Genomic DNA, 57,671 nt, shown 5'->3' with positions numbered 1-57,671 from the left:
ATCTACTAGAATCTTAGTCTCATCACCAAAAAAAGAAGTGGTTCTAAAGGTTCGTAAATTATCCGAAATTTTAAAATACCCTACCGAAATGCAAACTATTTTGCCAAACTCGGCCCAAATTCCGGCATGATCGTAAAACTCTTCAGCAGTTTCATCGTCCTTACGTTGGTATTTAGACTTGTGCTCCCAAAGGGCTTGTTTCGTTTCATCTAAATCTGAAAAATATTGAGTTTCCGGTACGGTTTCAATATCTAAAAATAAAATGTTTTCTAAGTTGAGTTTTCTTATCATTTTTCTAGCATTTTATAAGCCTCTGTAATGTAAACCGAAATATCGTCGGTAAAGGCACCTACACTATTTGAGTTACCTTTAGAATGTCCTAAGCGGACTATAATTACATTGTCTTCAGGTTCTACAATAACGTATTGCCCCAAATGACCACGCATCATAAAAAAATGTTTTCCGTTTAGTTCTCTCATCCACCAACCATATCCGTATTCGGGACTTGCTTTAAAACGTGGTGTAATAGATTTTGCAACAAAAGCAGAATCTAAAATTTGTTTACCATGCCATTTTCCGTGGTCTTTATAAAGTTTTCCAAAACGCGCAAAATCTTTAGCATTACTGGCTATACAGCAATAAGCTTTTACTAAATCGTGAGTATCACTATCTACTTGCCAAAGACTTTGGTTCTCACTACCTAAGGGCTTCCAAAAGCTTTCGGTTAAATAATCATAAAGTTTTTTACCTGTAGCTTTTTCAATAACCATCGCTAACATTTGGGTGTCTCCACTTGCATATTTAAAAGCTTTTCCAGGTTCTGCAACTACTTTTAAGCTATTAGCAACTTTTGCTAAGTCATCATCAAAATAAGCACGTGTTGTAATAGATAAAGGCGAGTAGTATTTCTCGTCCCAATTGGTTCCCGATGCCATACTAGATAAGTCACCTACTTTTAAATTAGCGGCTAAACCGTCGCAAAATTCTGGAAGAAAATCGCAAACAGGTTGATTTAGACTTTTAATATAACCTTGCTGAATAGCTTTACCCATAAGTCCCGACACGTAACTTTTTGCCATAGAAAAGGAGTTGGTTTGGGAGTTTTCATTAAAACCATCGTAGTAATTTTCGAACCAAATGCTATCGTTTTTTATAATAACATACGCGATGGTTCCGTTGGCCGCATTAATTTTATTTAATATTTCAGTTTCTTTTACGGCATTGTAGTTTTTGTGATTTGGCCAAGGTTCTGGTGTTCCGTTTTCAATAACTCTATTGTCAAATTGGTTGGTATCTTCAATATATGCCGTAGTATGGCCTTTTAAATATACAGTTCTAACGGCTTTTATTAGATAATCGGTATCTGTGATGTAGAGTGTTAGAATAAGCAAGCCTAATATTATGGCAAGCCATTTAATAAATTTCTTAAGGAATTTCATTTATTTAGTTTAATGTAGAAACTAAAGATAATAAAATTCTATACTAATAAAAAAGAGGGTAGAGTTTAAGAGGGTGAATTTTCTTTTTGTTTCCGTTTTTCTTTATAGAATAATTTATCGGCAACGTAAATAGTTTTTGAGAGTTCCGCAATAATAACGCCATTTTTATCTACAATATTTGGTGTTTTTACTAAATTAAATTCACCGTTTTCTAAAACCTTATTTTTGATAAGATGGATGTCTTCTTCGGAAAAAATAAATTCCGTAAAAACTGTTTCTTTGGCTGGTCTTTTAAAATTTATAGAAGCGTTTTTATCCCAAACTACATAGTTTTCGCCTAAAATATTCATAAGCTGAATCATGTAAATGGGATCGGTTGCTGAAAATAAACTACCACCAAAAATAGTCCCGACATAGTTTCTGTTTTTAATACTTAACGGGATTTTGATTTTAACATACATTAAATCTTCCGAAACAGTAACTAGCCTACCCGTGGAACGCCTGTACATAGGAGACCAGTTAAACCCATATTTATAAATTTGAGCATCTGTAAAAAAACGTTTTGCAATCTTTGTTATCGTTCTATACATCCTAAAAAAGCGATTGTTGTTTGTATGGGTTTTCGTGATTTATTAGCCATTGTTTGCGGTGTAATCCACCGGCATAACCAGTTAAACTGCCATTACTACCAATAACGCGATGACAAGGCACAATGATCCAAAGCGGATTTTTCCCGTTTGCGTTCGCAACTGCTCTGATGGCTTTTACATCACCAAGTTTTTTTGAAAGCTCTAAATAAGATGTTGTTTTTCCATGTGGAATTTGTTCCAGTGCATCCCATACTCGTTGTTGAAAATCGGTACCTTGGGCATTTAGTTTTAAGTTGAATTGTGTGCGAGAACCTTCAAAATACTCTCGGAGTTGCATCACACAATCTTCTAATTCTACGGGGATAATATCGGTTTCTTTTTCTTCGGAATTTAAAACTGTAACTTGAGAAATACCATCTATATCACCACTAATTTTAGTGAATCCTAAAGGCGATTTGATGATACAGGTTTCCATTATTTTTCAGTATTGGGTTCATCAAAAATACCAAGTTTTTTAGCTCGTGATTCCCAACTTTTTCTAGCCATATGCTGCAAATCTGAAACACTATCACTTTCGTCCATAATTTCTAAACCTAAAAGTGTTTCTATCACATCTTCCATAGTTACTAGACCGCTAACAGATCCATACTCGTCAACCACTAACGCCATGTGGTTTCTCGTTTCAACAAGTTGTTCAAATAGTTTTGGTATTGGTAAATTTCTATCTACAATAATAATATCTCGTTGAAGTTCTGATAGTTTTTTAGTACCATTCCCTAAAGCCATTTCTTTAAAAACTTCATCTTTTAAAACTAAACCAGTAATATTATCTGGATTATCAGAAAAAATTGGAATTCTAGAAAAACGTAAATTTAAGTTTCTATTAAAAAAATCTTCAACCGTTGTATTTTCATTTTCGGCTTGCATAACCGTTCTTGGCGTCATTACGTTTTTAGCAAACACCTCTCTAAAGGTTAGTAAGTTTTTTATTATTTTACTTTCGTTTTCTTGAAAAACGCCTTCTTCATGTGCCATATCTGCCATAACTAAAAAGCCTTCACGACTTAAAACACTACCATGACCTTTACCGCCAATAAGTTTAGTTGTAAGTTGAAGTGTCCATAAAATTCCAGTCCATTTTAATGGGAAAATTAAAACAACTAAAGCTTTAGATGTAAAATTAGCCAATTGTTTCCAGTACATGGCACCAATTGTTTTCGGGATAATTTCCGAAGCCACTAAAATAAGCAACGTCATAATTGCCGAAACGACACCAACGGTATTTATACCCCAAAACTCTATTTTATAAGGTAAGCTTTCTGCTTGAATCCCCACCATCATAGCGCCTAAAGTATGCGCAATAGTGTTTAATGTTAAAATAGCAATTAGTGGTTTGTCTACATCTTTCTTTAAAGTTTCTAACGTTAAAGCGTAATCTTTGCCTTCTTGCTTTTTAACATTTATAAAGGTTGGTGTTACACTAAGCAGTACAGCTTCGAGTATAGAACATAAAAAAGAAAAGAAAATTGAAACGGTTGCCCAGAAAATTAATGTGCTCATCAATAAATATTTAATTAATTGCTAATTTACAAAATCAAACAACACCATCTTTGTAAGAATTTGTTTTATATTGGTGTGGTTTTTGATATCATAAAAAAGCTAAACGACCCACCATGAAACATTATTTTGCAACTTTTTTTATTAGATTCTTTTTTTTATTCTCAATATTCCAAACCCAGGCTCAGCAGAGTAATCTAACTGTTATAGAATCTGAATACGCCTATGCCGAGAAAATATACATCCAATTAAGCAGCACTATTTTTACGAATGATAAAACGGTTTGGTTTAAAGCTATTGTTACTGATATTGCAAATTTACCAACCCAATTAAGTGGTGTTTTACATGTTGAACTTATCGATTTTGATAAACGTATTATTGATAAGAAAAAATTAAAGTTAGAACAGGGTATTGCTGATGGTTATTTTCAGCTCACCGAAGACATGCCTGCTGGACGGTATTTAATTCGGGCCTATACCAAATGGAATGAAAATTTTACTAAGCCGGTTATTTCTCAAAATTATATTCAAATATATGCGGCAAAAGAAATACAAGAAGCCGATGAAGCGATAAGAAACGTGACACTTACGGAAACAGAGGGCAAGCAATTTCAGCTATCCGCAACGGCTTATCCTAAGTTAATAAACCCGGAATATCGCGGTAAGTTAAAACTGTATATTCATACCGATGCTAAAACGGACACGGTAGAAATTAAACAAAATGATGATGATAGTTACAGCGTGCAGTATCTACTTCCCAAAGAAACGGTGAAAGCTAGAATAGAGTTGAAATTGGATTCGGTAAAACTCCGAAATAATAATTATAAAGCTTTAAATTCTTTCAGTAAAACCGTGGCTGTGGATACTCATTTTTTAGATGCGCAGTTTTTTCCGGAAGGCGGGAAATTGGTGGATGGTTTAACTAGTAAAATTGGCTTTAAAGTTTTAGACTATAAAAACAAAGGTATTGAAATTACTGGGCAAATTATAGATGAAAATGATGCGATAATGATTCCATTTAAAAGTAATGCTTTAGGCATGGGGATTACGTATTTAACACCAAAAACAGAAAAAACATACTTTGCCCAAATAACAAATAGTGAAGGTGTTCATCTGAAATTTCCATTACCAAAAGTTCATAAAAAGGGCGTGGTTTTAAATGTAAAAACGGTGGCTGAGTATTTGGTGGTTGGGTTAAAATCTAATCATGAAACAGATTTTCAAGTTAAAGTGCAATCGCGAGGTGTGGTTTATGACGATTTTATGCTTCAGCTTAAAAATGGATCGGCCAGTGCGGGTATTGAAAAAGGCACCCTTCCCGAAGGGATTATAAAAACCACGATTCAAAACATGAAAAATGAGATTGTTGCCGAGCGTTTATTTTTCAATTTTAAAGAAGACGATAGAATTAGTTTAAGTGCAAAACCGCATTTGGCGCATTATAGTCAACGCGATAAAACGGTGTTAGACTTAAGTTCAATAAGGAAAGATAGCACGGGTGTCGTGTCTAATTTATCAGTATTAGTGATTAACAAAGAACAATTAGGAGCTCTTAACGATACCCGAAGCAATATTTTATCCTATTTTTTATTGAATTCAGAATTGCGTGGTACTATAGAAAAACCTTCATATTATTTCAACCCGAAAAACCAAAGCAGAAAATATGATATGGATGCGCTAATGCTCACTCAAGGCTGGAGTAATTATAAATACGAAAATTCAGCATTCAATTTAGATTTTAAATTTTTACCCGAAAAAACTTTAACGGTTTCAGGAACGGTTAGAAACTTACTCAGTCCAAATAAACCATTAAGAAAACCTATAGATCTTACTATGATTTATGGGCCTTTAAATGTAGCAACCCAAAAAGTAGACAGTACAGGGGCTTTTCGTTTTCATTTAGAAGATTATTATAAAGATGAGTTTAAAGTATCGATTCAATCTAAGAATGAAAAAGGAAAGAAAAAGGATTTCACTATTGATTTGGATGGTTACAAAAGTCCTAAAATAAATTACAAAATTAAAGAACGTATTCAATTGGCAGATAGCATGCAATTTCGTATGGTAGAGCAAAATATTGCTAGAAAACAAACAGTAACAGATTTCAAAGTGACAAAAGGAACTATTGCTTTAGATGAAGTGGAATTGAGTGGATATAACATGACCCCAGCACGAGAGAAGATGATGGACTTGCATGGGGCGCCAGATTTAGTTATAGAAAATAAAGAATTGTTAACCAAGGTTAAAAAATGGCATTCTGGATTGTTCAGTTTATTACAATCCAGTTATCCTAATGATATTGAAATAATAAATATAGAAGGTCCTAACTCCCCCTTTTTACAAGCTAAATTATACGGTGGAAACTTTACTTTTATTGTTATAGATGGTGTTCCCGTGAAATTGTTAGACTATCCTTATATAGAAAGCTTACCCAGTGAAGAAATTAAAAGTTTTGAATTGATAAAAAACCCTACAAATGCAAATTATTATACAAATGAAGTTTTTCAAGCTCCTTTTGGTAATGAGGAAATTGGGATCATAGGCATGATACCTGATTCTTCATCTCCACTTTATAGTGGTCTTGGTCTTGATGGAGTAGGCGTATATGAAAATTCTTTCAATCCTTCAATGGAGGATTTTATTTTAAAAATAGACCCAAAAACATCAATTATAAGTATCTATACCTATGCCGGTAAAGGGTTATATGGAGCGCGGAGGGCTAAAGGTATCTTTAAAGGTTTTGTTTCTGGCTTTGCACCTAAAAGTGAGTTTTATGCCCCTAAATACAGTAGTGAGTCGGAAAACGATTGGAATATTCCCGATTTGCGTTCGGTAGTGCATTGGGCGCCAAATGTGGACACCGATGAAAATGGAGCAGCTAAAGTTGAGTTTTACAATGCTGATTATATTGGTGATATGCTCGTTATAGTTGAAGGGATAACAAAAAACGGTAAAATAGGTTATGTTGAAACCCAATTTACCGTCGATAAAAAGATTGAAAGGTAAGCGCTATCCGTCTATTTGTTAATTTATATCTAGAAAGACACCTCCAGAAAACGATGGGTTAGCATATATTAAACGACCACTTACGGCGTTTGAAAAACTTAATGAAACCCCTAGTTTTTCGGTTAAATAATAAGCTGTTTCTACACCTAAGCTAACAAACTCTATATTGTTTGCGAAAATACTTCCTTGTGAATTTTGAGCACTTAAAGAGCCGTTTTTAAAAGATTTTAAAACATCGGCTTTACCTGTAATCCATAATTTTTTGTTTAATGTATTGACGCCAATTTCTAAACCGGATCTAAATTCATCTGAGAAATTATTAGTTCTGTTATTAAAACCGACATATGTTTTAGCATAAGCAGGTAAGTTTCCTAAGCTAAAAGGCACTCCAAGAGCAGTACGTATAAGTTGATTAAATTCGCCATCTCCAGTTTGAAAACTACCATTACTTCCTCCAGCATTTTCTCCTGTAGGTAGGCCTAAAGTTAAACTGGTAGACCATGCATAGTTTTTTCCTTGAAGGATACTGTATTTAATTCCTAAATCAATATCTCCAATGTTGTTAATGGCTTGGCCTTCTGAAAGGGTTTGTCCGGTTGTCCCCGATATAACATCATTCTCAAAACTTCTAGCAAAAAAAGGTATGTAAGCAATAATATCTATTTTATCTGAAAGTCCATATTCTCCATATAGGTTAACAGTAAACTGACCTCTAGTCGTGTTAGGGTCTGTTTCTCCTGTATCGGTATAATGCGAGTCTGCTTCTAAATACCAAGCTGATAATTTATAATAACCATTTCCTTTTTTTTGTGTCCATTGTGCAAAAGTGTTGGTCGAGAAAAAACAGATTACTGCAACAAGGGGTAGAATTTTTTTTAACGTCATAATATCTTTATTAATGTGCTCTTAATTGTTTATTTTTCCTTCACCAACTTTAACTCCAAAAGGTTTGCACCAGTATAGAATATAAGTGTAGTTGTTAATATTGGTGTTGCTAACGGTGTAGGTGTGAGCGCCATTGAATACGGTTACTGCACCAAGTTCTAGAGCACCATTAATGGAATTAGGGTTGTTGCTTAGGTATACATATAAACCAGGAAGGCTAGTGGTAGCCGTGTAATTATCGGCTATAGAAATTAGAATATTATTTGTGTTTTCTATTTCGGCTATGGTAAAATCGCCCTCTAATCTATAACTGCTTGTGGTTGCTATAGTCCCACTTTTATTAGCAGGAAGCGTTTCCATTTCGGTAGGCTCTAAAGTTACTGTAATTGGTAGAGATGTTTCAGTAATAATAGAAGAGCCGTCTTCTATTTGAGCGGTTATTATAGTAGTTCCTTCTGTAAGAGTCGATAATAAACCTGAAGTATCAATACTTGCTACGGCTTCGTTACTACTGGACCAGACTACTGTAGTAGAGTTGTCTATTTCACCAATATTATTAAAAAAAGAGGTGTTAAACTTATAACTTTCAGAAACAACGATGCTTTCAATAGGGTTTAAAATTCGTAGTTCTTCAGAAATTTCATCTTGCCTAATGTCTTCACCAATACAGCTAGAAACTATGGTTGAAGTAATTAAAATAAAAATAAAGATTACCTTTTTCATAAATAAAATGTTTCGCATGTAGTCGTATCTTTTTTTAGAAGATTACTTGAGTATGCGAAAAAAATAAATATGAAAAAGGTAAAACGTCTTAACCGTTTAAAATTTTCACGACATCTTTAGCAAAGTAACTCGCGATAATATCGGCGCCAGCACGTTTAAAAGCCATGGTGGTTTCCATCATCACTTGGTCGTGATTTAACCAGCCTTTTTCAGCAGCTGCTTTTATCATAGCATACTCTCCAGAAACTTGATATACCGCCACAGGAACGTCTACTTCATTTTTTATATCTCGTAAAATATCTAAATACGAAAGTCCTGGTTTTACCATAACAATATCCGAACCTTCGTCAATATCCATTAAAGTTTCGCGTATAGCTTCTATTCTATTTCCGCAATCCATTTGGTAAGTTTTTTTGTCTTTTGGCACATCAACCAAATCAACAGGGGCAGAGTCTAGAGCATCACGAAAAGGCCCGTAAAAAGCCGATGCGTATTTTGCTGAATAACTCATAATTCCTGTGTTTTTAAAACCTTCGTTTTCTAATAGTTGACGAATTTGTAAGGTTCTGCCATCATTCATATCACTAGGCGCAACAAAATCGGCTCCTGCTTGTGCATGTGTTAAAGCCATTTGCGATAATACAGCAGCCGACTCGTCGTTTATTATCATACCATTCTGCACGATACCATCATGTCCAAAAGAAGAATAAGGATCTAGTGCAACATCCGTCATCACTAACATATCCGGACAAACGTTTTTTATCGTTTTAATGGCGCGTTGCATTAATCCGTTTGGGTTTAAAGCTTCAGTGCCTTTATTATCTTTTAAGTTATCTGGCACTTTTACAAAAAGTAAAACCGATTTTAGTCCAAGGCTCCAAAGTTCTTTTATTTCACCTTCTAATAAATCTAAACTATACCTAAAATAGTTTGGCATCGATGCTATTTCATCTTTAATACCTTTCCCTTCAACCACAAAAAGTGGTACTAAAAAGTCGTTTGGAGTTATTACAGTTTCTCGAACTAAGCTACGAATAGCTTCATTAGTCCTCAATCTTCTATTTCTTCGTAATGGATACATAGTTTTTATTACTTTTATCGAATACAAAGTTAATAATTTAAACCCTTTTTATCTTGCTCGAATCATTTCGATTTTTAGAATTTAACTTTCCTTGGCGAAGTTATCAGGCTAATTTGCTAAAACACTTCAATACTCATATTGAGGACAATCATTTTCATGTTATTGCACCTCCAGGATCTGGGAAAACCATTCTAGGCATTGAAATTATTAGAAAATTAAATAAGAAAACTTTGGTTTTGGCTCCAACCTTAACTATTAGAAATCAATGGGAAAACCGCTTACAAACCTTTTTTACTAGAGATGAAGATTTCGAGCCGTTTTCTTTCGATTTAAAAGCGCCTAAAGATATTACCTTTTCTACTTACCAATCGTTACATGCTTTTTACAAAACGTTCGAAGATAAAAATGATTATTACGCCTTTTTCAAAAAGCATAATATTCAAACATTGGTTTTAGATGAAGCGCATCATTTAAAAAATGCATGGTGGACCTGCTTAATTGATTTAAAAGAAAATATTCCGTTTCATTTAGTGGCCTTAACCGCCACGCCACCTTATGATAGCGATAGAACGGAAGTTGCTAAATATTTTAAGCTATGTGGAGACATAGACGATGAAATCGCGGTACCAGATTTAGTTAGAGAAACCGATTTATGTCCGCATCAAGATTTTGTTTACTTTTCTAAACCTGAAGATTTAGAGATTAATTTTATAGTTGAATACAGAGAGAAAATAGCAACGTTTAAAGATGAATTAATAGAAGATGAAATTTTTATTTCTTTTTTAAAAGCCCATCGTTTTTATAAAAGTCCGAAGTATCATTTAGAAGCTATTTATAGCAATACTGAATATTTTTCGGTCATACTTATTTTTTTAAATGCCTGCGGAATTAGTATTGAAAAGGAAAAACTTGAACTTCTTGGTTTTGAGGGTGATGAAACTATTCAGTTTCCAGAGTTACAATTAGAATGGTTGGGTGTTTTATTTCAGAATTTATTAGTGTCCGATCGAGAGCTTTTGATAGATCACGAGGTGTATTTGATGAGGTTGGAAAAGAAACTCCGACAATTAGATGTGTTTCGAAAAAGAAGAGTAGATTTTATTGGTGAAAATTTGCTGTATAAATCACTGTCAAACAGCCCGAGTAAATTAAAAAGTATTGTTGATATTGTAAAGGCAGAACGCGAAAATTTAAAAGAAGATTTACGTTGCGTTATTTTAACCGATTATATTCGGAAAGAATTTTTAAACAGCCAAAAAGAACTCATAAATAGTATTGGTGTTATGCCAATATTTCAGTTTATAAGAAGTAGTTGCTCGCATAAAGAAGACCTGGCGGTGCTTTCAGGAAGCTTAGTTGTTGTGCATAAAAACCTGTTGGTGGCTTTTGATAAGATTGAAAGTTGTGATGATTTTTCCTTTTCCCCTTTAGAAATTGATGCCGATTTTTTAGTGGTATCATCTAAAATTAAAACAAAAAATAGCATTGTTAGTATTATTACAAAGCTTTTTGAAGATGGAGATATTAAAGTTCTGGTGGGTACAAAATCGTTGCTTGGTGAAGGTTGGGATGCACCTTCTATCAATAGTTTAATTTTAGCTTCCTTTATTGGTTCGTTTGTTTCATCTAATCAAATGCGCGGTCGTGCTATTAGAAAAGATGCCGATAAGCCAGATAAAACTGGGAATATTTGGCATTTGGCTTGCGTTGATATTACAGATGCAAGCGGTGGGCGAGATGTTGAAGTTTTAAAGCGACGTTTTGATGCTTTTGTAGGTGTTACCAATAATGATGTTCCGTTTATTTCTAACGGCATTGATCGTTTAAATTTTCCTGAGCATTTTTTAGAAGAAGATATTGATGTTTTAAATGAAGTGACTTTAAAACGTGCAAAAAACAGAAGTGAAACAACCAAAAAATGGCAAGACTCTATTGGTAAAGGAACAAGATTAACTAAAGATGTGAGGCTGTTTTATATAGGCGATAAACCTTTTACTAGACAGCGACAATTATATTACTTTGACGCTATTCGCTTTTTTGTAGTTGAGTTAATGCTTGCTGTTTCTGTGTTTTATGTCGAGTTTATTTTAAGAGGTATAAACCTCGTGGTACAACGTGGTGTGCTATATTTTATTTATGCCTTTCTAGCTGCTTTTTTATTTTCGTTTGGACTTAAATTATATCGTGCTATAATGCTTTATATAAAACATGGATATCTGTACAAAAAGATACAAAATATGGGCCTTTCCATATTGGATACTATGGTTGAATTGAATTATATAACAACGAATAAAGAGGAGTTAATTGTAACATCTAACCTTGTAAATAAAGGAGATGTGTCGTGTAGCTTACTTGGAGGGAATGCTTATGAAAGTACTGTGTTCTCTAAAGCATTAAGTGAAATTATAAACCCGATAGATTCACCGAGATATCTTATTATTAAAAGTAGTTTCTTCAGAAAGCGATTAGATATTGAAAATTTCTACCCGGTTCCTGAGATTTTTGGAGATAAAAAAGCGAAGGCCTTAGTTTTTCAAAAAAATTGGAACACGCATATTGGCAAAAGTAAATTGTTTTACACAAGGCATAAAGAAGGTCGAAGATTACTATTAAAAGCTAGATTGGCGCATGTGCATAATGCTTTTAAGAAAGTATCAAAACAGGTTATGGTTTGGAAGTAATTAATCTAAGTTTCTTATAAATTTATCGACATTAATATAAACATCATCTTCACCTTGTTGATCAAAAGGATTTTCTAAGTGTGATTGTATATTATCTAAAGCGACTAAAATTACACTAAACATAACAGGCACAGCAAACTCCAACCCGTAGTTATAACTTGTTACGTTGTGTGCAAAATGTGGTCCGTAGATAATTGGTAAAAGCACAATAAAAATATCACTATAAGTACGTAGTGTTCTTGGTGTTCTGTATTGGTAAATATGTTTGATGCGCTCGAATGAAATCATCATTTTGCTTAAAAACTGGTTAGAACGTGATGCTTCGCCAGAAGGTAAGCCGTGTGCACGCATACTTTTTATAAACTTAGAAAGATCTTCAAAGCTGGTATATACACCTTTTTCGTTTTCTTCTAGTTGTTCTTTATGATTACTAAAAACATGCTTACATGAGTTTAAAAGGTTTCTCAGATTTTCTTTTAATTCGTCTTTGAGTTCTTGGGGTGGATTTTCTACCCAGTCTGAAACTGCAAAAAACAACGCACGACCATGAGCTTTTATCGAACCATATTCATCTAAAGCAACTTCACGACGTTTGTAAGCGCCACCAATAGAAAAAACAATAGGGAACACAATGGCAGTACCAATTAGGGTTAATGGAAAATCTGCTTTAATTTCAAAATGTAAACAAAACGCTGTGGAAGCAATAGATAAACCCGTGATCAAGAGTGTTTTAAAATTAATAATTAAAAACACGCGTTGAAATATTTTACTCATAATGTTGTAGTATGTTTTCTATTTACTTAGTCCTAAATACGACCAATGATTGTTTTCTCGTACAAAAGCCGATTTTTCGTGTATCACATCTACTTTTCCGTTTTCGAAAAAATATGCGTTAAATGTAACCGTACCTTTAGTATCGTTTTCTTGTCCTTCGGAAGTTTCTAGAACTTCTAATTTTATCCATTTTACAGATTTCGCCCAGTTTATTATCGCTTTTTTTTCTTTTATTGGGCGTGTAGATGTATGATGCGTGGCCATTAAATAATCGCCATTGGCTAACACAAAAGCACTGTAGCGCGAGCGCATAAGTTGTTCGGCTGTTTTAGCTTCGGCAATATTATGGTGCGCTTTTTGGCAACAATCTGTATAAGGTTTTAAATTTCCACAGTGGCAATTCATGATAAAAACATTAATATTTTAAACCCAATCTATAGGGTTTTGTAGTATGTTTATTAATTTTTCTTCTTCACTGCCTACTTCTGGATGATGATCGTAAACCCATTGCACATGCGGAGGTAAGCTCATTAAAATACTTTCTATGCGCCCGTTGGTTTTTAATCCAAAAAGGGTGCCTTTATCATGTACTAAATTGAATTCTACATAACGTCCACGACGAATTTCTTGCCAATTGCGTTGGGCTTCTGTGTATGGTAAGTCTTTGCGTTTTTCAACAATTGGCACATAAGCTTCTAAGAAACTATCTCCAACTTCGGTTACAAAATTGTACCAGTTTTCCATGCTCATAGTTTCGGTTTCTTTACAGTAATCGAAAAATAAACCGCCTAATCCACGACCTTCATTTCGGTGTGCATTGTAGAAATACTCATCGCAGCGTGCTTTGTATTTTGGGTAAAACTCTGGGTTGTGTTTATCGCAGGCTGTTTTACATGTTTGATGGAAATGTTTAGCATCTTCTTCAAATAAATAATAAGGCGTTAAATCTTGTCCGCCACCAAACCAACTACCTACGATCTCTCCAGTTTTATCATACATTTCAAAATAGCGCCAATTAGCATGCACGGTTGGTACCATTGGGTTTGTAGGGTGAAGTACTAAACTTAAACCACATGCAAAAAAATCGACATCGCCAACTTTAAAATAGTCTTGCATAGACTTTGGTAGCTTGCCGTTTACACCAGAAATATTTACACCTCCTTTTTCGAAAACATGACCGTTTTCTATTACTCGTGTGCGGCCGCCACCGCCTTCTGGACGTTCCCAAATATCTTCTTGAAAGGTTGCTTTGCCATCGATAACTTCTAGTTTAGATGTAATACTATCTTGAAGGCTTTGAATATATTGGTAGAATTTGTTTTTCATTTTTAATTATTCCATTTCATAATACAACTCGTAAAGTTCCATATCTAATGGGCTTTCGTTTGGAGGTGTATGTTCGTTTTTTAATGTTTTTATCCAGGTAAAGCTGTTATTTGTCGCTACAGCAACACTTGCAAGATTGTCTTTATGTACTATAATTTGAAGCGTTTTTAAGCCTAAAGTTTCAAAAGCATAATCGGATAAAAGGGCTACTGATTTTGTTGTGATGCCTTTGCTTTCAAATTGATAAGAAATACAATATGCAAATTCTGCTTGTTTGGTTGTCCAATTAAGGTCTTTTATATAGATTAAGCCCGCAACATCATTGGATTGTTTTTCTTTTATCGTGAATAGAAACTCTTCTTTTAATTGAAATTGTTTAACTTTTTTATCTGTAAAGGATTTAGCTAAACTTGGTGTTAAGTTTTCTTGTAAAGTTTTTGGGAAATAACGTTTTAATCGATCTTCATTTGCTGACATAAAATTGCATAGGGGCCAAGCATCGTTAGTATTAATGGGTATTATATTGAAGTTCTTAAAACTAAGAGTTTGCATGTGTTGCATTGTTTTTTAATTCTAGAGCATTAACTGTTTTTATAGTTGCTGCAGTTACTGATAAAGGTAGCACTAAAATTACACCAATAATTGGAATTAATAAAAATAGAATAAAAACAATACCATTTCCTATAGCGATACCTCTATTTTTTTTGACAAATTGTACGCTTTTTTTGTATTGAAAATGGCGCTCCAAAGTGTAATCCATATTACCAAAACCTGCATAATAGGCTTGTAAAAGAAATAGTAAAACTGCGGAAAAAATATTAACAACTGGAATGAATTTTAAAATAAGTAAAGGAATTGTTAGTAGTAATTCCATTATTAAATTACGTCCATTTATTTTTATACCACGCATTAATTGTTCTAAAAACGACGTGTCTCGATGAGAATGCGGAGCGTTGCCTGTTAGGTGTGCTTCAATTTTTTCGGAAACCGGACTCATAAATGGCGCAGATAGTGCCATAATGATGTGTTTAAATAATATAAGACCAATAACTACAATAAAAAGGCCGCCAATAAAATTACTAATAGAGGTGAAGGTTTCTTTTCCCCAATCCCAAATCCAAATTTTAGAAATGAAACTCCCAATATTATCCGATAGACCATAGGCTGAACCGAAAATAGCGGCCGCTGTTACCACGCTAATGAGCATGGGGATGGCAAAATATTTCCAGAGTTTGAGTTTTGATATTAAGCTGAAAGCACCGAAGTATGCTTTAATACCAGAAATTATGTTTTTAATCATGACGTTACTCTTGCGTTAGCGATTGAACGGTCTGTTTAAGCTCCCCGACCTTTTCGGGAGGGAGCGAGTAGTGAAAGCGCGACCTACTTTTTCCAGCTATATGTAGCATGTTTAGCTAAAATGTTACTTAAAAAAGTAGGTAACGTCCAAATAATTTTAAACTTTATATTCTTTTACGGCATCGATAAAGGCGCGAGCATTTTCTATTGGGATGTTTGGTAAAATACCATGTCCTAGATTTACAATGTATTTGTCTTTACCGAATTCGTTAATCATTTGGTGCACCATTTTCTTGATTTCTGCTGGTGGGGAAAATAAACGTGTAGGATCGAAATTACCTTGAAGGGTGATGTTTCCACCGGTTAAATAACGCGCGTTTCTTGCAGAACACGTCCAGTCGATACCAAGTGCAGAAGCACCAGAGTTTGCCATTTCGTTAAGTGCAAACCAACAACCTTTCCCGAAAGTAATAACCGGAGTTTCATCTTTTAAGGCATCGATGATTTGTTGGATATATTTCCAAGAAAATTCTTGATAATCTACAGGGGAAAGCATGCCTCCCCAAGAATCGAAAACTTGTACGGCGTTAACACCTGCTTTTACTTTTTCTTTTAAATAAGCAATTGTAGTATCTGTTATTTTTTGTAATAATCCGTGAGCTGCAATTGGGTTTGTAAAGCAAAACTCCTTGGCTTTATCGAAATTTTTACTGCCTTGGCCTTGTACGCAATAGCATAAAATAGTCCATGGAGAACCTGCGAAACCAATTAGAGGAATTTCGTCGTTTAGTTTTTCTTTAGTTGCTTTTATGGCTTGGTAAACATAATCTAGCGCTACAGTAACATCGGGAACGATTACATTATCGACATCTTTTTGTGTGCGTATTGGATTAGGTAAATATGGACCAAAATTTGGTTTCATTTGCACTTCGATATTCATGGCTTGTGGAATCACCAATATGTCGCTAAATAAAATAGCGGCATCCATACCAAAACGTTTTATGGGTTGTACGGTTATTTCACTCGCTAATTCTGGAGTTTGGCAGCGCGTAAAAAAGTCGTATTTGGCTTTAATTTCCATGAATTCTGGTAAATATCGCCCTGCTTGACGCATCATCCAAACTGGTGGACGGTCTACGGTTTCTCCTTTTAATGCTCGTAAAAATAAATCGTTCTTAATCATGTTATATATTTTTATTTCTTAAATCGTATTCTTCTTGGCCCATGCAATAATCTTCAATGTCTTTGTTGTTTCCGTAAACGACTAAAATATCATTTTCGAGGACTAAGGTTTCCGAATTAACTCGGCCAATACTTTCTTTTATAATATGTTTTTTACCTAAAATATTACGTTTTTCTATTTCGCGAATTATGGTAATTAATGTAAGCTGAAATTTGTTTGTTGTATCTAGCTCTTTTAGTGTTTTTCCGAAGAAATCTTTTTTAGCTTTTACTTCGGAAATTGTGAAGTTATTATCTAATTGATAATTTTCTAAAGTAGATTTAAAATTGATTTGTTTGGTTAACCTGTTAGCTGAATCTTGTTCTGGATGAATAATATTATGCACGCCCATAGCTTCTAAAACGGTATCGTGGATGGGTGAAAGTGCACGGCTAATAATTTTTACATCGCATAATTTTTTAACAATAGCTGTAGTGATTATGGCGGCTCCTTCATTTTCACCAATGGCAACGACTATTTTGTCGGCATCTTTTAAAGGCACGGCGCTGTAGGCTAACTCGTTGGTAGAGTCCATACAAATGGCGTGAGAAACTAGGTCTTTTACCAGGTTGATTTTCTCTATTTGCTTGTCTATGGCAATTACTTCGTTGCCTGTTTCGGTAAGACTCAATGCTAGAGCGTTTCCGAAATTTCCGAGTCCAATAACTATTATTTTCATCTATATAAATTATTTATTTTTTGAAAAACATTTAGTTGATCAAAATATTTTCTTTTGGATACTCATAAAATTGATGATTGATTTGGCGCATTAAACCAATCATTAAATTGAGCATTCCTATTCTACCAATAAACATGACTAAAATTATAACATATTTGCTAGGCTCTGTTAAACTAGGTGTGAAATTTAAACTCAAGCCAACTGTACTATATGCCGAAAAACACTCAAAAGTTATACTTAATAATGACGTATGTTTAGGTTCGAAAATTAAAAGCGCCATAATAGAAAAACCTATAACTATTAGAGAAAGAGATAAAATAGCAAAGGCTCTTGATGTTGACTCTGCCGAGATTCGTTTTCCGAAAATTTCAATACGACTTTTTCCTCTTGCCGTAGCATAAATATTTAATGTTGCTAATGCAAAGGTACTCGTTTTTATACCACCACCAGTTGATGCTGGTGAAGCACCAATCCACATTAATAATATTATAAATAATAAGGAAGGCATAGTCATTTCACTATAATTAATCACGTTAAATCCTGCAGTTCTAGGGCTAACCGAATTAAATGCTGAATTTGTTAACTTACCAACAATGGTAGTGTGTTCCAACATGGTGTTGTTGTATTCTGATATAAAGAAAAACACCCATCCTACAAATAGTAAAATAGATGTGGTATAAATTACTATTTTAGTATTTAAAGTAATTATTGGTACACGTTTATGGACAGCATCTCTTTCGAAAATTTCTAAAAAATAAATTCTTATTTTTTTATAGAAATTAAAAATGATGTTGTGTCCCAAACCTCCAAAAATAATAAGCATCATAATGATCCACTGAAAACCGTAATTGAAACGAATACTTTTTTCAAATAATCCAGATGGTAAAATTGAAAACCCTGCATTACAAAATGCCGAAATAGCATGAAAAGCTGAGAAAAATAATTTGTCTTTAATTACCGTGTTATCATGTACAGATAAATAAATAAATGCTGCTCCTATAAGTTCTAAAGTAAGCGTAAATGCAACCACATTTAAAGCTGCTCTAAACACATCTCTCAATCCTTCTTGTGCAATAAAATCTTTAGTATTTAAACCTTCCTTAAATGAGGAGCTTCCTCTGAAGAAAAACGCGAAAAAGGAGGTGAAAGTTAATATTCCTAATCCTCCTAGTTGAATTAAAACTAAAATAATAGATTGACCAACTAACGTAAAATCGTGACTAGTATCTAAAACGGCTAAGCCCGTAACACAAACGGCGCTTGTAGCTGTAAAAAGAGCATTTGTAAAGCTAATACCTTCTATAGTAGCACTTGGTAGCATAAGTAAAAAAGCACCTAGAATGGCCATAATAAAAAAGCTGCCTACAAAAACGATGGCTGGATTAAAATAGACTTCATAAATATAACGTACCAATACAAGTAACCTTATTAGGAAGTATAAAATAAGGCCGAGTTCGAGTATGGGTTTTATTTTTTGTAGAACAAAATGGTAGTCGTTATGCATATGCGTTAGCGAGACCACCATAGAGGTTATCAATAAAATTGAGATAATTAAAATGTTAACTTGAGCTACGCGTTTGTTGTTTTTATACTTGTAAATAAAAAGTTTTACAGTATTAAATACTAGTAATAAAACCGATAATGCTATTAAACCAAAAACATGTGGTGATGTATAATTATCGGCATGATCGTAGCCTAAATCGAAGACAATAAAAAATAATACGATTATATCGAAAAACCGATACACGTAATTTAATAATGATTGTTTTTTTAATTTAGGCATTTTAAATCTAATGATTTATAACGAAAACCTGTTTTAAAATAAAAGCTAGATGGTACTAAATATAATACTCATTTATTAACTCTATAACGCTTTCTACCGTTGGTACTTTTGCTACACGAACATCTTCAAAATGTTTTCTAGCTTCTGCTGCCGTAGTTTCACCAATACAAAAAGCAATAACTTGTTTTTTGTTTTTCTGAGTAAAACTTTCAACTGTAGAAGGGCTATAAAACATAACAGCTTCTACAGAGTCGTTAACTCTTACGCCATCATATTTAGTTTGGTAAGCTTCAATTTCGGTAACTTTGATATTGTTTTCACTTAAAATAGTTGGCAAAGCATCTAATCTAATATCGCTACAAAAGTAAGTTACTTCTGCACCGGTCATATATTCTACCAAATAATCGGCTAATTTTTTAGCATTATTTTCCGAGTGAGTAACTTTTCCTATTCTATTTTCAACTAAACGCTTGGTTCTACGGCCAACACAATAAATGTTTTTAAACTGTAGCTCTAGAGCAGAATAGTTTGTGGTTAGCGATTCTACAGCATTTTTGCTTGTAATTATCACGTTTTCAATTTCGTTTTTTAAGAATCTAGGATGAATACGGTTTAAACTAATTTTAACCACATCGGTACTTTCATATTTCACCTTTTCATGAAACAACAAACGTTGATCTTCTGTTAGCGATTTTGTAGAATACACATTAGTTTTTCTATCAGAATTTTTAATGTCATCCATTAACCGTTTTCCGCCACGTTCAATAATAAAATCGGCGCAATATTGAGCAACATCATGGTGCTCTCCTAGTTTTTTAACACGAGATACATCAATACGTTTTGTTCCATCTGGACTTAATAAAACACCGGTAAAGGTGATTTCTTCGTCTTTTATTACGGCTAAAGCACCAATAGGAGCTGTACAACCGCCTTCTAATTTATTTAGAAATTCACGTTCTATTGTAGTACAAATTTCGGTTTCTTCATGATTTAACTCGGCGCAAATGCTTCTTACTAATTCATCTTCTTCTAAAGCTGTAACCATAATAGTTCCTTGCGCTGGTGCAGGAATCATCCAGTCTAAATTAATGGCTTCTTCCGGTCTAACACCAATTCTTCCAATACCGGCGGCAGCAAAAATAGCACCGTTCCATTCGCTGTCTTCAAGTTTTTGTAGGCGCGAATTAACGTTGCCTCTTAAATCTGTAATGGTGTGTGTCGGGAAACGGTTTAACCATTGTGCACGTCGGCGTAAACTTCCGGTTGCAATTACGGCATCTTTCGATCCTAAAAACTCTTCGTTGTCGTTAAAAACAAGAGTGTCTTTTGGATTACCACGTTTTATAACTGCTGCTTGCACAATACCTTTTGGTAAAACCGTTGGTACATCTTTTAAGGAATGTACAGCAATATCGATATCGTTGTTAAGCATTGCAATATCCAACGTCCGGGTAAAAATACCTGTAATACCTAATTCGTAAAGCGGTTTGTCTAAAACTAAATCGCCTGTGGATTTTATTGGTACTATCTGGGTTTTATGACCTAATTGCTCGAGTTGACTTTGTACTATTTTGGCTTGCCATAGCGCTAATTCGCTATCACGAGTACCAATTTTTATGATTTTAGACATTTTTTGTAGAAGGTTCTAATTGGAACACTTTTTTAATAAGTTCAAGACTGTCGTCTGTAGAAACGTCATCATCTTTTAAATGATGCGCAAAATGATTAGTTATTTTCTGAATAATGTTACTGCTGATAATTTCGGCTTGCGATTCGTTAAAATCGGACATTTTTTTACGTTGTGTATCTAATTCCGCCGTTGCAAAATCGTTCAGTTTATGTTTTAAAGCTTTAATAGTTGGCGCGAATTTTCGAGTTTCTAACCAATTATTAAACTCTGTTTTTACTTCTTCTATTATCGCTTCCGCAGAAGGAATATGTTCTTTTCGAGCTTCGAGCGTTTGGTCGGTAATTTGAGATAAATGATCTAAATGCACCAATTTAACACCTTCTAATTCCAAAACATTTTCATCTACATTCTTCGGAATCGATAAATCTAAAATTAAAAGTGGTCGGTTATTTTGTATTATATGTTTATCAATTGTTGGGCGTTGTGCTCCAGTGGCAACAATTAAAATATCCGAATCGGTAATTTCTTCTTGTAAATTAGAGTAATCTTTAACTACTAAATTAAATTTCCCGGCAATTTGCTCCGCTTTTGTTTTAGTTCTGTTTATTAAGGTAATATGCTCATTTTTGGTGTGTTTCACCAAGTTTTCGCAAGTGTTTCTACCAATTTTACCTGTTCCGAAGAGTAAAATATTTTTATTGCTAATATCTTCAACAGCATTAAAAATATAGCGAACCGAAGCAAATGATACAGATGTGGCACCCGATGAAATTTCGGTTTCGGTTTTAATACGCTTACTCGCTTGAATTACTGCATTTATTAATCGTTCTGAGAACGGGTTAAGTAACCCGTGTTTTCTTGAAAGTTTAGCACTAATTTTTAACTGACTTATAATTTCAAAATCGCCAAGAATTTGACTATCCAAACCAGAGCCTACACGAAACATGTGAGATATGGCGTCTTTATTCTTATAAATGTAAGCAACCTCTTGAAACTCTTCAACAGTACCGCGTGTGTTATCACAAAGTAATTTTATAAGTTGAAAAGGGTGTTGGGCAAAGCCGTAAATTTCGGTTCTGTTGCAGGTAGAAGTTACTACCAAGCTTTCTATTTTACTATCTTTAGCTTGATTTAAAAGTGAAAGTTTACCATCTTCGCTTAGACTAAAATGTCCTCGAATATCGGCATCGGCTTTTTTGTAACTTAAACCAATGGCGTAAAAGTAACTGCTTTTCGAAACGTTATATTGCTGCATGCGTTGATTAAAATTGTGTGGCAAAAATATACGGATGGCGGGTTAAAAAGTAACGCTCAAAGAACTTTTAGTGTCGTTTGTGGTTTTTTAGCGTTGTTTTTGCTGAATATGTGATAAATATCATATTTTTGTAGTGAAATCAATTGATTTGAAGGAGTTAATTTAGAACCAATCTAAATAAGATGAATAAGAATAACATTGAAAACAATCAAAAAAGTAACGCTCAAAGTTCGTTTTTAGAAACGGAAGTGGATGAGGGTTTTTTTGTTTTAATGTATAAGAATGATAAAAGTGAAGTGCAAAACATTGTAAAAGAAATATATAGCGATTTCATTCAATTTCATTTTTGTGTTAAAGGTTCTAGTCAATTTATATTTAATGAAGGCCGCTATACGTTGAATATACTTGAAGAAAACTCGTTGCTTTTGTATAACCCACAGCGCGATTTGCCAATTAATCTAAAAATTGAACCCAATTCTTGGATGGTTTCTATATTAATTTCAATTAAAAAATTTCATGGTTTGTTTTCTCAAGAAGCTGGTTATATTACTTTTTTAAGCGATGATAATAAAGATAAAAAATATTATAAAGACGGTGTAATTTCGCCATCTATGGCTATAGTTTTAAATCAGTTAATAAATTATAACTTAAATCAATCTATAAAAAACTTATATTTTAAAGGAAAGGCTTATGAACTTTTAAGTTTGTATTTTAATAGAAGTGAAGATGCCGATGTTGAACAATGTCCGTTTTTAGTTGATGAAACAAATGTTATAAAAATAAGAAAGGCTAAAGATATTGTAATTTCAAGAATAGCAGAGCCGCCAAGTTTACAGGAACTTGCTGATGAAATTGGATTAAATATTAAAAAATTAAAAGAAGGCTTTAAACAAATTTATGGCGATTCAGTTTTCAGTTTTTTATTCGACTATAAAATGGAAGTAGCTCGAAAATTACTAGAGGCAGGAAATGATAATGTGAACGAAGTTGGACTTAAAGTAGGTTACAGTACTTCTAGTCATTTTATTGCGGCATTTAAAAAGAAATATGGCACGACTCCTAAAAAGTATGTGATGTCCTTAACCAATTAAAAACACGGAAGTAGTACAACTTATGTTTTCCTTCTGATAAAAAAACAAAAAAAATGAAATATTTATCTCCAGAAATAGCGGCGTTAGCCAAATATGAAAGCACTAAGTCTTTAGCTAGAACAAGTACCTCTTGTGGTATTTTTCAAGATTGCGAGTATACAGAAGATCGTCCTAAATTATATCACCAACAACTAACCAAAAATAAATAAGAGCAAACATGAAAGCAATTTTAATTGTAGTATTGGTGTTTTTTACTCTAGCTTGTAACGCTACAGATCACGTTTTAGTTTTTCCAAAAACAGAAGGGTTTAGGCATAAATCTATTGAAACAGGAGTGAAAGCTATTGAGGTTTTAGGTGCTGATAATAATTTTAAAGTTACGCATAGTGAGGATTCTAAGGTTTTCCTAAGTAAAAAATTAAAGAAATACGATTTAATTATTTTTTTAAGCACTACAGGAGATATTTTAAATTCTGAAGAAGAAGCGGCTTTTAAAAAGTATATTAATAATGGTGGCAGTTTTTTAGGAATACATGCCGCTACAGATACCGAGTTTGAGTGGGAATGGTACGGGAAACTTGTTGGGGCTTATTTTGTAAGTCACCCAAAGCAAGCGCAAGCCTCTATTGAGGTAAAAGATAAAAATCACGAAGCCACCAAGCATTTGCCAAGTCCATGGAGTCATTATGATGAGTGGTATAATTTTAAAAGTATAAGTAGCGATATCCATGTGCTTTTAACACTTGATGAATCGAGTTATACAGGTGGTGAAAATGGAGAATTTCACCCTATTGCATGGTGTCAAGAATTTGATGGTGGTAGAATGTTTTACACAGGGCTAGGGCATACTGTAGAATCATATTCAAATCCAGAATTTAGAGCGCATCTTTTAGGTGGAATCTTATATTGTTTAGATAAATAAAATAAATGAAAAAAGGTATATTACTTGTCAATCTTGGTTCACCGGAAAGTCCTGAGCCAAAAGATGTAAAAAAATATTTAGGTGAGTTTTTAATGGACGAACGCGTAATCGATCTTCCGTATATTGCTAGAGCCGCCTTAGTTAAGGGGATTATATTAAAAACGCGCCCAAAAGCATCTGCAGCGGCGTATAAAAAGATATGGTGGAAAGAGGGCTCTCCGCTTATTGTAATTTCAGAAAGGCTTCAAAATAAAATTCAAAAAGAAGTTGAGTATCCTGTTGCGCTTGCTATGCGTTATGGTAGTATGACTATTAAAAAGGGGCTTCAAGAATTAGTAGATAAAGGTGTAGAGGAGGTTTTACTTTTTCCTCTTTATCCTCAATTTGCTATGGCAACCACTGAAACAATAACGGTTTTAGCTGAAGAATTACGTCAGGAGTATTTTCCTGATTTAAAAATTGAATCTGTTCCTGCTTTTTATAATAAACCAGATTATATAGAAGTGCTTGCAAATTCAATTAAAAACCATTTAAAAGATAAGAATTATGATCACGTATTGTTTTCTTATCATGGTGTTCCAGAACGACATATTAGAAAAAGTGATGTTACAAAATCGCATTGCAAAATTGATAAAAGTTGTTGTGTTACCCCAAGTAAAGCTCACGAGTATTGCTATAAACACCAGTGTTTAGAGGTAACTCGATTGGTTGGTGAAAAACTTGGTTTTAAGGAAGATATGTTTTCAACATCTTTTCAATCTCGTTTAGGTTTCGATCCATGGTTACAACCTTATACAGATAGAACTATTGAGCGTTTGGGTAAAAAAGGAGTGCAGAATATGGCGATTATAACACCTGCATTTGTTAGTGATTGTCTAGAGACTCTTGAAGAAATAGCAATGGAAGGTCAAGAAATTTTTCATGAAATGGGTGGTAAGGATTTCACAACGGTACCTTGTTTAAACGACGATGATGAGTTTGTAGAATTGCTTTCAAAATGGATAAATACTTGGGGAGCTGGTAAAACTAATGACTGATAATGGCTAAGGTATCTTCGGAAGATTTAGGATCGCAACCTATTGGTAAATTACTTATTAAGCAGGCTGTTCCGGCATCTATTGGTGTATTAGTAATGTCTCTTAATGTTTTGGTCGATACAGTTTTTGTAGGTCAATGGATTGGGGCAATTGCTATTGCTGCTATAAATATTGTGTTACCGGTTTCTTTTTTTATTGCGGCTTTGGGAATGAGTATTGGTATTGGAGGCGCCTCGATTATTTCTCGAGCACTTGGTGCTTCAAATTACGAAAAAGCTCTAAAAACTTTTGGAAACCAAATAACACTTGTTTTATTGTTAACGGTTTCTATTGTTGCACTCGGGTTGTTTTTTGTTGACGATATCATTTTGTTGTTTGGAGGTAAAGGTGCTATTTTTGAACCTGCTAAGATATATTATAAAATAGTATTGTATGGTGTTCCTCTTTTGGCGTTTTCTATGCTTGGAAACAATGTAATACGGGCGGAAGGTAAGCCTAAGTTTGCGATGTACTCCATGATGATTCCGTCGGTAGCGAATTTGCTGTTAGATTATATTTTTATTAATGTTTTAGATTATGGAATGGCTGGCGCTGCATGGGCAACCACTATTTCTTATGGTTTTTCATTTACATTTATTCTTTGGTTTTTCATTTCTAAAAATTCAGAATTAAAAATAAATATAAAAGACTTTGGTTTGCATTTTCCTATTGTAAAAGAGATAGGTTCTTTGGGTTTTGTAACCCTTGCTAGGCAGGCCGTGGTAAGTGTTACTTACTTGTTTATGAATAATATTTTATTCGATTTAGGTGGAGAAACCTCGGTTACATCATATGCTATAGTTGGTAGAATGCTTATGTTTGCTTTGTTCCCTGTCTTGGGTGTTACCCAAGGGTTTTTGCCGATTGCGGGATTTAATTATGGTGCAAAAAATTACGATAGAGTAAGAGAGAGTCTTAATATTGCTATAAAATATGCGGCTATTTTGGCAACTCTAATATTTATTGTTCTCATGCTTTTCCCGGAGGCTATCACCAAAGTGTTTACCACAAATATAGCGGTTATAGAGCAAACTCCATCCGCTATGCGTTGGGTTTTTGCTGCAACACCAGTAATCGCGCTGCAGCTTATTGGAGCGGCTTATTTTCAGGCTATTGGTAAGGCAACGCCTGCTTTGTTGCTTACTTTGTCACGTCAAGGGTTTTTCTTTATACCGCTTATATTTATATTGCCAAAATTTTATGGCGAACTAGGTGTATGGATGTCATTTCCTGTTTCCGATGTGCTTTCCACAATAGTAACAGCGTATTTTTTAAATCGCGAAATCCGAAAAAATTTAATAGTAAAAACCGTATAAATCAATAGCAGTATGGAGTATTATAATTATATAAAATCGTTTCATCTTATATTTGTTGTTACTTGGTTTGCAGGCCTATTTTATATTCCTAGGTTATTTGTTTATCAAATTGAGGCCTATCATAAACCATCGCCAGATAAAGAGATTTTGGGTAAACAACTAAAAATTATGGCAAAGCGCTTGTGGTATATTATTACTTGGCCGTCGGCAATTTTGTGTACTATTTTTGCTGTTTGGCTCTTGGTTTTACAACCGTTTTGGTTGGAGCAACCTTGGATGCATGTAAAACTTACTTTTGTGGTGCTTCTTATTATTTATCATTTAAAAACGCATCAATATTTTAAGCAGTTGCAGAATGATGTGGTTAAAAAAACATCTAGTTTTATGCGTATTTGGAATGAAGGTGCAACTTTTATTCTTTTTGCTGTTGTGTTTTTAGTGATTTTAAAAAGCGCCATTAACTGGGTTTGGGGTGTAGTAGGAATTCTTGTTCTAGGGGTTTTAATCATGTTAGGATTCAAAGTTTATAAAAATATAAGAAGTAAAAATCCTGACGCATAATAAATATTGTCTGTACCTAATTCTTATTTTAACCCAGATAACCCTAGTTTTTTGTTAATCAATCTTAAAAGTGATAACAGGGCGTTTAGCATGATTTACTAAATCTTCACTTATGCTGCCGTTAAAAAAGTGCGAAATTCCTTGTCGACCATGCGTACTCATTCCAATTAAATCAGCTGAGATAGATTGCGAGAAATTCATGATGCCATTTTCAATACTTATATCATTGTAAATATTAATACTCTGTTTCGGGAATTCAAAGTTGCTAGCAAAAGCATGCATACAAGCCTTGGCTTCTCCTGTGGTTCTAAATTTGTTTGGAGTATTAACCATTAATAAATGCATGTTTGCATTAAAAATTTTAGCAAAACGAAGCGATTGCTCGTAACTTGGTTTGCTTTCTTCCTTAAAATCGGAAGCAAAAACAAAATCTTTGACGTTGAAATATTTGTGCTCGTTTTTAATTACTAAAACAGGGGTTTCTGATGTTCTTACTACCTTTTCAGTATTACTTCCAATAAGCATTTCTTTTAGTCCGCTTACGCCATTAGATCCCATGATTATTAAATCAATATCGTGTTTTTTACTAACATGAAAAATTCCTTTAAAAATTTCTTGAAAATCAACAGTTTCATGTACTGTAATATCTTTTAAATAGTCTTGGGTTTTTAATTCTTCGAATTTTTTATGTGCTAACTTCATGAAAAATAAAGCTTCAGGAAAATCGCTATGAGACGTTAAAGCATCAACTTGATCGATTGGTAATTCAATAATGTGCAGTAAATAAATTTCGCAATCGTAAGTTTTAGCTAGTTGTGCTGCTACTTTTAAGGCATTCTCGGCTTGGTCGGAAAAGTCTGTGGGTACAAGAATTTTTTTCATAGAATCGTTAGGTGTTTAGTGGTTGAGTAAGGCATTATCTGCATTACAGATATAAAGCTTAAAAATACACTTATTTGTTTGTAACATAAGCTATGGCGTATCTAAATTTATGAAAAATTCCTTTAAGAATCAATAATATTTTATATATTTGCACCGTTGAAAGGCGAATTAAGAAAATGAGGGGACGGAAAGTCCCCTCTTTTTATACTAGAAAATGTTTAAAACTACCGTAGAAAATTTACTCGAAGAGGCATTAACAGAGCGACAAGATTTATTTCTTATCAGCTTAACTATTAGTGCAGAAAGTCATATAAACATTGTTATCGATGGTGATAACGGCGTTTTAGTTGAGGACTGTATTTTTATTAGCAGATTTGTTGAGAATGATTTGGATAGGGAGGAACATGATTATTCTATAGAAGTGATGTCGGCAGGAGCAACAGCTTCGTTTACACATCAACGCCAGTATATAAAAAATATTGATAGAACGCTAAATGTGCGTACAAAAACGGAAGAAGTAGAAGGTGTTTTAACAGCCGCTACCGAAAACGATATACTACTAGAGTGGAAAACTAGAGAACCTAAGCCCGTTGGTAAAGGGAAAGTAACGGTAAAGAAGCAAGCGAATATAGCTTACGACGATATTGTAGAAGCAAAAGTTGTGATAAAATTTTAAATCGAAACCAGTTATGGAAAATATTGCGTTAATTGATTCTTTTTCAGAATTCAAAGACGATAAGCTTATTGACAGAGTAACGTTAATGGCTATTTTAGAAGATGTTTTTAGAAGTGCCTTAAAACGAAAGTTTGGGGATGATGATAATTTTGATATTATTGTGAATCCAGATAAAGGTGATTTAGAAATTTGGAGAAATAGAGTTGTTGTTGCTGATGGTGAGGTTGAAGAAGAAAATCAAGAGATTTCGTTAACGGAAGCTCGCAAAATTGAACCAGATTTTGAAGTAGGTGAAGATGTATCGGAAGAAGTAAAACTTATCGATTTAGGTCGTCGTGCTATCTTAGCATTACGCCAAAACTTGATTTCTAAAATACATGAACACGATAATACTATTGTCTTTAAACATTTTAAAGATTTAGTAGGTGAGATATATACAGCAGAGGTACACCATATTCGTCATAGAGCGGTTATTTTGTTGGATGATGAAGGAAACGAAATTGTACTTCCAAAAGACAAACAAATTCCTTCGGATTTCTTTAGAAAAGGAGATAATGTTCGTGGAGTGATTGATAGTGTAGAGCTTAAAGGAGCTAAACCAACTATTATCATGTCTAGAAGTTCCCCTATATTTTTAGAGAAATTATTCGAACAAGAAATTCCAGAAGTTTTTGATGGTTTAATTACTATTAAAAAAGTAGTAAGAATTCCAGGCGAAAAAGCAAAAGTAGCTGTAGATTCGTATGATGATAGAATTGATCCAGTAGGAGCTTGTGTAGGTATGAAAGGATCTCGTATTCACGGTATTGTTCGTGAATTAGGAAATGAAAATATTGATGTAATAAACTATACTAGTAACTTACCATTATTTGTTACTAGAGCATTAAGCCCAGCACGTGTAACTTCGGTTAAATTAAACGAAGAAACAAAACGTGCAGAGGTTATCTTAAAACCAGAAGAAGTAAGTAAGGCTATTGGTAGAGGCGGTCATAACATCCGTTTAGCTGGTCAACTTACAGGTTATGAGATCGATGTGTTTAGAGAAGGCGCAGAGGAAGATGTAGAATTACGTGAATTCAAAGATGAAATTGAATCATGGATTATTGATGAATTTAGTAAAGCTGGATTAGACACTGCTAAAAGTATTTTAGAACAAGAGGTGAAAGATTTAGTTAAAAGAACGGACTTAGAGGAAGAGACCATTAACGACGTTATTAGGATTTTAAGAGAAGAATTCGAAGAATAATATCAATTTCATAAAAATTACAAGAAATTATCGTTAGATGTTTCTTAATTTTATGATAGAATTGGTATAATATATATATTTGAGTATTTTAAAGGCAATTATGGCTGAAACAATTAGATTAAATAAAGTATTACGCGAGCTTAACATCTCTCTAGATCGTGCCGTAGAATTTTTAGATTCTAAAGGTGTCGAAATAGAGAAGCGTCCGACTACGAAAATATCAAAGGAAACATATAAATTTCTTTCCGATGAGTTTCAAACAGACGCTAGTAAAAAAGTGGCATCTTTAGAGGTTAGTGAAGCAAAACTAAAAGAGAAAGAAGTGTTACGTGAGCAACGCGAGCGTGAACTTGAAGAAAAGCAAAAAGCAGCTGCCAAAAGAGAGGAGATTATTAAAGCGACTAAAACACTTAACCCACCTAAACAGGTTGGTAAAATTGATTTAGACGGTAAAAAAGAAACTCCAAAACCAACAATCGAGGAGAAACCAAAAGTGGTTGAGCCTAAAGTTGAAAAACAAGAGGTTGTTAAAGAAGTTACTAAAGAACAGGTAAAAGAAGTTGTTAAGGAAGAAGCAGTTGTTCCTAAAACAGAAAAGCCTGTAGAAGTAACTAAAAAGGAACCTGTTAAAGTTGAAGAAGCTAAGCCAAAAGTTGAAGAGAAACCAGCGGCAAAGGTTATTGAAAAACCTAAAGCGGAAGAAAAACAAATTGCAACAGAAAAGATAGAGAAGCAAGAAACCATTATTGTTGATGGTGAAATTGTTACTCCTGAAGAAAAGGTAAAAACACAATATCAAAAACTTACAGGTCCTAAAATAGCAGGTGATAAAATTGATTTATCTCAATTTAATAAACCTAAAAAGAAACCTGTAGAAAGGAAACCAGCGGCAGGTGCAGCGGCAAATAAGAAAAAGCGTCGTCGTATTAGTAAAGCTGGAGCTCCTGGAGATAATAGACCAAGTACTGCTAGACCAGCTAGACCAGGTGGGAATGACCGCTTTAAAGGTAAGCCAGGTGTTGGACGTCGTAGTATTGTTAAAGAGGAACCTAGTGAGGAAGATGTTAAAAAACAAGTGCGTGAAACACTTGAAAAACTTCAAGGTAAATCTAGCAAAGGTAGAGGTGCTAAGAACAGAAGAGATAAAAGAGATAAACATAGAGAACAGACTGAAATTGATCAGCAAATAGAAGCAGCTGAAAGCAAAATCATTAAGGTTACCGAGTTTGTTACGGCAAGCGAAATGGCAACTATGATGGATGTTGGTGTAACACAAATTATTTCGGCATGTATGTCGTTAGGAATGATGGTTACAATGAACCAACGTTTGGATGCTGAAACTTTATCTATTGTTGCAGATGAGTTTGGTTATCAAGTAGAATTTGTAACTGCGGATATTGAAGAATCAATTGAAGAAGTTATAGATAAACCAGAAGATTTAAAACCTCGTGCACCAATTGTTACGGTAATGGGTCACGTAGATCACGGTAAAACATCTCTTCTAGATTATATTCGTCAAGAAAATGTAATTGCTGGCGAGTCTGGTGGAATTACACAGCATATAGGTGCTTATGGCGTTGAATTAGAGAACGGACAAAAAATAGCCTTCTTAGATACACCAGGTCACGAGGCCTTTACAGCCATGCGTGCACGTGGAGCTCAAGTTACCGATATTGCTATTATTGTAGCAGCTGCCGATGATGATATTATGCCGCAAACTAAAGAAGCTATTTCGCATGCACAAGCTGCGGGAGTGCCAATTGTATTTGCCATTAATAAAATAGATAAGCCAGATGCTAATCCTGAAAAGATTAAAGATGGTTTAGCACAAATGAATCTTTTAGTTGAAGATTGGGGTGGTAAAATTCAATCACACGATATCTCTGCTAAAGTAGGTACAGGTGTTAAAGAATTATTAGAAAAAGTATTGCTAGAAGCTGAATTATTAGAGCTTAAAGCAAATCCAGATAAACCAGCTGTTGGTACTGTAGTCGAAGCCTTTTTAGATAAAGGTCGTGGTTATGTATCAACTATATTAGTACAAGCCGGAACACTTCGCGTTGGAGATTATGTTTTAGCAGGTAGAAATAGTGGTAAAGTAAAAGCTATGCATGATGAACGTGGAAATAATGTTCTTGCAGCAGGACCTTCAACTCCAGTTTCTATCTTAGGTTTAGATGGTGCACCACAAGCAGGTGATAAATTCAATGTATTTGAAGACGAACGTGAAGCGAAACAAATCGCCTCTAAACGTGCTCAATTACAACGTGAGCAATCCGTTAGAACGCAACGTCATATTACGTTAGATGAAATTGGTCGTCGTATAGCACTTGGTGATTTCCAAGAATTAAATATTATCCTTAAAGGTGATGTGGATGGTTCTGTGGAAGCGTTAACCGATTCGTTCCAAAAACTTTCTACTGAAGAAATTCAAGTTAATATTCTTCATAAAGGAGTTGGAGCTATTACCGAAAGTGATGTATTGTTAGCTTCGGCTTCCGATGCCATTATTGTTGGATTTAATGTACGTCCGGTTGGAAATGCTAGAACAATTGCTGATAAAGAAGAAATCGATATCCGTACATATTCTATTATCTACGATGCTATCAATGATCTTAAAGATGCTATGGAAGGTATGTTATCTCCAGAGTTGAAAGAAGAGATTTTAGGTACAGCAGAAATTAGAGAAATGTTTAAAGTATCTAAAATTGGTACTATTGCAGGTTGTATGGTAACTAATGGTAAAATAACGCGTAATGCAGGTATTCGTTTAATACGTGATGGTGTAGTTGTTTATACAGGTGAATTAACTTCGTTAAAACGATTTAAAGATGATGCTAAAGAAGTAACTAAAGGTTACGACTGTGGTTTACAAATTAAAAATTACAACGATATTAAGGAAGGTGATGTAATTGAAGCATTCCATGAAGTAGAGGTTAAGAAAAAGTTGAAGTAATTCAAAATTAACTTTATAAATTATCAAAAAGCCAGAACGTAAGTTCTGGCTTTTTTTGTTTTGTAGGTTGAAGTAATTGCGCTACTTTTAATTCAAATAAAAATAACTTATGAAAACCATCGGCTTAATTGGAGGCATCACGCCAGAATCTACAGTTCTATACTATCGAATATTAAACGATTTAGCGCAATCTACTTATGGTGAGTCGCATTCAGCAAAAGTTATTATAAATTCTGTTGATTTTGGGGAAATAGCAAAACTTCAAAAAGAAAATCGTTGGGATTTATTAGATAATCTAATGTGCGATGCTGCCGTAAGTTTAGAAAAGGCAGGGGCGACTTGTGTTTTAATTTGCGCCAACACCATGCATTTAACCATTGAGGCAGTTAAGAAAGGTGTCAGTGTTCCTGTAATACATATCGCCGAAGCTACTTCAAAAGAAATTATAACCAAAAGCTTAAAAAAAGTAGCTCTTCTAGGAACAAAATACACCATGGAAAAAACGTTTTATACAGATGTTTTAAAATCTTTTGGTATAGAAACTATAATTCCTGAGTTAGATGATAGAAATGAAGTTCATAGAATTATTTATGATGAATTGTCTAAAGGAAAATTAACTTCAGAGTCAAAAGCTATTTACCTTAAGATCATTCAGAAATTAATAAAAAGTGGAGCAGAAGGAATTATTTTGGGTTGTACTGAAATTCCATTACTCATAGAGCAAAATGATGTTGAAGTTCCTGTTTTTGATACCACAACTATTCATGCTAAAGCCGCTTTTGAATTAGCAGTGAAGTAAAATTTTTATGTTGTTTTATAATCTATAAGTTTTCTTGGGCCTTCTAAAACATTTCTAACAATCTGTAAAGTGCCATCGTCTTTTGTAGAAATCCCCCATTTTATTAGTGAGATTTCTCCATTTTCAATTTCAATCCCCGTTATACTTCTAGGGTGCACACAACTACCATCATTAAAAAAAGCAATATCTCCAGGCTCTGGAAATCGTGGTCTGTGCGTATGGCCAACAACCGTTATTAAATTGTTGTTTTCTGCAATCCAAGTTTTTGTTCGCCGCTCTACTTTTATAAGCTCCGTGTAGTTTTTAGCAGGGCTTGTTGGATCTGCAATACCCATTACATTTAAAGGTTTCCATAGTATGCGTACCAAAAAACGACTCCATTTCCAAAATAAAAAGTTCCACCAATCAGCTTGATGGCCATGGGTTAAAAATACTTCTTGATTTGTAGAACAATGCTTTAATATAATGCCTTCGTGATATTTTATATCTTTAAATAACTCGACATCTTCACCAGTTTTGGCATCGAAATAAGTTGATAAATGCTTTTCAACATAACTTGGGTTTCTGTAAACCATATCGTGGTTTCCCCAAATCATATGTAATTTATGCTCTGTATGAAATTGTTTCATAAGCATATATACATTTTTGTGTGCATTTAAAATAGATTCGAACGATAGGTTTTCCCAAAGTTCGTCGCCATCTCCGATTTCAAAATATTCAAAACCTTCATCAAAATAATGCTTTAATGCATGGAAATAAATGTTTCTATTATTTGCAAAATCATCTGCAAAACTATTATCACCGCGATGGCAATCACTAAAAAGTATAAATTTGCTATCGTCATCAAATTCGACCACTTTGGCATTATTATAAGCATTATCTAATCTTTTTTTAGCTGAAAACATAAAGTAAATGTAAACAAAAAGCGTTTCAATTTGAAACGCTTTTTAATGATTTTAAAAAAATGGTATTGTAAAATGTATCTAAATTTAATTTCGATACAGCGGATCTGCTCCGATAGTACCTACCAATTCTTTTAAATAATCTTCAGATATTACGTTACTGTAATGTTCTTTAGCAGCATGTAAGCGATCTTCTATATTCATTTCAGAAACAAGAATCTCGTTATTTGGATTTTTTATAAAATCTTGCAAATATGTAATTTGAGCATCATAAAAAGAAATATCCTTTTGTTGTTTTAATTCTAGTCGCTCTTTATACCAATCGCTATTTAATACGTAGTCTCTATCAAAATATTTACGTAATTCTGGATCGCTAATATTTTTACCTTCGTAATTGCCATAAGCCATAATGTGTAATAATATTTTTAACGGCGGTACGGCAGATGTTATACTTCCGTCTTCAAAATAACTTAAAGCTACTTTTTGTTGAGCTTCAACAATATTATTAATGCCATCTACATAATCTTCTAAACCTTGTAATTCTGGTTTTAACATTTTCTCGTTAAAAACAGCCGTTGGCTCGTCAAATAAACGGTTTAAACATCTTAAAGAAAATGTTTTAGTTATTCTGTAACCTAAGCGGCTGGCCAAAATAGTTTTTCCATTGTGTTCAAAATCTTCCAGTTTTTCTAAAGCTCCATGTTCAATTAATTTTTTAGGATCTCTATCCTCTGGAGTTAAACGTGCCCAAATTTCTGGGATTAGTAAGCTAATATCGTGGTCTACTTTATTGTCGCCACCAACATAACCCGCAGCAGTACTAAAAGCATCGGATTCTGTTAGTATGTGTGATAGCAGAGCATTATTTAAATCTGTTGTTGGAGTAAGCATATTGAATGGACTTTTTGTTAAAGCACCTTCAGATCCGGCTCCAGTTGTTGATGGGGATTTACCTGTTAAGCTACAAATAAAATCCATAAATAATTCTGGCGTTTCTTGATAGTGTATTGGGTTGTAAACAGCTAATGGACGGATACCAGCTTTTCTGTCCGCAGGATTATTTCTACGACCTGGTAGCACAGCGTTTACAACTTGTATTACAGGATCATTTGTTGGTATTTTTCGGAATAATCGAATTCCAATTTCACCTAAATAGCTTTCTTTAGTTTCTTCAGTATTTACATTACGTTCAAGATAACGCGGGTTTTTTGTTGGTTCGCCATTTACGATTCTAGTATGCGATGGTAATGCGAAATATTCTTCCTCGTTTGGACTTTCAATAACGCTTAAAATCAAATCTTTTACTGGTTGTGTGTACTTGTCAAAATTAATGGTGTCCTCATAAATTTCAATAGCATCTTTCTTTTTCAGTAATTCATAATTGGTTAAATAGGTGTTTGGAGAAACAATATCTCTTTCAGCATTTTTATCATAACCTCTTATAATGGCTTCATCGGGTCTTTGGAATAGATAAGATTCGCAATTTGCCACAACTTTCAAACTTTTGTTTTGAAATTTTGGGCTCAGGTGTTTAAATCTTTCACGCGGAATTGTTATTGAAGCGGAAATGTCATCTTCAGTCTGAATTTTTATACTTGCAGAAAAATCTGAACGTAATTTGTTTAATAACCAATTGCCGTTTTCATTGAAACCAATACGAACATAACTACCCACAACTGCGGTGTTATTATAGAGTAATCCTGTTCCTTTTTTACCGTTAATAAATTCTACAGACATGCAATCTTTCCAACTTAAATTTTCGAAATCTTGACGGTATAATCGTTTTACAAATAAAACTAAAGATCGGATATGTACAGGTATATTTGCTACAAATTCGTTGTATTCATCGGTGCATTTATCGGAAGGTGTTAGTAGTTTTACGGCAGAACCTAATGTTCTTCCTTTACTTAAAAAAGTTCTAGATGGCTTTAGCGAAGGATCATAATCTTTCCAACGTTTGGCGTAATTGTATTCTATTATTTCATCTGCTTTTTTGAAATCCTCGTCAATATCTCTTATGTTAAATGTGCTGTATGTAATTGCATTTAACATGGATTTTGAAATCTCAGATTTTCCACCACCAGAAACGGTACAAGGTTTATGGCAAAATATGCCTTCTGCCATGGTGTTCACTATACGCCATAATGGGATAGCTGGATGTTTTTCTAATGTAAATTTATTACCTGTTGGGTGTACATATTTCTTTTTTGGTGATAATTTAAGCTTTTGCTCTTTTCCGTTATGCGTCCAAGTAATACTATTAGTATTTGTATTTATAAAAGATGCTTCCGGAATATAAATAATATCTGGATATTTTTTATCGATAGCATAGTTTTCTGGTTGTACATCAATTCTATCACCTAATAAGCTTTTAACATCTTCAAAAGAGAAATTATCGCCGTGTTTTCCTGAAAATGCAACACCATCAACAATAGTACCCATAACACCTCTTGGATATGCAATAGCACCACCAGAGTGTTCTTCTTCTACTAGTCCAAATAAATTAGCAGAATAACTTATTTGAGTTTTAATTTCTTTTTTAGAATACCCGTAATAGTTATCAGCAATAATAGTTACAACAACACCTCTGTCATTTCTACAAGTAATTTTAAAAGCACCACCTTCATTATATAATTCATCTGCATTTTTCCAGCACATGCCTTCTTTTTTCTGACGCTCTGTGGCATCATCAAAATGAGGTAATCCTACATCTTTCTTTTTTAAAGTTCTTAATTGAGGAGCCAAAATGATACATCCAGTATGTCCGGTCCAGTGTTCTGTATCTAATCCGGCATCGTTTTGAGCTAAATTAGGATCGCCGGCATTACCGAAAATAGATTCAACAAAGTCTAAATTACTTACTAGGCTTCCTGGAGCAAAAAAGCGAACTTCTAGAGATTTTTTTGAAATTATTAAAGGTACTTCAGGGCAAACCATTGGGCGTAATAACATAGAGACTATGGTTTTTGCCTGTTGTTTTTGATTTGCTGTAAATGGCAATGTTTTTAATTCATCTGAAGGATTAAAAGCTGAGTTTAAAAAGTGAGCGAACGCAATTTTTGGAACTTCCTTTTTATCTAAAGGAACAGGTAAATTACCTTCCACGATATGAAACGTGCCTTTTGTTGTTCTTTTATCATGTAGCGGATTGTTCAAAATCCCTTGTTTAATTCTATGAGACGTTACATTATCACTTTTAAATGAATTCCCGTTAGGAGGCAAGCTCACTTCTCTAGCATGTCCTTTTTTAGATAAAACTAAAGTATCGTTAGGCAGTATATACGGTTTATCAATAGAAACATCGCTTAAATAATCGTTTAAAAAATTTTGAATTCTTGTATCGACAGGGGAATGATGATTCGCTAAAAGTCTTGATTTTTCACGGATACTCTTTATTAAACCACTGGTTAATTCTTCAAATTTTGGGTCGCAAAATTTTTCTAAACTATCTTCTAAATCTCTGTAAATAGGTTGACCTAATGAGGCTAATTGGAGGTTAATAAATTGAACGATGTCTTTTCTTGATTCTTCCATAATGCTGTTTTAAGCTTTTAAACCTTGTAAAAGGTTCTATTTTACGTAAATATAAAAAGTAAACGATTTAAAAAAGCTGTCAAATGTCAGTAATTAGAAAAATTTAAAAAAAAATCAATTTATTAAAGAAAAATTTAAGAAAACTACTTAAAAGCATTCAATCCTGTAATATCAAATCCCGTAATTAGTAAATGAATATCGTGAGTACCTTCGTATGTAATTACACTTTCTAGATTCATGGAATGGCGCATAATTGAATATTCACCTGTAATCCCCATGCCACCTAGTATTTGCCTAGCTTCCCGAGCAATGGTAATTGCCATATCTACATTATTACGTTTCGCCATAGAAATCTGGGCAGAAGTTGCTTTATTTTCATTTTTTAAAACACCTAATCGCCATGTTAAAAGTTGCGCTTTGGTAATTTCAGTAATCATTTCGGCTAGTTTTTTCTGTTGTAATTGAAATTGTCCAATCGGTTTTCCAAACTGTATGCGTTCTTTACTGTAACGCAGTGCGGTATCATAACAATCCATAGCGGCACCAATTGCACCCCAAGCAATGCCGTAACGCGCAGAATCTAAGCAACCAAGTGGAGCCCCTAAACCAGATTTATTCGGTAATAAATTTTCCTTCGGAATTTTAACGTTATCAAATATTAACTCGCCTGTTGCCGAAGCACGTAAAGACCATTTATTATGTGTTTCAGGCGTTGAGAAACCTTCCATACCACGTTCTACAATTAATCCATGGATTCGCCCATTTTCATCTTTTGCCCAAACAACTGCAATCTGAGCAAATGGTGCATTAGAAATCCACATTTTAGCACCATTTAACAAATAATGATCGCCTTTATCTTTAAAATTGGTTATCATTCCCGACGGGTTACTGCCGTAATCTGGTTCTGTTAATCCAAAACAGCCCATCCATTCTCCACTTGCTAATTTGGGTAAGTATTTCTGGCGTTGTTCCTCATTGCCATACTTCCAAATAGGATACATAACTAAAGAAGATTGCACCGAAGCTGTAGATCGAATTCCTGAGTCTCCACGTTCAATTTCTTGCATTATTAATCCATAACTTATTTGATCTAAACCAGCGCCACCGTATTCCATTGGTATATATGGACCGAATGCTCCAATTTCCGATAGGCCACCTATTATTTGCTTTGGAAATTCTGCTTTTTGAGCATATTCCTCAATTATAGGCGAAACATCTCGTTTTACCCAAGCACGTGCGGTATCTCGAACTAATTTATGTTCATCGGATAATAAATCGTCTAAATTATAATAATCGGGCGCTTCAAATAAATCTGGTTTCATAGCAGAGATTTATGTTTTATTCGAAATGTGAAGTTGGTTAGAAAATAAATTCTAATGGTCAAGTTGATGTTATTGAAATCAACAATGATTATAGTTTATTTACTATAAAACTTATTTTTTTAAGAATAAAACAGATTATGCTATCAAATTTAAAGAATAATTAGCAAATCAATTACATTTTTAAGTAGAAATCTTTTGTTAAATTAATGTAATCTTGGGTGTATTGATGTCTTTTTGTTTCAATAATAAGTTCTTCTATTGTTATTTCGCTTTCGCGGAAGGAGAACGTTAGCATACTTCGTTTTACATCTGTTTCCGTATTACCTTTAACACGACAAATTTTATTAGGAAACAGTAGGACATTTTTAGCTAATGCGATAAATTTTTCTTCTTCATTAAAAGGGATAATAACATTGAAAGTTCCTTCTGGTGAAAGTAAAATTGAAACACTTTCAAGTAAATGGTTAAAAGGCATCGCATCTTGAAAACGAGCTAAATCTCGCGAATCGTTTTCTGTTTTATAATCTTCAGCATAAAAAGGTGGATTACAGATTATAACATCATAGTCATCATCAATTTCATCTGCAAATTCTTCTAAAGAAGCATGATAACAAAATAAACGGTCGCCCCATGGAGAGTGTTCAAAATTATCAACACATTGTTCGTAAGCATCATCATCAATTTCAATAGCATCAATAACGTCAGCATTACTTCGTTGCGCAAGCATTAACCCTAAAACGCCTGTTCCTGCACCAATATCTAAAATAGCAAAGGTGTTAGGTTCTAAGTTGGTCCATGCGCCTAGTAATACACCATCTGTACCAATTTTCATGGCGCATTGGTCTTGGTTAACTGTAAATTGTTTGAACTTGAAGGGTTTCATTTTAAAAATTCTAAATTCCATATCTCCAAAAAACTTATGGAGGTATATGGTGTTTTATAAAAAAGTTATTCTAAATATAAATCGATTAGTCCTTCTGGTGTTTCCACTATAATTGTTTTGTTTTTACGATCTACTTTAGTGATAAATTCATCATTCATAGGTATTAAAATTTCAATACCATCTCTATCAATCTCGAAAAGGGATTGCGCTGTAGAATCGTTAATAGCTTTAATAATACCGACTTCCCCAAAGTTTACATCTTGAACAGTAAAGCCCATAACCTCATGGAAATAGAATTTATCACCTTCTAGTTTTGGTAATAAATCTAAAGGTAAGTAAAGGCCACTTTTCATAATGGCATCGGCATCTGCTTCTTCATCAACATCTTCAAACTTAATTCGAAGTAATTCCGATTTGTGTAATTGTGAACTCTCTATAAAAAAAGGTACAAGATTATTTCGAAGTTCTAAAAATATAGCATCTAGATTTTCATAAATAGCCGGTTCATCGGTATCTAGTTTGGCTAAAACTTCTCCTTTAAAACTATATTTTTTTACAATTTTACCTAAGTAAAAACAATCTTCCTTTTTCATAGAATGGCATTTTTTTGTTTCCGCGTAGACGGAAATCTCATTTGATTATTGACGATTCAAAAGTAGTCAAAATTTACAATTTAAAGAACCCGCTTTTCGACGGGATGGTTTTCTGAAAAATATATTCTAGAAAACAAAAAACTCCGATATTGCTATCGGAGTTTAAAAGTATAAAAAATTGTGTTTTTTATTCTTCTTCGTTTGATGCTTCTGCTTCAACTTCAGGAGCAGCTTCTTCAGCTACTTCTTCAACAACAGGAACTGCCGCAGCAATTCTTGCTTCGTTAACCGCTTTTTCTGCTGCAAATGCATCAGCTTTCGCTTTTGCTTCAACTTCAGATAAACCATCAGCTTTCGCTTGAACTTTTCCTGTCTTTTCTTCTAACCAAGCTGCAAATTTTGCTTCTGCTTGCTCTTCAGTTAAAGCACCTTTTCTAACACCACCTGCAAGGTGATTTTTTAATAAAGCTCCTTTGTAAGACAACAAAGTTTTTGCTGTATCTGTTGGTTGTGCACCGTTTTGTAACCATGTTACAGCACCATCAACGTTTAATTCAACAGTTGCTGGGTTTGTGTTTGGATTGTAGATACCTAATTTCTCTAAGTATTTACCGTCTCTTTTTGATCTTGCATCGGCTGCAACGATCCAGTAAAAAGGTTTTCCTTTTTTACCGTGTCTTTGTAATCTGATTTTTACTGGCATAATAATTAATTATTTGAGGTTCGCGACCTCGGTTATTAATAAGGGCGCAAAGATACTATAATAATTTAACTATCAGCTTATTATTTCTTTTGAAATTAATAGGTAATTAAAGCGTGTTTTTAAAAAAGTAAACAAACAGGCGCAGGTACAGGGGAATCATTCAAAAAAGTAAGTTTTCCGTTATCAAGATTTATCTTAAAAACCGAAATATTATTGCTTTTTTTATTGGCAACAAGAATAAATTTACCTGAAGGGTCAAGTGTGAAATTTCTTGGCCAATCTCCATGAACGCTTATGTTCTGAATTTTATCTAACGTTCCTTTCTTTTTATTTCTTTTAAAAACAGCAATAGAATTTTCTCCCCGGTTAGATCCGTATAAAAAACGTTCGTCTTGCGATAAATGAATATCTGCACAAGAATTTTCTCCATCATAGTTTTCATCTAAAGTGGAGTCGTAATCAATTTGTTTAAATCCTTTTTTTGTTTTTTTAACCGAAGTTATCGAGCTTCCGTATTCATTTATGATATAAATAAACTTTCCGTTTTTACTAATTGAAAAATGCCTTGGTCCTGGGTTGTCTTTCATTTCAACGATTGTCGGAGATTTTAATTTATAACTATCTGTTTCTAATTTATATTGATAAAGGCGATTTCGTCCTAAATCTGAAACAAATAAATCATTTTTATAAAATTGTGCTGAATGTGCATGCGATTTTTTAGTTTCAGAATTATGATCAAAAACCTGAGAAGCTTTATTCAAACTACCGTCTTTATTTAAATTATAAATCGAAAACGTACCAGCTCCGTAATTTGAAACAACAGCTTTTGTACTGTTTTTATTCAATGATACATGGCATGGCCCTTTTCCGTTACTGCTCTTGGTATTTAAAACTTCTAACTTTCCATTAGCTTTGATTTTAAAGGCTGTAACTGCACTGGTTGTGCCTTCGCTAACGCCGTAAATTAATTTCTTGTTTTTCGAAAAGGTGATAAACGATGGGTTTTCGGTTGTAATGGCCAATTCTTTTTGGCTCAGTTCTCCTGTTTCCGTATTAAATTGAAGTCGGTAAATGCCTTCGCTGTCACCATTGGTGTATGTGCCAACATAAAGTGATGTGTTTTGTGCTTTCACATTGAAAAAAGTAAATAAGAGCCCTGTAATCAATATTTTAAATTTCATAGTATGGTATAGATGGATTCAAAAATATAATAATTAAAATGAAGTCTAATAAAAATGGTCTTACTTTTTAAAAATAGATTTGTTAAAAACTCTTGAGCATTTCATCCCTAAAAAGAAAATATTCTCTGTATTTTTATAAACTTTTTATATTCAAATTTTCTTCAAATAACAAAGAAGGTTAATAGGAGTTAAACAGCTTAACCTCAAAGAACAAAGCAAAGCATGTACTTAATTTTCGATACAGAAACCACAGGATTACCAAAGCGTTGGGATGCGCCCATAACCGATAGCGACAACTGGCCAAGGTGTATTCAGATTGCATGGCAGTTGCATGACGAGATGGGGAATTGTGTTGAACATGAAGATTATTTAGTAAAACCTGAAGGGTTTAATATTCCTTATGATGCTGAGAAAATTCATGGTATTTCTACCGATTTAGCTCAAGAACAAGGTATTCCGTTAGCTGAAGTTTTAGAGAAATTTAATGAAGCTTTAGGGAAAACTAAATTTGTGGTTGGCCAAAACGTAAAGTTCGATTTAAATATTATGGGTGCCGAGTTTGTGAGGGGCAATGTAGAAAACCCATTGCAAGAACTGCCAGTTTTAGATACTTGTACGGAACATACAGCTAATTTATGCCAGATTCCTGGTGGACGTTATGGTAAGTTTAAATTGCCAACGTTATCAGAATTACACGAACATTTATTTGGTGTTGGTTTTTCTGAAGCGCATAATGCTACTGCCGATGTGGAAGCAACCACGCGTTGCTTTTTCGAGTTGTTACGTTTGGGTGAATATACCAAAGAGCAATTAGATGTTGAGCCTGAGTATTTTCAGGATTTTAATGAAAAAAACCCGGCTACCATTGATCTTATTGGTTTAAAGCACATAAACTTAAAGCGCGAAAGTTCTAAAATACTAGAGCGCATAAAGAAAAGCGAAAGCAGCGGTTTGTCTTCCGAAGATATTAAGCAAAACGTATCTGCTTTAGCCGATGTCGATTTTGTGCATTTACATAATCACTCGCAGTTTTCGGTATTACAATCTACAATGGGTGTTGCGGATATTGTTTCCGCTGCAGCGGAATATAATATGGAAGCTGTTGCGCTTACCGATCATGCAAACATGATGGGAGCATTTCATTTCGTGAATGCGGTAAACAAACATAATGGGAGTGTAAAAAATAAAAGAAAAGAAGCAGAAATTACTGGAGCGACGGTTACTGCAAAAGAAATGAAACCTATTATTGGTTGCGAATTTTTTGTGTGTGAGAACCATTTAGATAAGTCGCGAAAGGATAACGGTTATCAAATTGTGATAATCGCAAAAAATAAAAATGGCTATCATAATCTAGCTAAACTATCATCTCATGCCTTTGTAAATGGGTTTTATTATTTGCCAAGGATTGATAAGAAGTTAATTGAAGAATATAAAGAAGATTTAATTGTTTTAACAGGGAATTTATATGGTGAAGTACCAAGTAAAATTCTTAACGTTGGTGAGAATCAAGCCGAAGAAGCCTTAATTTGGTGGAAAGAACAATTTGGCGACGATTTGTATGTGGAGTTAATGCGCCACAATCAAGAAGATGAAGATCGTGTAAACCCAACGTTAATTTCGTTAGCAAAAAAGCATGAGGTTAAATTAATAGCCACAAATAATACCTATTATAGAAAGAAAGGCGATTCTAACGCTCACGATATTTTATTGTGTGTAAAAGATGGTGAAAAACAAGCAACACCAATTGGTCGCGGACGTGGTTATCGCTATGGTATGCCAAATCAGGAGTATTATTTTAAGTCTCCCGATGAAATGAAGCAGATCTTTAAGGATGTTCCTGAAGCTATTTCTAATGTGCAAGAAGTTGTCGATAAAGTGGAAGCTTATCAATTGGCGCGTGATGTATTATTACCAGCCTTTGATATTCCAGAAAAATTTAAACACATTGAAGATTTAGCCGATGGTGGAAAACGAGGTGAGAATGCCTTTTTAAATCATTTAGTGTATGAAGGTGCTAAAAAACGTTATGGCGAAGAACTATCGGAAGAAGTTGTTGAGCGTCTCGATTTTGAGTTAGGCGTAATTGAAAAAACAGGATATCCAGGATATTTTCTTATTGTTGAAGATTTTATTCGTGAAGCCAGAAAAATGGATGTTTCCGTTGGGCCTGGTCGTGGTTCTGCGGCAGGTTCTGTGGCTGCATATTGCCTTTGGATTACAAATATTGACCCGCTTAAATACGATTTGCTTTTTGAGCGTTTCTTAAATCCCGATCGTGTAAGTATGCCCGATATCGATATCGATTTTGATGATGAAGGTCGAAGTCGCGTTATGGATTACGTAATCGAAAAATATGGATCTAACCAAGTAGCACAAATTATTACCTACGGTACGATGGCAGCAAAGTCGTCTATTCGTGATACCGCACGTGTACTAGATTTACCGTTGTTTGATGCCGATAGAATTGCAAAATTAATTCCGAATATGTCTAAACTTGGAAAGATTTTTGGTCTTTCTGAAAAGGAATTAGGGAAAAAATTTAGAGCTGAGGATTTAGAAAAAGTCAATGAACTTCTCAATATTGCCGATGGTAGTGATTTACAAGCCGAAACTTTAAATCTAGCTCGAACACTGGAAGGTTCGGTAAGAAATACAGGTATTCATGCCTGTGGTGTTATTATTACACCCGATGATATTACCAAATTCGTACCGGTTTCGTTGGCAAAAGATTCCGATTTATATGTCACCCAGTTTGATAACTCGGTGGTGGAAGATGCCGGATTACTAAAAATGGATTTCTTGGGGTTAAAAACATTAACCCTAATTAAAGATACCGTTAAAATTGTAAAAGCCAAGCATGATATTTTGCTTGATCCAGATACTTTTCCTTTAGATGATGAAGAAACATATGCTTTATTCCAACGTGGAGAAACAGTTGGTGTGTTCCAGTATGAATCTCCAGGGATGCAAAAACACCTTAAAGATTTAAAGCCAACAGTTTTTGAAGATTTAATAGCCATGAATGCCTTGTATCGTCCAGGACCAATGGAATATATTCCAAGTTTCGTTCGTAGAAAACATGGTGACGAGGATATTGAGTACGATTTACCAGCGATGGAAGAGTACCTAAAGGAAACTTATGGTATTACAGTTTACCAAGAGCAAGTAATGTTACTGTCTCAAAGTCTTGCGGGTTTTACTAAAGGTGAAGCCGATGTTTTACGTAAGGCGATGGGTAAAAAGCAAATTGCCGTACTTGATAAAATGAAACCTAAGTTTATTGAGCAGGCTAGTGCTAATGGACATGATGCTATAGTTTTAGAGAAAGTTTGGAAGGATTGGGAAGCCTTTGCGAGTTATGCATTTAATAAGTCGCACTCCACATGTTATGCTTGGATTGCTTACCAAACGGCTTATTTAAAAGCACATTATCCTGCGGAATATATGGCAGCTGTTTTGTCGAATAATATGAACGATATTAAGCAGGTTACATTTTTTATGGAGGAATGTAAACGTATGAAGTTAGCCGTTCTTGGTCCAGATATAAATGAGTCGTTTTATAAATTTTCTGTAAATAAAGATTATGCGGTTCGTTTTGGAATGGGTGCTATTAAAGGAGTAGGGCATGGAGCTGTTATGACGATTGTGGAACATAGAGAAAAAGATGGCCCATATAAATCTATTTTCGATTTTGCTAAACGTATTGATTTACGTGCAGCTAATAAAAGAGCTTTTGAAAATTTAGCTTTAGCTGGTGGTTTTGATGGATTATCTGATACGCATCGTGCACAGTATTTTCATGATGATGGAGATGGTATTACCTTTTTAGAAAAAGCAATAAAATACGCGCACAAGCATAAAGAAAATGAGAACTCTGCGCAAGTAAGTTTGTTTGGAGAAGCTAGTGATGTGCAAATACCTGAACCCGAAGTTCCGCCTTGTGAAGAGTGGGGAACTATGGAAAAACTAAGCAAAGAGCGTGAAGTTGTTGGAGTTTATATTTCTGGACATCCGCTCGACGACTTTAAAACAGAAATGAAAACTTTTTGTAACGGTACTATTGGGATGTTTAATGATTTAAATCTTTACGTAAACCGTGAAATTGTTTTTGGAGGCGTAGTTACAGATGTGCAACACCGTGTAAGTAAGCAAGGTAAAGGCTGGGCGTTATTTACTATTGAAGATTATACTGATAGTTTTGAATTCCGAGTTTTTGGTGAAGAGTATTTAAAGTTTCGACACTTTTTTATGATTAATAGTTTTGTGTTTGTGAAAACCTTTGTTCGAGAAGGTTGGACTAATAAGGATACAGGTAAGAAAAGTGATCCACGATTGCAGTTTAATAGTTTTCAACTATTGCATGATGTAATGGAGAATTACGCTAAAAAATTATCTATTCAAATAAATATAAAAGATTTAACGGAGCAAAAAATCATGGCGTTAAAAGAATTATTAAATGAGCACCCAGGAAGTCAGGCGCTTAATTTTTTAGTTTATGATATGAAAGAAAAAATTAAATTGCCCATGATTAGTAGAAAGCAAAAGGTTAAAGTTTCTCAGGAGCTTATAACCGAATTAGAAGCGCAAGATGTTAAGTATAAGTTGAATTAGTTTGATTTTTTTCAGTGAATTCAACTTTTTGGTTAATAATTCTTACTGTTTTCTTGTTTTTGTTGAAATATGTGCATAGTTTAGCTCACTAGCTAATATCTTTTTAAACAGTCATTAAAATGGCTGTTTTTTATTTTGTTTAAGTATATGTTATAATAGAAAGTTTTATGAGGCCATTGCTCTTACTGTATTTAGTTTGCTTGTTTTCTTCTAATTTGCTGGTTTCGCAACCTAATTCTATTGATAAAAACCCGGATTATTATAGTGTTTTAGATTCTTTCTCTAAAGAAGAGAATAGAAGTATTTATAACGGGTTAGAATATTTTGATATCTATAGATGTTGGGATACAGATAATAATAAGTTTTATCAAAGTTATAATTTTTTTAATGGTACCGTCGTTTATGCTGGTGAGCCATATTTTAATTTAAAATTGAAGTATAATCTCTTAGACGATTTAATAATTTTAGAGTTTGTAAATAAAAAGGTTAATTATTTACAATTAAACTCTAGTATGGTTGAATCGTTTTTTTTAGGTGATTCTAAATTTGTTCGATTAACAATAAATGAAGGTTTATCCTCTTTTTATGGTAATGGGTTTTTTAAAGAAATTCACAATGCTACCAGTAAATACAAGTTGTATGTTAAATTAAAAAAAGAGAAACATAAAATAATTAAAGACAATAAACTTTATTATAAGTTTAGTGAGAAAGCAACTTATGTTTTGTGTTTTGAGGATCAATTTTTTAAAATCAATTCTAAAAAAGATTTAGTAAAGGCAATACCCATAAGAAAAAAAGAAATTCAGACATTTTACAATAAAAATAATCGACTCTATAAAACAGATAAAGAGTTGTTCTACGAAAAGCTTTTTAATCAATTAAATAATTTAGAAAAGTAAAATTGTAATATGATTAGAACAGTATTTACTTGGTTATTGGTTTTGGTGGCACAAACTATCATCTGTCAAACAAATAAAGAGATAACAATAGAGTTTATTAATGTTAATAGGTTAGAAGCGCTTAAAGATCTTGAGAAAAAAGTTGATTATAAGTTTTATTTTGAAGCAGGTTGGTTTGATGATTCTACCGTTACAAAATCATTTACAAATACAACCTTAGATTATGTTTTAACCGAACTATTAGAAGAGACACCTATTAATTTTCTATTATTTGAAGGGAAAGTTATTTTAACTAAAAATAATGCTATTATAGATCATTTACCTCCTGGTTTAAACGGGATTGTTAAAACAGATGAATCTAGTCCTGTCGTGGCTAGTATTAATAAAACACCTGTTTTTCAAAAACAATATAAACCTAGTTCATTTAATAGTAATAAAATTATACCTATCGGTAAAGAGGCTAAAAATCGTAATATAGATAAGGTTTCTATTTCGGGGTATATTAGAGATGCTAATACCTTTAAGGGTATAGATAACTTGGTTTTGTATGTGAAAGATAAAAACATCAACACAACTACAAATGCATCTGGGTTTTATACTTTGGAGCTTCCTTTAGGAGAAAATATATTAGAAACTTCTTCGCTTTCTTACGGTAAAACAAGCAGAACACTTTTGGTTTATGGAGAAGGAATCTTAGATTTTATACTGTCAGAATCTGCAGAATATCTTGATGAGGTCGTTATAGAATCTGGTAGGGATGATAATATTAGAAAAGCCGAAGTTGGTGTTACCAGAATAGAAGTGGAAGGCATAAAAAACATTCCGTTAGTATTGGGTGAGCGCGATGTGCTTAAGGTGGCTACAACAATGCCGGGTATAAAAACGGCTGGCGAAGGCGCATTAGGTTATAATGTTAGAGGAGGTAAAGTTGATCAGAATTTAATACTTTTTGATGGTGCTACCATGTATAATCCTTCTCACTTTTTTGGTGTGTTTTCTGCTATTAATCCTTTTGCTACAGGAAGTGTAAATATTTATAAAGGGAGTATACCTGCCGAGTATGGTGGTCGACTTTCATCAGTAATAGATATTTCAACTAAGGAAGCTAATAATAAAAAATTTTCTGGTGAAGGTAATATTGGTCCTATAACGGGGAATTTAATGTTAGAAATACCAGTTGTTGAAGGTAAGGCTTCGGTTTTGGCAGGGGTTAGAGCAACGTATTCAGATTGGGTTCTTAAAGCTGTTTCCGAGGAGTCTATTAAAAATAGTAAAGCTAATTTTTATGATGCTATTTTAAAATATAATCATAAAATTAATGATAAAAACGATATACAGGGAACAGGTTATTTTAGTAACGACCAGTTTAGTATTACTTCAGATTCTATTTATGAATACAGTAATAAGCTCGCTTCATTAAAATGGAGTCATGAATTTGATAAAAAAAATAGAGCAACATTGCAATTGGCAACAAGTGAGTATAAGTTTAATATCGTTTACGATGGTGATTTTAATCGAAATTTTGATTATGGTTACAGTATTAATGAGACAGAATTGAAACTAAATGCAAAATATTTACACAATAAAAAACATAAATTCGGATATGGTTTTAGTAGTAAGTTTTACTCTGTAAAACCAGGTAGTATTGAGGCTTTAGGAGACGAGTCTGTAATTGAAAGGCAAAGTATTGATCAAGAAAAAGGTTTAGAATCTGCTGTTTTTATTTCAGATTTAATTGAAGTGAATAAGAAATTATTATTAGATGTCGGGTTTAGGTACTCTATATACGCCGCTTTAGGAGCAAGTACTCAAAATATTTATGATGTATCGCAACCTAAAAGCGAAGAGTCTATTATTGAAGCTAAAACATATAGCAAAAACGAGGTAATTAAAACTTATGGAGGTCCCGAATACAGAATCTCTGCTCGATATGAATTGAAGCCAGATTTATCGATAAAAGCTGGTTATAATAAAACCATTCAGTACTCACATCTACTGTCTACAAATTCAACAGCTTCGCCTGTAGATTCATGGAAGTTGTCAGATTTGAATATAGAGCCTCAGCGTGCCGAGCAGTATTCTTTTGGAGTATTTAAAAACTTTGAAGACGGTTTGTATGAGTTAAGTCTTGAAGGGTATTATAAGAAAATGAATAATTTATTAGATTTTAAAACTGGAGCTCAGGTGTTTTTAAATGAAGATATAGAAACAGAATTGCTTCAAGGTAAAGGCAAGGCATACGGAGCAGAAGTGCTATTAAAAAAAGAAAAGGGTAAATTTAATGGATGGATAGGATATTCATATTCTCGATCTTTTGTTAAACTCGATAGTGATATTTTAAGTAATCAAGTAAACAATGGTGAGTATTTTTCTGCAAACCAAGACCGACCGCACGACCTTAGTATAATTTCAAATTACAGACTTACCAAACGTTATAGTTTTTCCTTAAATTTTAACTATCAAACGGGAAGGCCAATTACATACCCAATAGGGAAATATAATTACAACAATAGTGAGCATGTTTTGTATAGTGATAGAAATGAACATAGAATCCCTGATTATTATCGTTTGGATTTAGGAGTAAATATTGAAGGGAACCATAAAAACGTAAAATTGGCTCATAGTTTTTGGAATATTTCAGTTTATAATGTGTTAGGTAGAAATAATCCGTACTCTGTGTTTTTTGTAAATAATTCAGGAGAAATTAAGGCTTACAAATCATCCATATTTTCTATTCCTGTTCCTACAGTAACTTATAATTTTAAATTTTAAAAATGAAATTAAATAAATTATATACTCATGTTTTTTTGTTGTTTGGCTTTTATGTTCTTTTTAGTTGTACAGAAGAAATTCCTTTATCAACCGAAAATTTTAAAAATGTTTTGGTGGTTGAAGCTACAATAACAGATGAATTTAAAATTCAAGAAGTAAAAGTTACACGTACTTTTCTTTTAGAAAGTGATACACCGGTTTTTGATGCTGGTGCCAGTGTACAGATTGCAACTAGTGGTAAAACTTATAATTTCCATCATGTTGGTGAGGGAGTTTTTTATTCAGATGAACAATTTCAAGCTATTAAAGATGAAAGCTATAAATTATTAATTACAACTTCCGATGGTAAAAAGTACTATTCTAATTCTGAAGTGTTGGCTCCTAAAGCAGAGCTGGAAAATTTGTATGCAGAATTGGGGAGTTCGGATGAGGTACGTGGAGTTCAGGTTTTAGTCGATAGTAATAATGATTTAGATGGAGCTGCATTTTTTAGATATGAATATGAAGAGACTTATAAAATTGTAACCCCATATTTTAGATTTCAAGATATTTCTATTTCTAATATACAAGGTATAGATAATGAGCGTGCTTATGATATTGATATTATTGAAAGGCCCGCAGATCAAGAAAATTGCTACAGCACAAATACTTCTACCGAAATTCTTCTCATGAGTGTAAGTAGTTTAAGTGAAAACAGAGTTTCGAGATTTCCAATTAAGTTCATTTCGGAGAACAGCCCTTTTTTGAGAGATCGATATAGTATTTTGGTTAAGCAGTATGTGCAATCGGCCGATGCTAATAACTTTTATAAAATTTTGAAAGAATTAGGAGGAGATAGCGAAAGTGTATTTGTAACTAGTCAACCTGGTTTTGTTCAAGGAAATATTTTTTCGGAAGAAAGTTTAGAAGAAAAAGTTATTGGTTTTTTCGACGTATCTACGGTTACTTCAAAAAGAATTTATTTTAATTATGCCGATTTTAATTTTGTTTTACCGCCGTATTATTTTGATTGTGAGGTAAGATTACTTGATTATGATAAAGTAGGTAGTTTGGATCCATATCAGCTTGATGAAAGGTCAATTTTATTAACGTTATTAACAGATAATCCTCCGTTTAAATATATTTCAGGTTTTGGTACTCTTTATGAGATTGTTGATCCTGAATGTGGAGATTGTTCAACTTTTGCATCTAACATAAAACCAGAATTTTGGGAAGATTAATTAAACAAATACAGGTTTTTATAGGTATCGTGGTGTGCCTGTTTTTTATTCAGGCTTCGGGACAAATAAGTAAAGAACAGCTAAGCAAGGTTAGAAAAGTAATACCAACTGAAAAAGTTGTTGTTCATACTAATAAAAGTGTTTATTTGGCAGGCGAAACTCTGTATTATAAATTTTATAGTTTAACAACAAACAATAAACCAAGTGATGTTAGTAATGTTGGGTATGTACAGTTAATTGGCGCAAATAATTATTTGCTATTTGAACATAAATTAAATTTAGAAAAAGGATTAGCAAGTAGTGATTTTTTTATGCCATCTAGTATTAATACGGGACACTATAAATTATTAGGTTATACTAAATGGATGGAGAATAATGTCTCCTCACCATTTTTCGTAAAGGATATTTATGTAATAAATCCGTTTACTGTAAATGGTATGTTGTTTCAAGAAAATCAAAATAATACTAAAAACACGGTACATATAATAAGAAATGAAAATGTAACAAATAATCTCGATAATCAAGCTGATAAAATAAGTCTTGATATAGAAAAGCAATCTTACGCAACACGAAGTAAGGTTGTGGTTAATTTGAAAAGTAATTTGGCAAATGTCTATAAGGGGAATTATTCCCTTTCTATTAAAAAAATTAATTCTTTAAAACTTAATCAGGATGAACAAGTTAATGAAAGCGTAAAAGAAATTAATGGTTTTTATCTGCCTGAAATTAGGAGTGAAATTATTTCTGGTAAAGTGTTAAATAAAAAAGATGGAACGTCTGCTGCAGGTAAAATTGTAACATTAGTATTACCCGGAAAAGATTATATTTTTAAGAATGTTAAAACAAACGATATTGGAGCCTTTTACTTCAATCTATATGAAAACTATAAAGATGCGGAAGCTTTAATTCAGGTGCAAGATGTTGATAGAGATCAATATGATGTTGTTTTAGATTCAAAATTATTTTTATATTCTAAGGGTTTAAAGTTTAATGAGGTTAAGTTAGATGCTAGTATAAAGTCGTGGTTGTTAAAACAAAGTATTTATAGGCAAATAGAGAATGCTTATGCTGACTCTAAAAAGGACAGCATTGTGTATAGGTTGCCTGAAGAAGTTTTTTATGATAAGCCATCACTAACTTATGTTTTAGATGATTATAAAAGGTTTTCAACAGTTCGAGAGACATTCGTTGAGGTCATTCAAAACGCGGCAATTAGAGGGGCTAAGGGAGGTTATAGATTTAGTGTTAATACCTTTGTGGAATTTAAAAATAGTACTTTTAAAGATTATGACCCATTAGTTTTAGTAGATGGATATTTAATTCAGAATAATGCTGATATAGTAGATTTTGATTGTGATAAAATAGAATCTGTAAGTTTGGTTCGTGATATTTATTTTTCTGGACCTGTAATTTATAAAGGGATTATAGATTTTAAAACAAAAAATGGCGACTTTAAGCCTTTAAATATTAATGAAGGCGCGGTCAAATTTAATCTTCAAGCTCCGCAAGTGTCAAAATTATATTATCACCCTTATTATAGCGCTGAAAACGAAAGTTTAAAAAGAATTCCCGATTACAGAGCGCAATTATTGTGGGTTCCAAATTTAGAGTTGAAAAAAGAAAATAATACAATAGAATTTTACACATCGGATGTTATTGGAGATTTTGAAATAGTTTTAGAAGGGTATTCTGTAAATGGTGATTACATTAAATCTAAGCGTGTTTTTAAGGTTGGCAATTAAAAGCACAAAATTTATAACCTATTCTAAATAGCGCTAGGGGTTGAACGGCATGTTTAAGCTTCTATACGGTAGAAGGGAGTGAGTAGTGAAAGCCCGACTCATTTAGTAGCACTATAATTATTTATTAAATTAGCACCCAGGAAGTCAGGCGCTTAATTTTTTAGTTTATGATATGAAAGAGAAAATTAAATTGCCCATGATTAGTAGAAAGCAAAAGGTTAAAGTTTCTCAGGAGCTTATAACTGAATTAGAAGCGCAAGATGTTAAGTATAAGTTGAATTAGTTATACAACAAACAAAATGTTTAAAAGAATTAAGGGTGCTGCTTATTTTTGTAAAATTAAAAAGGTGTTACTAAATATTTAGTAACACCTTTTTAATTTTACAAAAAACTATACCTAGCTATTCACAAGAAGCAAGTTCTTTAGCGAATTTGATTAAATCTTCTGGAGTATTTTTGAATTCTTTGTTTTCTGCTTTTTCAATTAAAGAAGCACATCCTTCCGCAAGTTTAATAAGGTTCTTTTTAAACCCAAATACAAAACCTGTAGATAAAGTAGATTTGCCTTTTTTACTTCCAGGAGTAAATATTACAGTTTCTTCATTGTTAAAAAGGTATAAGTTCAATTTTTCTGATTCATATAATATTTTACAAAGCTTTTCTGATGAACCTCCTAGTAATAATTGGCCAGCGTTTACTGCATCTCCTTTTACAGAAGATTCTTTGAAAGCTATATTTTTGTAATGTGTACCATCAACAAAAAGAACTTCGTTAAAACCTTTAGCACTTTTAACTTCTGTGCCAATAGGCGTACCGTCTGTAGTATATTGCACTGTTCTTAATTCATAAGCAATTTGTTTAATATCTTTAGTTTCCATGTCTACTAAAGTGGTGTCTCCGGCTTTAGATATTAAATAAGCCTTAACTAATTCTAATTTATTATCTGAAACTGATTCTTCTTCAGCTTCTGGTTCATCTTCGATATTAGTAAGATCTTCAGTTACAACTTCAAAGTGCCTATTATCCGTTTCGTTTGCTTTAAATTTACTTAATAGATTATCAGAGATTCTTATAAAGTTTTTACCGTCTGATTTATCATAGTCATTGTCAATTAATTTTTGACCAAATATTTTTGACTCTTCTGGCATATCTAAGTAATAGTATATTTTAGCTAAATTGTAATAACTAGCATATCTCATTTTCTTCATTTTTTTCTTAGGCCCTTCGTAAACAGGTATTAAGCTATTGAAGTAATCTATTACTGGTTCAAGTTCAGCTTTTAAATCAGCTGTAGATTCGTTGTATTTCATTTTTGAAAAAGCAGCTTTCATGGTTTCGTAGGCTTCCATGTGTTTTGGATATTCTGGATGTTTTTTAGTTCCTAAAATCCAAAAATTCTCATTGCTAGTGCTAGATTTCACATAGCCATACGTGCTATTTAGACTACTATTAATTGAAGAAAGGATATTTTGCTGGTGTTTGGTAGAGTGTGTTTTTTTTATATTATAACGATTGTTGTTGTAGTAGTCTTGTGCTTGTTTGTATGATTTGAATGAGCTACTTACGTAATCATCTTTTTCTGAATAGGTTTTTTCAAAACTATTTTCTAAAACCACAGAATTGTTTATTGATAAGCTACCTGATGAAGAATAAGTATTATGTGCTGCATAAGTATAACTTGTAGAAGTTACTTTACCATCTTTGTCTTTTGTTTCGTGTTTTGTTTTTATAATATCTACATTTCCAATATTAGTTCCGTTAAATGTATAGTTGACATCTATGGTGCCATTAGATTTAACTCTAGAAAATCCTGAAATGGAAATGGCTCTTTTGTTAGAAGCATATGTTCGTTTACTATCTTCTAATATTGGTTTAGATGGCAGCTTAACATAAGCTACTTCAAAGTATTCTCTGTCTAAATTGGCATTTTGTGAAAAAGAAAAAGCATAAGTAATCAATGCAAATGCTAGGGTGATTTTTTTGTACATAAATAGGTTTATTTTAAGATTTGTGCTGTAAATAGCGGTTGTAATATATAAAAAATATATTAACTTATGTTTGTTATCGTCTTATGCAATACGTCCTTGTTTTTTTTTATTATCGGTTTTTACTATTTCTAACAAGTGTTAATTTGTGTTAAAATCCATATTTTACTGGTCTTTAATTTTTTGTTATATTCAGAAATAAAAATAGGAGAGTATTTATGTGCCTATGATATGGTTAGTTGAATTTGATATAAAACACTATTAGTTAGAAGTTTGTGTTTTTTGGTTGTTTTTTAATTTTCAATAAATAATCTTGGTTAGATATTATGCCTCACACTAGGAATGACAAGGTATGTTTAAGTTTTTTAAGCAAAGGATCGAACGAGTAGTGAAAGCAGTGTCCCCTTGTGGTTGTGCCTAAATTCACTATTAAATAACTGTACTCAATGCCATTATAGGTAAAACAAATGATAGCTTTGTAAGGAATCGGTAATTTTTTGACTAAATTTGTGTTATTAAAATGAATTAAGAACATATAAAAATATAAATATTATGGCATTAGAAATTACGGATGCAACGTTTGAGGAAACGGTTTTAAAAAGTGATAAACCGGTATTAGTTGATTTTTGGGCAGCTTGGTGTGGACCATGTAGAATGGTTGGACCAGTTATTGAAGAAATTAGCAGCGAGTACGAAGGAAAAGCTGTTGTTGGTAAAGTAGATGTAGATGCAAATCAGGAGTTTGCTGCAAAATACGGAGTGCGTAACATTCCTACAGTTTTGGTTTTTCAAAACGGAGAAGTTGTTGGTCGTCAAGTTGGTGTAGCACCTAAAGCAACTTACGCAGAAGCGATCGATGCATTATTATAGCATATAGTAAAATAAAAATTGAAAAGGTTTGCCGTAATGGTGAACCTTTTTTTATTTTAGATGAAAATTAAAAGATATTAAAAAGATGAGTGGACATAAAAAAATTCAAGACGCAATAGATAGTAATTTTATAGAGCAGCGTAAAGTGTTTTTGTGGGGACAGGTTGATGATGATTCTGCAAAGCATGTTGTAGATAGGTTAATGTATTTAGATGCTTTGGGTACTGAAGATATTACGCTTTATATTAACAGTCCAGGTGGTTACGTAACCTCTGGTTTTGCTGTTTACGATTGTATTAAGGCTTTAAAAAGTGAGGTTTCTACAGTTTGTACTGGTTTTGCAGCTTCTATGGGATCGTTAATTTTATCGGCAGGACAAAAAGGAAAACGCTTCATCCAACCTCATGCTCGTGTTATGATACATCAACCAAGCGGCGGTGCGCGTGGACAAGCTAGTGATATCGAAATTACTGCTAAAGAAATCGTGATTACTAAAGAATTAAGTGCGAAAATTTTGGCTGATAATTGCGGACAAACTTTTGAAAAAGTAATGAAAGATTTTAATCGCGATCATTGGATGGGTGCAGAAGAATCTGTAACTTATGGTATTGTAGATGGCATTGCTAAATAAAAGAATAAAATTTTAGAAACTATAAAACAGACTGGGTTGTTGAATTAAACTTCACAATAAGGTCTGTTTTGTGGTTTTATAAATTAAGTATTTAAACTCTGGTTATTATGAATTTACAAAACGAGCTAAATAAGGCAGAAGGTTTTAAAAATCTTGGATTACTTGCAAAACAGGTAGTCGAAGGGTTTATTGCTGGTATGCATAAAAGTCCGTTTCATGGATTTTCGGCGGAGTTTGCAGAGCATAAAATTTATAATCCAGGTGAAAGTACAAGACATATAGATTGGAAACTCTTTGCTAAAACAGAAAAGCTTTATACCAAACGTTATGATGATGAAACGAATTTGCGTTGCCATATTATATTGGATA

47 protein-coding genes (2 of these 47 running past the window's edge) are annotated in these 57,671 nt (G+C 33.3%); 20 read left to right on the top strand and 27 right to left on the bottom strand.

Annotation, left to right across the window (positions count from 1 at the left end):
* The 5 genes from GQR97_RS04015 to GQR97_RS03995 all read right to left on the bottom strand — a co-directional run.
* Positions 1-291: the beginning of a 3'-5' exonuclease gene (locus GQR97_RS04015; protein ID WP_158845644.1), read on the bottom strand. 423 nt of this gene lie to the left of the window's left edge; the window shows 291 of its 714 coding nt (coding positions 1-291); its start codon is at positions 289-291; the stop codon falls past the left edge of the window.
* Complete coding sequence (locus tag GQR97_RS04010; RefSeq protein ID WP_158845641.1) at positions 288-1,439, bottom strand: serine hydrolase domain-containing protein; 1,152 nt, start codon at positions 1,437-1,439, stop codon at positions 288-290. Before GQR97_RS04010 ends, GQR97_RS04015 begins: the two co-directional genes overlap by 4 nt.
* Before the next feature lie 65 nt (positions 1,440-1,504).
* On the bottom strand, positions 1,505-2,029 hold the full coding sequence (locus GQR97_RS04005) for a DUF4442 domain-containing protein (protein WP_158845638.1): 525 nt from the start codon (positions 2,027-2,029) through the stop codon (positions 1,505-1,507).
* A 1-nt stretch (position 2,030) separates the two neighbouring features.
* Entirely contained in the window at positions 2,031-2,504 is a 474-nt protein-coding gene (locus GQR97_RS04000) for a methylated-DNA--[protein]-cysteine S-methyltransferase (protein ID WP_158845635.1), read from the bottom strand.
* Positions 2,504-3,589, bottom strand: a complete 1,086-nt coding sequence (locus GQR97_RS03995) for a CNNM domain-containing protein (protein ID WP_158845632.1) — start codon at positions 3,587-3,589, stop codon at positions 2,504-2,506. Before GQR97_RS03995 ends, GQR97_RS04000 begins: the two co-directional genes overlap by 1 nt.
* 113 nt (positions 3,590-3,702) lie before the next feature.
* Here GQR97_RS03995 and GQR97_RS03990 point away from each other — a divergent pair, with 113 nt between their 5' ends.
* Positions 3,703-6,591: a hypothetical protein gene (locus GQR97_RS03990; protein WP_158845620.1), complete on the top strand. Its 2,889-nt coding sequence runs from the start codon at positions 3,703-3,705 to the stop codon at positions 6,589-6,591.
* Positions 6,592-6,609: 18 nt separating this feature from the next.
* Here the strand turns inward: GQR97_RS03990 and GQR97_RS03985 are convergent, their stop codons facing one another.
* From GQR97_RS03985 to hemB, 3 genes are all read right to left on the bottom strand, one after another.
* The gene (locus GQR97_RS03985) at positions 6,610-7,476 is read right to left on the bottom strand and encodes a hypothetical protein (RefSeq protein WP_158845617.1); all 867 of its coding nucleotides are present in this window, start codon (positions 7,474-7,476) and stop codon (positions 6,610-6,612) included.
* 21 nt (positions 7,477-7,497) lie between these two features.
* Positions 7,498-8,199: an Ig-like domain-containing protein gene (locus GQR97_RS03980; RefSeq protein WP_158845614.1), complete on the bottom strand. Its 702-nt coding sequence runs from the start codon at positions 8,197-8,199 to the stop codon at positions 7,498-7,500.
* Between the two features lie 88 nt (positions 8,200-8,287).
* Positions 8,288-9,280 carry a porphobilinogen synthase gene (hemB, locus tag GQR97_RS03975; protein WP_158845612.1) on the bottom strand — a complete coding sequence of 331 codons (993 nt, stop codon included), beginning with the start codon at positions 9,278-9,280 and terminating at the stop codon, positions 8,288-8,290.
* A gap of 53 nt (positions 9,281-9,333) precedes the next feature.
* Here hemB and GQR97_RS03970 point away from each other — a divergent pair, with 53 nt between their 5' ends.
* Positions 9,334-11,961: a DEAD/DEAH box helicase family protein gene (locus GQR97_RS03970; RefSeq protein ID WP_158845609.1), complete on the top strand. Its 2,628-nt coding sequence runs from the start codon at positions 9,334-9,336 to the stop codon at positions 11,959-11,961.
* Here the strand turns inward: GQR97_RS03970 and GQR97_RS03965 are convergent, their stop codons facing one another.
* The 10 genes from GQR97_RS03965 to hemA all read right to left on the bottom strand — a co-directional run bounded on the left by GQR97_RS03965 (position 11,962) and on the right by hemA (position 21,929).
* Positions 11,962-12,735: a hypothetical protein gene (locus GQR97_RS03965; RefSeq protein ID WP_158845606.1), complete on the bottom strand. Its 774-nt coding sequence runs from the start codon at positions 12,733-12,735 to the stop codon at positions 11,962-11,964.
* Between the two features lie 18 nt (positions 12,736-12,753).
* On the bottom strand, positions 12,754-13,140 hold the full coding sequence (locus tag GQR97_RS03960; RefSeq protein WP_158845603.1) for a YchJ family protein: 387 nt from the start codon (positions 13,138-13,140) through the stop codon (positions 12,754-12,756).
* Between the two features lie 18 nt (positions 13,141-13,158).
* Entirely contained in the window at positions 13,159-14,061 is a 903-nt protein-coding gene (gene hemF / locus GQR97_RS03955; RefSeq protein ID WP_158845600.1) for an oxygen-dependent coproporphyrinogen oxidase, read from the bottom strand.
* Between the two features lie 6 nt (positions 14,062-14,067).
* The gene (locus tag GQR97_RS03950) at positions 14,068-14,538 is read right to left on the bottom strand and encodes a GNAT family N-acetyltransferase (protein WP_233267597.1); all 471 of its coding nucleotides are present in this window, start codon (positions 14,536-14,538) and stop codon (positions 14,068-14,070) included.
* A 61-nt stretch (positions 14,539-14,599) separates the two neighbouring features.
* On the bottom strand, positions 14,600-15,361 hold the full coding sequence (locus GQR97_RS03945) for an EI24 domain-containing protein (protein ID WP_158845594.1): 762 nt from the start codon (positions 15,359-15,361) through the stop codon (positions 14,600-14,602).
* Positions 15,362-15,517: 156 nt separating this feature from the next.
* A complete protein-coding gene (hemE, locus tag GQR97_RS03940) occupies positions 15,518-16,543 on the bottom strand; it encodes a uroporphyrinogen decarboxylase (RefSeq protein WP_158845591.1) in 1,026 nt (341 codons plus the stop codon).
* A 1-nt stretch (position 16,544) separates the two neighbouring features.
* Positions 16,545-17,261, bottom strand: coding sequence for a potassium channel family protein (locus GQR97_RS03935; RefSeq protein ID WP_158845588.1), 717 nt, complete (start codon positions 17,259-17,261; stop codon positions 16,545-16,547).
* Between the two features lie 31 nt (positions 17,262-17,292).
* Complete coding sequence (locus GQR97_RS03930; protein WP_158845585.1) at positions 17,293-19,044, bottom strand: TrkH family potassium uptake protein; 1,752 nt, start codon at positions 19,042-19,044, stop codon at positions 17,293-17,295.
* A gap of 55 nt (positions 19,045-19,099) precedes the next feature.
* Entirely contained in the window at positions 19,100-20,674 is a 1,575-nt protein-coding gene (hemC, locus tag GQR97_RS03925) for a hydroxymethylbilane synthase (RefSeq protein WP_158845583.1), read from the bottom strand.
* Complete coding sequence (gene hemA / locus GQR97_RS03920; protein WP_158845580.1) at positions 20,667-21,929, bottom strand: glutamyl-tRNA reductase; 1,263 nt, start codon at positions 21,927-21,929, stop codon at positions 20,667-20,669. Before hemA ends, hemC begins: the two co-directional genes overlap by 8 nt.
* Positions 21,930-22,111: 182 nt before the next feature.
* Between hemA and GQR97_RS03915 the strand changes: the two genes are divergently transcribed.
* The 6 genes from GQR97_RS03915 to GQR97_RS03895 are packed head-to-tail and all read left to right on the top strand — an operon-like array spanning position 22,112 to position 26,895.
* Positions 22,112-23,020 (top strand): helix-turn-helix transcriptional regulator, encoded by a 909-nt coding sequence (locus GQR97_RS03915; RefSeq protein ID WP_158845578.1) that lies wholly within the window; start codon positions 22,112-22,114, stop codon positions 23,018-23,020.
* A gap of 53 nt (positions 23,021-23,073) precedes the next feature.
* Complete coding sequence (locus GQR97_RS19655; RefSeq protein WP_199269907.1) at positions 23,074-23,229, top strand: hypothetical protein; 156 nt, start codon at positions 23,074-23,076, stop codon at positions 23,227-23,229.
* 8 nt (positions 23,230-23,237) lie between these two features.
* Positions 23,238-23,942: a ThuA domain-containing protein gene (locus GQR97_RS03910; protein WP_158845575.1), complete on the top strand. Its 705-nt coding sequence runs from the start codon at positions 23,238-23,240 to the stop codon at positions 23,940-23,942.
* A 5-nt stretch (positions 23,943-23,947) separates the two neighbouring features.
* The gene (gene hemH, locus GQR97_RS03905; RefSeq protein WP_158845572.1) at positions 23,948-24,979 is read left to right on the top strand and encodes a ferrochelatase; all 1,032 of its coding nucleotides are present in this window, start codon (positions 23,948-23,950) and stop codon (positions 24,977-24,979) included.
* A gap of 2 nt (positions 24,980-24,981) precedes the next feature.
* Complete coding sequence (locus tag GQR97_RS03900; RefSeq protein ID WP_158845569.1) at positions 24,982-26,334, top strand: MATE family efflux transporter; 1,353 nt, start codon at positions 24,982-24,984, stop codon at positions 26,332-26,334.
* A 12-nt stretch (positions 26,335-26,346) separates the two neighbouring features.
* Positions 26,347-26,895 carry a CopD family protein gene (locus tag GQR97_RS03895; protein WP_158845566.1) on the top strand — a complete coding sequence of 183 codons (549 nt, stop codon included), beginning with the start codon at positions 26,347-26,349 and terminating at the stop codon, positions 26,893-26,895.
* Between the two features lie 54 nt (positions 26,896-26,949).
* Here GQR97_RS03895 and GQR97_RS03890 read toward each other — a convergent pair whose 3' ends face one another.
* Positions 26,950-27,777: a universal stress protein gene (locus tag GQR97_RS03890; RefSeq protein WP_158845564.1), complete on the bottom strand. Its 828-nt coding sequence runs from the start codon at positions 27,775-27,777 to the stop codon at positions 26,950-26,952.
* Positions 27,778-27,991: 214 nt separating this feature from the next.
* Here GQR97_RS03890 and rimP point away from each other — a divergent pair, with 214 nt between their 5' ends.
* The 4 genes from rimP (at position 27,992) to GQR97_RS03870 (ending at position 33,454) form a co-directional block, all read left to right on the top strand.
* A complete protein-coding gene (rimP, locus tag GQR97_RS03885) occupies positions 27,992-28,453 on the top strand; it encodes a ribosome assembly cofactor RimP (RefSeq protein WP_158845561.1) in 462 nt (153 codons plus the stop codon).
* Positions 28,454-28,466: 13 nt separating this feature from the next.
* Positions 28,467-29,699: a transcription termination factor NusA gene (nusA, locus tag GQR97_RS03880; protein WP_158845559.1), complete on the top strand. Its 1,233-nt coding sequence runs from the start codon at positions 28,467-28,469 to the stop codon at positions 29,697-29,699.
* 100 nt (positions 29,700-29,799) lie between these two features.
* A complete protein-coding gene (infB, locus tag GQR97_RS03875; protein ID WP_158845557.1) occupies positions 29,800-32,655 on the top strand; it encodes a translation initiation factor IF-2 in 2,856 nt (951 codons plus the stop codon).
* Positions 32,656-32,764: 109 nt separating this feature from the next.
* Positions 32,765-33,454 carry an aspartate/glutamate racemase family protein gene (locus GQR97_RS03870; RefSeq protein ID WP_158845554.1) on the top strand — a complete coding sequence of 230 codons (690 nt, stop codon included), beginning with the start codon at positions 32,765-32,767 and terminating at the stop codon, positions 33,452-33,454.
* A gap of 5 nt (positions 33,455-33,459) precedes the next feature.
* On the opposite strand, the gene GQR97_RS03865 is transcribed toward GQR97_RS03870, so the two are convergent.
* The 7 genes from GQR97_RS03865 to GQR97_RS03835 form a co-directional block, all read right to left on the bottom strand.
* Positions 33,460-34,359 carry a metallophosphoesterase gene (locus tag GQR97_RS03865; RefSeq protein WP_158845552.1) on the bottom strand — a complete coding sequence of 300 codons (900 nt, stop codon included), beginning with the start codon at positions 34,357-34,359 and terminating at the stop codon, positions 33,460-33,462.
* A gap of 84 nt (positions 34,360-34,443) precedes the next feature.
* Entirely contained in the window at positions 34,444-37,890 is a 3,447-nt protein-coding gene (locus GQR97_RS03860) for a hypothetical protein (RefSeq protein WP_158845549.1), read from the bottom strand.
* A gap of 143 nt (positions 37,891-38,033) precedes the next feature.
* Complete coding sequence (locus tag GQR97_RS03855; RefSeq protein WP_158845546.1) at positions 38,034-39,212, bottom strand: acyl-CoA dehydrogenase family protein; 1,179 nt, start codon at positions 39,210-39,212, stop codon at positions 38,034-38,036.
* A gap of 172 nt (positions 39,213-39,384) precedes the next feature.
* Positions 39,385-40,095 (bottom strand): tRNA1(Val) (adenine(37)-N6)-methyltransferase, encoded by a 711-nt coding sequence (locus GQR97_RS03850; RefSeq protein WP_158845543.1) that lies wholly within the window; start codon positions 40,093-40,095, stop codon positions 39,385-39,387.
* A gap of 65 nt (positions 40,096-40,160) precedes the next feature.
* Positions 40,161-40,688, bottom strand: coding sequence for a ribosome maturation factor RimM (gene rimM / locus GQR97_RS03845; protein WP_158845540.1), 528 nt, complete (start codon positions 40,686-40,688; stop codon positions 40,161-40,163).
* A 187-nt stretch (positions 40,689-40,875) separates the two neighbouring features.
* Positions 40,876-41,391, bottom strand: coding sequence for a 30S ribosomal protein S16 (locus GQR97_RS03840; RefSeq protein ID WP_158845537.1), 516 nt, complete (start codon positions 41,389-41,391; stop codon positions 40,876-40,878).
* A 119-nt stretch (positions 41,392-41,510) separates the two neighbouring features.
* The gene (locus tag GQR97_RS03835) at positions 41,511-42,572 is read right to left on the bottom strand and encodes a lactonase family protein (RefSeq protein WP_158845535.1); all 1,062 of its coding nucleotides are present in this window, start codon (positions 42,570-42,572) and stop codon (positions 41,511-41,513) included.
* Between the two features lie 222 nt (positions 42,573-42,794).
* Here GQR97_RS03835 and dnaE point away from each other — a divergent pair, with 222 nt between their 5' ends.
* The 5 genes from dnaE to GQR97_RS03810 all read left to right on the top strand — a co-directional run bounded on the left by dnaE (position 42,795) and on the right by GQR97_RS03810 (position 53,816).
* A complete protein-coding gene (gene dnaE, locus GQR97_RS03830) occupies positions 42,795-47,183 on the top strand; it encodes a DNA polymerase III subunit alpha (protein WP_158845532.1) in 4,389 nt (1,462 codons plus the stop codon).
* A 167-nt stretch (positions 47,184-47,350) separates the two neighbouring features.
* Entirely contained in the window at positions 47,351-48,082 is a 732-nt protein-coding gene (locus tag GQR97_RS03825; RefSeq protein WP_158845529.1) for a hypothetical protein, read from the top strand.
* Positions 48,083-48,091: 9 nt separating this feature from the next.
* Complete coding sequence (locus GQR97_RS03820) at positions 48,092-50,854, top strand: carboxypeptidase-like regulatory domain-containing protein (protein ID WP_158845527.1); 2,763 nt, start codon at positions 48,092-48,094, stop codon at positions 50,852-50,854.
* Positions 50,855-50,856: 2 nt separating this feature from the next.
* Positions 50,857-52,074 (top strand): DUF4249 domain-containing protein, encoded by a 1,218-nt coding sequence (locus tag GQR97_RS03815; protein WP_158845524.1) that lies wholly within the window; start codon positions 50,857-50,859, stop codon positions 52,072-52,074.
* Complete coding sequence (locus tag GQR97_RS03810) at positions 52,062-53,816, top strand: hypothetical protein (RefSeq protein WP_158845521.1); 1,755 nt, start codon at positions 52,062-52,064, stop codon at positions 53,814-53,816. The genes GQR97_RS03815 and GQR97_RS03810 overlap by 13 nt, the downstream gene beginning before the upstream one ends.
* Positions 53,817-54,217: 401 nt before the next feature.
* Here GQR97_RS03810 and GQR97_RS03805 read toward each other — a convergent pair whose 3' ends face one another.
* Positions 54,218-55,804 carry a hypothetical protein gene (locus GQR97_RS03805; protein ID WP_158845518.1) on the bottom strand — a complete coding sequence of 529 codons (1,587 nt, stop codon included), beginning with the start codon at positions 55,802-55,804 and terminating at the stop codon, positions 54,218-54,220.
* A gap of 549 nt (positions 55,805-56,353) precedes the next feature.
* Between GQR97_RS03805 and trxA the strand changes: the two genes are divergently transcribed.
* The 3 genes from trxA to GQR97_RS03790 all read left to right on the top strand — a co-directional run.
* Positions 56,354-56,671 (top strand): thioredoxin, encoded by a 318-nt coding sequence (gene trxA / locus GQR97_RS03800; RefSeq protein ID WP_042496930.1) that lies wholly within the window; start codon positions 56,354-56,356, stop codon positions 56,669-56,671.
* A gap of 85 nt (positions 56,672-56,756) precedes the next feature.
* On the top strand, positions 56,757-57,302 hold the full coding sequence (locus tag GQR97_RS03795) for a ClpP family protease (protein WP_158845515.1): 546 nt from the start codon (positions 56,757-56,759) through the stop codon (positions 57,300-57,302).
* 107 nt (positions 57,303-57,409) lie between these two features.
* A protein-coding gene (locus tag GQR97_RS03790) for a DUF58 domain-containing protein (RefSeq protein WP_158845512.1) crosses the window boundary here: on the top strand, positions 57,410-57,671 show its 5' portion. 668 nt of this gene lie beyond the right edge of the window; the window shows 262 of its 930 coding nt (coding positions 1-262); its start codon is at positions 57,410-57,412; the stop codon falls past the right edge of the window.

This window comes from Algibacter sp. L1A34 (genome assembly GCF_009796805.1).
Classification (GTDB): domain Bacteria; phylum Bacteroidota; class Bacteroidia; order Flavobacteriales; family Flavobacteriaceae; genus Algibacter.
This window is presented reverse-complemented; position numbering and strand designations above follow the sequence as displayed.

What these genes read in the sequence shown, in the direction of transcription:
- GQR97_RS04010 (WP_158845641.1), bottom strand. Translation starts at nt 1,439, where the DNA reads ATGAAATTCCTTAAGAAATTTATTAAATGGCTTGCCATAATATTAGGC.
- GQR97_RS04005 (WP_158845638.1), bottom strand. Translation starts at nt 2,029, where the DNA reads ATGTATAGAACGATAACAAAGATTGCAAAACGTTTTTTTACAGATGCT.
- GQR97_RS04000 (WP_158845635.1), bottom strand. Translation starts at nt 2,504, where the DNA reads ATGGAAACCTGTATCATCAAATCGCCTTTAGGATTCACTAAAATTAGT.
- GQR97_RS03995 (WP_158845632.1), bottom strand. Translation starts at nt 3,589, where the DNA reads ATGAGCACATTAATTTTCTGGGCAACCGTTTCAATTTTCTTTTCTTTT.
- GQR97_RS03990 (WP_158845620.1), top strand. Translation starts at nt 3,703, where the DNA reads ATGAAACATTATTTTGCAACTTTTTTTATTAGATTCTTTTTTTTATTC.
- GQR97_RS03985 (WP_158845617.1), bottom strand. Translation starts at nt 7,476, where the DNA reads ATGACGTTAAAAAAAATTCTACCCCTTGTTGCAGTAATCTGTTTTTTC.
- GQR97_RS03980 (WP_158845614.1), bottom strand. Translation starts at nt 8,199, where the DNA reads ATGAAAAAGGTAATCTTTATTTTTATTTTAATTACTTCAACCATAGTT.
- hemB (WP_158845612.1), bottom strand. Translation starts at nt 9,280, where the DNA reads ATGTATCCATTACGAAGAAATAGAAGATTGAGGACTAATGAAGCTATT.
- GQR97_RS03965 (WP_158845606.1), bottom strand. Translation starts at nt 12,735, where the DNA reads ATGAGTAAAATATTTCAACGCGTGTTTTTAATTATTAATTTTAAAACA.
- GQR97_RS03960 (WP_158845603.1), bottom strand. Translation starts at nt 13,140, where the DNA reads ATGAATTGCCACTGTGGAAATTTAAAACCTTATACAGATTGTTGCCAA.
- hemF (WP_158845600.1), bottom strand. Translation starts at nt 14,061, where the DNA reads ATGAAAAACAAATTCTACCAATATATTCAAAGCCTTCAAGATAGTATT.
- GQR97_RS03950 (WP_233267597.1), bottom strand. Translation starts at nt 14,538, where the DNA reads ATGTCAGCAAATGAAGATCGATTAAAACGTTATTTCCCAAAAACTTTA.
- GQR97_RS03945 (WP_158845594.1), bottom strand. Translation starts at nt 15,361, where the DNA reads ATGATTAAAAACATAATTTCTGGTATTAAAGCATACTTCGGTGCTTTC.
- hemE (WP_158845591.1), bottom strand. Translation starts at nt 16,543, where the DNA reads ATGATTAAGAACGATTTATTTTTACGAGCATTAAAAGGAGAAACCGTA.
- GQR97_RS03935 (WP_158845588.1), bottom strand. Translation starts at nt 17,261, where the DNA reads ATGAAAATAATAGTTATTGGACTCGGAAATTTCGGAAACGCTCTAGCA.
- GQR97_RS03930 (WP_158845585.1), bottom strand. Translation starts at nt 19,044, where the DNA reads ATGCCTAAATTAAAAAAACAATCATTATTAAATTACGTGTATCGGTTT.
- hemC (WP_158845583.1), bottom strand. Translation starts at nt 20,674, where the DNA reads ATGTCTAAAATCATAAAAATTGGTACTCGTGATAGCGAATTAGCGCTA.
- hemA (WP_158845580.1), bottom strand. Translation starts at nt 21,929, where the DNA reads ATGCAGCAATATAACGTTTCGAAAAGCAGTTACTTTTACGCCATTGGT.
- GQR97_RS03915 (WP_158845578.1), top strand. Translation starts at nt 22,112, where the DNA reads ATGAATAAGAATAACATTGAAAACAATCAAAAAAGTAACGCTCAAAGT.
- GQR97_RS19655 (WP_199269907.1), top strand. Translation starts at nt 23,074, where the DNA reads ATGAAATATTTATCTCCAGAAATAGCGGCGTTAGCCAAATATGAAAGC.
- GQR97_RS03910 (WP_158845575.1), top strand. Translation starts at nt 23,238, where the DNA reads ATGAAAGCAATTTTAATTGTAGTATTGGTGTTTTTTACTCTAGCTTGT.
- hemH (WP_158845572.1), top strand. Translation starts at nt 23,948, where the DNA reads ATGAAAAAAGGTATATTACTTGTCAATCTTGGTTCACCGGAAAGTCCT.
- GQR97_RS03900 (WP_158845569.1), top strand. Translation starts at nt 24,982, where the DNA reads ATGGCTAAGGTATCTTCGGAAGATTTAGGATCGCAACCTATTGGTAAA.
- GQR97_RS03895 (WP_158845566.1), top strand. Translation starts at nt 26,347, where the DNA reads ATGGAGTATTATAATTATATAAAATCGTTTCATCTTATATTTGTTGTT.
- GQR97_RS03890 (WP_158845564.1), bottom strand. Translation starts at nt 27,777, where the DNA reads ATGAAAAAAATTCTTGTACCCACAGACTTTTCCGACCAAGCCGAGAAT.
- rimP (WP_158845561.1), top strand. Translation starts at nt 27,992, where the DNA reads ATGTTTAAAACTACCGTAGAAAATTTACTCGAAGAGGCATTAACAGAG.
- nusA (WP_158845559.1), top strand. Translation starts at nt 28,467, where the DNA reads ATGGAAAATATTGCGTTAATTGATTCTTTTTCAGAATTCAAAGACGAT.
- infB (WP_158845557.1), top strand. Translation starts at nt 29,800, where the DNA reads ATGGCTGAAACAATTAGATTAAATAAAGTATTACGCGAGCTTAACATC.
- GQR97_RS03870 (WP_158845554.1), top strand. Translation starts at nt 32,765, where the DNA reads ATGAAAACCATCGGCTTAATTGGAGGCATCACGCCAGAATCTACAGTT.
- GQR97_RS03865 (WP_158845552.1), bottom strand. Translation starts at nt 34,359, where the DNA reads ATGTTTTCAGCTAAAAAAAGATTAGATAATGCTTATAATAATGCCAAA.
- GQR97_RS03860 (WP_158845549.1), bottom strand. Translation starts at nt 37,890, where the DNA reads ATGGAAGAATCAAGAAAAGACATCGTTCAATTTATTAACCTCCAATTA.
- GQR97_RS03855 (WP_158845546.1), bottom strand. Translation starts at nt 39,212, where the DNA reads ATGAAACCAGATTTATTTGAAGCGCCCGATTATTATAATTTAGACGAT.
- GQR97_RS03850 (WP_158845543.1), bottom strand. Translation starts at nt 40,095, where the DNA reads ATGAAACCCTTCAAGTTCAAACAATTTACAGTTAACCAAGACCAATGC.
- rimM (WP_158845540.1), bottom strand. Translation starts at nt 40,688, where the DNA reads ATGAAAAAGGAAGATTGTTTTTACTTAGGTAAAATTGTAAAAAAATAT.
- GQR97_RS03840 (WP_158845537.1), bottom strand. Translation starts at nt 41,391, where the DNA reads ATGCCAGTAAAAATCAGATTACAAAGACACGGTAAAAAAGGAAAACCT.
- GQR97_RS03835 (WP_158845535.1), bottom strand. Translation starts at nt 42,572, where the DNA reads ATGAAATTTAAAATATTGATTACAGGGCTCTTATTTACTTTTTTCAAT.
- dnaE (WP_158845532.1), top strand. Translation starts at nt 42,795, where the DNA reads ATGTACTTAATTTTCGATACAGAAACCACAGGATTACCAAAGCGTTGG.
- GQR97_RS03825 (WP_158845529.1), top strand. Translation starts at nt 47,351, where the DNA reads ATGAGGCCATTGCTCTTACTGTATTTAGTTTGCTTGTTTTCTTCTAAT.
- GQR97_RS03820 (WP_158845527.1), top strand. Translation starts at nt 48,092, where the DNA reads ATGATTAGAACAGTATTTACTTGGTTATTGGTTTTGGTGGCACAAACT.
- GQR97_RS03815 (WP_158845524.1), top strand. Translation starts at nt 50,857, where the DNA reads ATGAAATTAAATAAATTATATACTCATGTTTTTTTGTTGTTTGGCTTT.
- GQR97_RS03805 (WP_158845518.1), bottom strand. Translation starts at nt 55,804, where the DNA reads ATGTACAAAAAAATCACCCTAGCATTTGCATTGATTACTTATGCTTTT.
- trxA (WP_042496930.1), top strand. Translation starts at nt 56,354, where the DNA reads ATGGCATTAGAAATTACGGATGCAACGTTTGAGGAAACGGTTTTAAAA.
- GQR97_RS03795 (WP_158845515.1), top strand. Translation starts at nt 56,757, where the DNA reads ATGAGTGGACATAAAAAAATTCAAGACGCAATAGATAGTAATTTTATA.